Below are 56,432 nucleotides of genomic sequence, written 5' to 3'. Positions count from 1 at the left end.
GCCGAGGGTAAACAGCGGGCGGCGGAAGGGTCGCAGTGCCTCGATCAATTCGTCCCAGTCGCCCACTTCGCGCCAGTCATCGCCATGTTGCGGCTGCCAGGCCGGACGGCGCAGCGCCCAGCAGGGTATGCCGGCCTGTCCCGCAGCGATGGCCGCGTTCTGGCTGATTTGTGCGGCGTAAGGGTGAGTGGCATCCAGCAGCAGGTCGACGCCTTCGTCGCGGATAAACTGTGCCAAACCCTCAGCGCCGCCATAACCGCCGACGCGAACCTGGCACGTCAGATCGGTTGGTACTCGACCGACGCCGGCGAGGCTGTAAATGTGCTGAGGCCCCAGCGTACGGGCAATGGCCAAGGCTTCGGTGACCCCGCCGAGCAGTAAAATGCGTTTCACTGAAAACACGCCGCGTGGCCAACGATTCCGCCCTGGCGGTCAATGGCAAACACTTCCACCTGAACCTGCGCCGGCACCACGCTGCGCGCAAAGGCCAATGCATGAGCACACACCGCATCACCCAGGGCAATGCCTGCCGCACTGGCCATCGCCAAGGCCTGCTGACTGGTATTGGCTTCGCGAATCGCCTGCTGCAAAGCGTCGTCGGCGCCAATGGCCGCCGCCCATTCGGCCAGCTGCGCCAAGTCGATGCTCGAATGCCGACTGTGCAAGTCCATGTGCCCGGCCGCCAGTTTGCTGATCTTGCCGAAACCGCCACACAGGCTGAGTTTATCCACAGGCACTTTGCGCAGATGTTTGAGCACCGCGCCGACAAAATCGCCCATTTCGATCAGAGCGATTTCCGGCAAGTCATAGACCCGGCGCATGGTGTCTTCGCTGGCATTGCCGGTGCATGCGGCGATGTGCAAATAGCCGTTGGTCTTTGCCACGTCGATGCCTTGGTGAATCGAGGCGATATAAGCGGCGCAGGAAAATGGCCGGACGATACCGCTGGTGCCCAGAATCGACAGACCGCCGAGAATGCCCAGGCGCGGGTTCATGGTTTTCAGGGCCAGCGCTGCGCCGTCTTCGACGTTCACCGTGACCTCGAAACCGCCGTCGTAATCGCGCTCGGCGGCCAGCAGGTTCAGGTGATCAGTGATCATCTTGCGCGGCACCGGGTTGATCGCCGGTTCGCCGACGTCCAGCACCAGCCCGGGGCGGGTGACGGTGCCGACGCCCAGGCCGGCAATGAAGCGCACGCCTGGCTCGCGGCGCAGACGCACATGGCAATAAAGCAGTGCACCGTGGGTCACGTCAGGATCGTCGCCAGCATCCTTGATCGTACCGGCCTCGGCGCCATCGTCGGCCAGCCGACAAAACTCCAGACGCATCTGTACCCGCTTGCCTTTGGGCAGAACGATCTCCAATGCGTCGCAGACCGGGCCGCCCAACAACAACCGGGCAGCCGCAAGACTGGTGGCTGTGGCGCAACTGCCGGTGGTCAAACCGCTGCGCAGCGGTGCAGGTTGCTCGGCGGTTTCGTCACGCATCGGCTGGTTTAACCGCGTCCAGCAAAGTGATCGGCAGCGCCTGGCGCCAGGTATCGAAGTCGCCCAGCGGTTGTGCCTGAGCGACATGGATACGCGTGAGTTCGCCGCCGTATTGTTCGCGCCAGGCCATCAAGGTCATTTCGCTTTGCAGCGTGACGGCGTTGGCAACCAGTCGACCTCCGGGTTTCAGTGCGGCCCAGCACGCATCGAGTACGCCTTCGCGCGTCACGCCACCGCCAATGAAAATCGCATCAGGGCGCTCAAGTCCGTTCAGCGCTTGCGGCGCGCTGCCACGAATCAGCTGCAAACCGGGAACACCGAGGGCGTCGCGATTGTGCTCGATCAACGCCTGCCGGCCATCATCCGCCTCGATGGCGAGCGCGCGGCAAGCCGGGTGAGCGCGCATCCACTCGATGCCGATCGAGCCACTGCCGGCGCCGACGTCCCACAGCAGCTCGCCGGGGATCGGCGCAAGGCGGGCAAGGGTGATGGCGCGCACGTCTCGCTTGGTCAGTTGACCGTCGTGTTTGAAAGCAGAGTCCGGCAGTCCGGCGAGTCGCGACAGGCGTGGTGCATACGGTTCGGCGATGCATTCGATGGCGAGCAGGTTGAGGTCGGCAACGGCCGGGAACTGCCAGTCATTCGCGGTCCCATCGATGCGTCGTTCCGCCGGGCCGCCGAGGTGTTCCAGCACGCTGAGCCGACTCGGTCCAAACCCGCGCTCGCGCAGTAACGCCGCAATGGCGCCCGGGCTTTGTCCGTCGTTGCTTAACACCAGCAAACGCACGCCGCTGAACAGTTGCGCATTGATTGCCGCAATGGGGCGGGCGACAACCGAGAGCGTGACAACGTCTTGCAACGGCCAACCCATGCGCGCAGCGGCGAGGGAGCAGGAGGAGGGCGCTGGCAGAATCAACATTTCATCGGCAGGTAATTGCCGGGCGAGACTGGCGCCTACGCCGAAGAACATCGGATCGCCGCTGGCCAGAACGCAAACCGGCTGACCCCGCACGGCGAGTACCGGATCAAGACTGAACGGTGACGTCCACAACCGACGCTCGCCCCTGATGCAGGCCGGCAACAAGTCGAGTTGGCGCTGGCTGCCGAAGATCTGCGGCGTGCCCAGCAAGGCACGCCGAGCGCACTTGCCCAGGCCTGGGAAACCTTCTTCACCGATGCCTATCACCGTCAGCCAGGGGGTCATGTCATTCCTCAATCACGCGATCATCTTTCAGGGCGGCATGATAGCGCGGCTTCCAGGCAGTGACTTCATCCTCATCGCTGCCGGGCGAGCATGTACATGAAATGTTGATGATTAGTAGTTGTTCGCCAGGTGCCAGTTGCTAATGTGATTTTTCATTAAAGCCAAGAAGGCAGGGAGTAAGTAATGGAATTACATGTTGATAACGACGCTGTACAAAGGGAGGTGCTGTCAGTCGCACCCAGTGCTTCATTACTCGATAACAGGATGTTGGCGTTCTTTGCGGGTTTATCCATCGAAGACAGGCAGTACATAAAGAACAGTCTGCGCTGGGCGGAATACCAGGCCAACCTGCGCTTTGACCGAAAGCTTGAACCTGCCGATTGGTTTGAACACGTTTCGGGCAGGCTCTGGTCCGTCGGCTGGAGTCTGGAGCACGCGCCGGTGGAGGTCATCGACCATCGCTACAAAGGCAGCCTTCTGGACAGTTGGTCCAAAGCCCTGTCCACGCAAGTCAGCAGAGCCAGGTTGAAGTTGATCAAGGATTCGTTTGGATTTCTCGAACATGATCGTTCAGCGCTCGCTTTTTTTACCGAGCGCGCCCAGCAGTCCGGGGATTTTCGGTTTATGCCCGCTGAGTACAATCGAGCCGGGGAACTTGAAATCGTGCTGACCAACGTTCGATTGCTCAGCACTAACTGGAGCTCGACCGTGTTGTTCTGGGACGTAGAACATCCACAATCCCAACTTGATATTCGGGCCAGACGATTCTCCGCCAGGCCGCGCGAGATGGATAAGTACCGGGTCATGCTGGCCGATGCAGTGCGGGACATGCGTTTCTCGGAGATTACATTGACGCTGACGCATTAACGAACGCCACAGCAGCGTCCGCGTAGAGGGCAGGAGAATGCTGCCGGCAGGCCGCATTCCGACCGGCAGTTTTTCATGGTTCGAGGCAAAGCAGGCATAATACCGCGCGCCAGCCTCAACACCTGAACCGGTCACCTCCTTGAACCCACGTCCGATGTCCTCCGCCTTACGCCCCTCGGCCTGCCCGGGGTTGCTGCGTATTGTCCCGGCGCTGGATGGTGGCATCTGTCGAATCAAGCTGAACGGTGGGTCCATCAGCAGCGTTCAGGCGGCGGTTGTGGCTGACGCAGCCGAGCGCTTTGCCAGCGGAACGATCGAAGCGACCAACCGAGGCAACCTGCAAATACGTGGCATTGGCAACGAACAGGCGGCGCTGATCGACAGCTTGCTCGGTGCCGGTCTGGGGCCGCAAACCCCGGCAGGCGACGACGTTCGTAACCTGATGCTCAGCGCCTCTGCCGGGATTGATCGCCATCTGCTGGTGGACACCCGGCCGCTGGCGAACCAGATTCTCGGCACGGTGCAGAATCACGAGCGGTACCACGCACTCAGCGCCAAGTTTGCCGTGCAACTGGATGGCGGCGAGGCGCTGGCCATGCTCGAACATCCCCACGACCTCTGGCTGAGTGCCGTTGACCAAGGCGGCGCTTGCTGGTGGGCCTTCGGATTGGCCGGTTGCCCGACAGACGCCCCGGCCGGTGCGGTGCGACTGGAAGACGGGCACGCGCTGGTCGTGGCCGTGCTTGACGTGTTCCTCGAACGGGCACGTCCCGATCAAACGCGCATGCGTCATCTCCTGGCTGAGCTGCCGATCGTCAATGTGTTGGCTCGACTGGCCGAAAAGGTGGCGTTGATGCCGCCACCCGGTTGCCGACGCAGCGCCAATCCCGACACTCTGCACATCGGCGTGCATGCCCAGGCCGATACCCGTCAGGTGTATATCGGTGCTGTGCCGCCGCTCGGGCGTCTGACGTCCACGATGTTGCGAGGCGTTGCACAATTGGCGGAGGAGTTTGGCGATGCGAGTCTGCGGTTCACCCCCTGGCAAAGTCTGCTGATCCCCAATGTCCTGCGCGAGCACGCTGGCCAGATCACGCGGCGATTGACGCAGTTGGGCTTGTTCTGCGATCTGGACCCCTTGGCCCGCTTGATTGCCTGCACCGGTTCTGCCGGATGCAGCAAGGCGTTGGCCGACACCAAAGGCGACGCCCTGCAATTGTCCGGGCTGCTTCGGCGCCATGGCCATGTGCTGAACGTTCACCTGTCAGGGTGCTCGCGTTCGTGCGCCGCGGCGCACATCGCCCCGATCACGATGCTGGCGGTCGGTCGCGATCACTACGACCTTTATTTTCGCGAAGCGGGGCTGCCGGGTTTCGGCGTCCTGCACGCACGCAATCTTACTATTGAAGCGGCCGCAGCCTTGCTCGACGCCCGCTCACGGAGCCTTTTTGATGCTTGATTACATCCGCGACGGTCAGGAGATCTATCGCAACTCCTTCGCGATCATTCGCTCCGAGGCGAACCTTGCGCGCATCCCGGCCGACCTGGAAAAACTGGCCGTGCGGGTGATTCACGCCTGCGGCATGGTTGATGCGATCGATGGCCTGCAGTTCTCTGAAGGCGCCGGCAAGGCCGGGCGCGATGCACTGGCCGCTGGCGCACCGATCCTGTGTGATGCGCGGATGGTCTCGGAAGGCGTGACGCGCACGCGTTTGCCGGCGAACAATCAGGTGATCTGTACTTTGCGCGATGAAGGCGTGCCCGAGCTCGCCCGTGAGTTGGGCAATACCCGTTCCGCTGCTGCACTGGAACTCTGGCGCCCGCACCTCGAAGGCAGCGTTGTGGTGATCGGCAATGCCCCGACCGCGCTGTTTTACCTGCTGGAAATGCTCGACGCCGGCGCGCCGAAACCGGCGCTGATCCTCGGCTTTCCGGTGGGATTTGTGGGCGCGGCGGAGTCCAAGGCAGCGCTGGCGGCGGACAGTCGTGGCGTGCCGTTTGTCATCATGCAAGGTCGGCTGGGTGGCAGCGCCATGGCCGCTGCCGCCGTCAACGCGCTCGCCACGGAGATCGAATAATGCAGCGACCTGGACGTCTGATCGGCCTCGGCGTCGGCCCCGGTGATCCGGAGCTGATCACCGTCAAGGCGCTGCGCCTGCTGCGCGAATCGCCGGTGATCGCCTATTTTGTCGCCAAAGGGAAAAAGGGCAACGCCTTTGGCATTATCGAAGCGCATCTGCAGCAAGCGCAGACACTGTTGCCGCTGGTGTATCCGGTGACGACCGAGGCATTGCCCGCGCCACTTTCGTATGAACAGGTCATCAGTGATTTCTACGATGCGGCTGGCGAGCAGCTCGCTGCGCATCTCGATGCCGGTCGCGACGTGGCGGTGATCTGCGAGGGTGATCCGTTTTTCTACGGCTCCTACATGTATCTGCATGATCGCCTGGCCGAGCGCTATCAAGCTGAAGTGGTGCCGGGCGTGTGCTCGATGCTGGGCGGCGCTTCGGTATTGGGCGCTCCGCTGGTGTATCGCAATCAAAGCTTGTCGGTGCTGTCCGGTGTGTTGCCCCCTGACGATCTCAAGCGCCGATTGGCCGACGCCGATGCGGCGGTGATCATGAAGCTGGGACGCAACTTTCCCAAGGTCCGCCAGGTGCTGGAAGAGCTCGGCCTGGCGGAGCGCGCCTTGTACGTCGAGCGCGCGACCATGGCCAATCAGAAAATCGTGCCGCTGGATCAGGTCGAGCCAATGTCCTCACCGTACTTCTCGTTGATCATTGTTCCCGGCGAAAGGTGGCAAGGCTGATGACTCGAGCAGCTCCGGCGATTGTCATTCTGGGCAAAGGCAGCCTCGCGACCGCGCGCAAGATTCAGCAGATTTACCCCGGTGCCTTGATCCACGGTCTGTCGGGACGGGTCGAGGAGGTGGATCGCGTCTACCAGGAGTTCGGCGCTACCCTGCGCGAGTTCTACCAGCAGGACACGCCGATCATTGCCCTGTGCGCCGCAGGCATCGTGATTCGCACGCTTGCGCCCGTGCTGCTGGAAAAAGGCGCGGAGCCGCCCGTGCTTGCGGTCGCTGAAGACGGCAGCGCGGTGGTGCCGCTGCTCGGCGGCCTCGGCGGAGTGAATGTCATGGCGCGAGAAATCGCTGCCGGGCTGCACGTCGCCGCGGCGATCACCACCAGCGGCGAGCTGCGCTTTGGCACCTGCCTGCTCAACCCACCGAGTGGCTACGCTCTGGCGGATCTGGAACAGGGCAAACGCTTTGTCTCCGATCTGCTGGCCGGGCACAGCGTTCGTATCGTAGGTGCGGCGCCGTGGCTGGATCAGGCGCAATTGCGGGACGATCCGCAGGCGCAGCGCTCGATTCATGTCGGCAGCGCTGAACGTGAAGCGAGTGCCGATGAACTGCTGATCTATCCGCGCAGTGTTGCGGTGGCGGTCAGCGCTGACGTGGTGGGCTTGCCGACGGCCATTCGCGTGGCGTTGCAGCAGGCAAAAATTGCCCGGCAATCACTGGCTTGTCTTGTCGCGGCGGACAACGAAATGGCCGCAGAGAGTTTGCGTGAGGCAGCGCTTGATCTGGGCGTGCCGTTGCGCTTTGTTGCAGCGCAAAACGACAGCGAGGCACTGGCGCTTGCGGCTGTGCCAGAGGCGAAAGTCGTGAGCGCCAACAACCTGGCCATCGCCATCGCCGATCAGCCGTTGAACATCGCTCACGTCGGTCGTGCGCGTGGTCGTCTTGCAGTGATCGGCCTCGGCCCTGGCGCGGCCGAACTGATGGTTCCTGCGGTAAAAGCCGAACTGGCGCGCGCCACCGATGTGCTCGGTTACGAAACTTACGTGCGCATGGCCGGCCCGTTCCGTGACGATCAAGTGCAGCATTGCACCGATAACCGTGAAGAGATGCAGCGCGCCCGTCATGCGTTCGAGCTGGCGGCGCAAGGGCGCTCGGTGGTGGTGGTGTCTTCCGGTGATCCGGGTGTGTTCGCCATGGCAGCAGCGGTGCTCGAAGCGCTGCACGAGTCCAGCGACACGGCGTGGCACGACGTCGATCTGGAGATTTTGCCGGGCGTGTCGGCGTCATTGGCCACGGCCGCTCAGGCGGGTGCGCCACTGGGGCATGATTTCTGTGTGTTGTCGCTGTCGGATAACCTCAAACCGTGGGCGATTATCGAGAAGCGCCTCGACCTCGCCGCTCAAGCCGATCTGGCGCTGGCTTTCTACAATCCCATTTCGCGGTCGCGACCGTGGCAACTGGGCCGCGCGCTGGAGATCGTCGCGCAGCACCGCACCCCGCAAACTCCTGTTGTGTTGGGGCGCGATGTCGGGCGACCGGGGCAAACGCTGCGGGTGACTACGTTGGGTCAATTGACACCTGATCAGGTTGATATGCGCACCATGGTGCTGATCGGCTCATCCACTACCTGCGTGTTCCCTCGTGAAGGCGGTGGTCAGTGGGTTTACACCCCACGCTGGTACGGCTCCAAGCCCGTTGCGTAAGGGGGGCGGTCCGTGGGCCGCCATCCATACATTTGTTCTTCTCCTGAATATTCAAATATTCCTGCAAGCTGGTATTGCCTGGTTCTAATCAGGAGTGCTCACGAATCTCTGAAATTAGTTGAATTGGTTCGCGGTTGTATAACTTTCTTATGGAAGTTAAGTTCGATCTCGCGCCAAAGAAGCGTTAACTAATTTGAAAGGAATCAACTAATGATCGAATTTAATCCTGAAAAAATCTCTGGCAGTGAACGCGTTGCACTGATCGAGGAATCGAACAAACTGCTGTCGCTGCAGCCGACGCCCCGCGCCTTTACAGGCTTCTCCGCTCATCAACTTCCGATCGACAAAGATGAGCTGAATGCCGCCATTATGGGCACAGGTATTGCGGGTTTTGATGCAAGTATGTCCAAACGCAGCAAGCGAATTGTTAAAAACACTTATATGTATGCTGATCTTGTCTCTTTGCTCAAATACCCGGGTGCCAGTCAGAAGGAACAACGGTTCAATGAGTTTTTAAGGCTCATGAAACTGAGTGGCTGGTTTGTTTTTAGTGCGCCTTACAACAAGTATCAATCCACCGCTCAAAAACTCACCATGGACAACGTTGCGCTGAGCATCCTGCACACGGCAGTAGGCGCTGCCGTCAATCAGGGCGCCGCGGCGCTGAAGGTTTTGTCTTCGGTAGCTGATGCAACCATGGAGGCACTGAAGAACGAACCCCAAGCGTTGCAGCTGTTCGAAAAAAATTCGAAGAAAGCTGAGGGTGGAGACTTCTGCATGTCGGCCTCGCTGGAAAGTGCAGACGGCGACATCACCATGGCGATTGCAGCGGTGCAGTATTTCGCCAACGCGCAGCCGACCAAGGTGCTGTTCGTGGAATGGAGCAGCGCCAACGTCTCTATTTATAACTCCGCGGCACGTATGCACATGGACGAAGAGGATTACTCGATGGTTGAGCCCTTGATCGTGAAAGCGCTGTCGGAACAGCGAACAAAAGCGCTGACCTATGAGTTTCGAGCTGCACGTGCATGAGTAGAGCCTGAGGCGAAAGCCTCAGGTTTTAACGTTAAACTGCAAAGGAGTGCGTCTTGAATTACGTAAATTATATTTGCGCGGGTGCTGTTGTTCTCGTATCGGACGAATTGTCCGTTGGTGAAGTACAGGACGGTCTGGATGCTTTGCTTTATTGCCAGGCTGTGGCGAGCGGGAAGGTTCCTGCGTTTGCGAACTTTGAACGTTGGATGAACGCCAACACAGGGGCAGTCCGGACGCTGGGTGGTTTGGTATGGAGTGAACCTTGCATCGACGTACCGCCTCCTCGTTCAGGCCGCTTCAGCCTGTGTGAAATGATTGCGCCGCTACTCGGCCAACTGGCACTTACCTCGCCAGAAGCCCTACAAGCCAGCCTGGAAGCGTTGTCTTTGGACGCATCAGCGTTACTGCAAAGTGAGTTGCTTGACACTCCCAATGGTCAGACTCAACAAACGGTACGCTTGAAATGTGCAGTGATCACGCCAGGCGTTTCGATTGCCGCTGTCGTGATCTGCTTCAAATTCGATGAGAAGTTCAGCGGCCCTGTCTTGAGCCATCGCTTCGCTGCCGAAAATGTCATTGGCAATGTATCGATCAGAGGTTACAGGGCGCTGATGGAGACCGAGGATTATGACCTGTCGCGTGAAACCGTCGTTTCGTTATTAGGTTGCCAGCGACAAGAACGCATCATCAGGTTGACCTGACGTGCAATTCACAATGGATCAAGAGATCAGATATCCCTTTATCCCGGTGAAGATAATCTGCGCAGCCAGGGCGCACACAAACAAACCCATCAAACGGCTGACAATTTGCAGGCCCTGATCGCCGAGAATCCGTTCGATGCGGTTCGACAGGTAGAGCACCACGCCCACCGTGAAACTGGCCAGGGCAATACCAAGAATGGCCGTGAGTTTGTCGTCCCAGTGCGGCTGGCTCACGCCCATCACCAGCAAGGCGCCGATGGTGCCGGGGCCGACGGTCAGGGGAATGGTCAGCGGAACGATGGTCACGTCCTGTTGCACGTTGTCAGTCTGTACCGCTGACTTGCCTTGAGCCATGCCCAGCGCCGAGATGAACAGCACGCTGCCGGCACCGATGCGGAACGCATCCACGGTGATGCCGAAGACGCTGAAAATCACTCGCCCGAACAAATACAGCAAGACGCTGGAAACCAATGTGGCGATCGCCACCTTCCAGGCCAGTCGACGTTGTTCCTTGCGCGAATAACCGCGAGTCAGACTGATGAAGCAGGAGAGGACGAAGAACGGGCTGTAGAGCACCAGCATCTTCAGGTAAACGCTGAACAACACGTGCAGCATGGGGCAGGCTCACTGGGAGGAAGTCGAAGGGGAGTCTATCAGGCGCCGCCAGGTCTGTCGGTCAGGACGTCTGCACCGTTGTGCGGTTCTGCTGATCGCGTTGTGCAACCCAGTGTTCAATCAATTCGCGCAGCTGCGACAGTTCGACCGGTTTCGCCATATGGCCGTCCATTCCAGCCTGACGCGCGCGTTCCTTGTGTTCGGTAAGAATGTGCGCGGTCAACGCCACCACCGGGGTGCGAATCCGCTGGTTGCCGACCTCCCAGGCACGCAATTGCTGGGTAGCCGAGAAGCCATCCAGAATCGGCATTTCACAATCCATCAACACCAGGTCGTAACGTTGGGCTTTCATCGCCTTTAGAGCTTCTTCGCCGTTACTCGCGGTATCGGGTTGCAGATTGAGCTTGCCGAGCATGCCGCGAATCACCTTCGTCGAAATGCTGTTGTCTTCGGCCACCAGAATGCGGAAATCGCTGGGGACCTTGACCGGCAACGGCATGCCGCCCGCCGGCTGGGGCGCAACCGCGAGGCCTTTGTTGCGCTGCGTAAGTTCGTCCGCCAGCGTCGTTTTGAGGGTATAGCCAGCCACCGGTTTGGCGAGGATGCGCTTGATCCCGGAATTGCGCGCGATGATCTTGCTGGGGGCGTTACTGATGCCGGTCAGCATGATCAGCAGAATGTCGTGATTGAGGCTCGGGTCTTCCTTGATCTTGGCCGCCAGTTGCATACCGGTCATGCCGGGCATGTTCTGGTCCAGCAGCACGATGTCGAAGTAATCGCGCAGGTGGGCCTTGGTACGCAGCAGTGCCAGCGCTTCCTTGCCAGAGGCTACGGCACTGACATTCAGGCCCCAGGCGGTGCATTGCTGCACCAGGACTTTGCGGCAGGTGTCGTTGTCATCCACGACCAGCACTCGAGCACCTTGCAACGGGCCGTCGAGATCGGACGTCGGGTGTTCAAGACGATCCGGGTCCAGAGGGAGCGTCAGCCACAAGGTACTGCCCTGACCGGCACCACTCTTGATGCCAAATTCCCCGTGCATCAGACGAATCAGTTGCCGGGCGATCACCAGTCCCAGGTTGCCCCCCAGGCGATTGGCCGAGAGAAAGTTCTTGCTGTGAAGTTCGGCGTGCATCAACGCGTCGCGCTCTTCGGCTTCCATTGTTTCACCGCTGTCCTGTACGGCAATGCGCAGGCGCGGTTTCGCGCTGCGGTCGTCCAGCGCTACAACGATCAGGATTTCGCCTTCATCGGTTTTCTTCAGGGCATTTTCCAGCAGACTCAGCAGGGTCTGACGCAAGCGGGTCGGATCGCCACTGATGACCCGTGGGACTTGCGGCTGGATAAAACTGATCAGCTCGACGTTTTGCTGCTCGGCTTTGGCGCGAAAAATACTCAGGCAGTCTTCGATCAGGGCATTGAGATCGAACTGCACATCGTCCAGCTCGATCTGCCCGGATTCCAGTTTGGAGATGTCGAGGATCTCGTTGATCAAAGTCAGCAGTTCATTGCCGGCACTGTGGATGGTCTGTACGTAGTCACGTTGCTTGACCGAGAGCGGCGTTCCCAGCAGCAATTCGGTCATGCCCAGTACGCCATTCATGGGCGTGCGGATTTCGTGACTGATTTTCGCCAGGAATTCGGCTTTAGCATTGATCTCGGCATTGCTGGCCGCCAGGTCGCGACTGACGCTGAACAGGTCTTCAGTGATGCTGCGCTGGCGTTCGCTGAGCGCGACGCTCATCAACAGGCCGCTGACGCAGATGAACACCAGCAGGGCGGCGATCAAGCCCTGCGGCTCGACCAGTGTCAGCCCGAGCAGGGCCGGAAGGATGATCAACGTGCCGAGGTTGAACACCACCATGGCCGCGACGAAGAACCGCGCCGGACGATAGCCTTTTTGCCAGTGCCAGGCGCTGACGAACAACATCGTCAGGCCTGCCAGCGCGACCAGTGCGTAGGTGATGATGTTCAGCGGTAGCGTGTTGACGAACAACAGCAACAGGCCGCAGGCAACAATAAAGAGGATATCGCCCATCAGCAGTCGGTTCAGCGGGTGTGGCCCGAGCGGGGCGAAGAAGCGGTAAGCGAACATCAGTCCGCACGGAGCGGTCATGAGCAGGGCAATGTAGGCGCCCGGTGTTTGCTGGGTGTGCCAGTCGGGTAGCCATGGCCCGAGAATGTTCAGCAGCAGCACCATGCTGATCATCAGCAGTGTCTCGCAACCTGACAGCCAGAGGCTGCTGCGCGAGCGTGTGTAGGCATACCGGATGAGGTTGTGCAGGATCAGCATGCCGAGACAACCGAACAACAGACCGAAGATCAGCGTCTGGGTCTGATTGGCGGCTGTGGTGATGGCTGACTGCAATGTGATGTAAGGCCGCATCTGATGCTGGGACACCAGGCGCAGATAGATCTCCAGAGGTTTGTCAGCCTGCGGCAGCGGTAGCAGGTAATCGCTGCTGGGCAGTGGTCGTTCGGCCTGAGGCTGATCGGCACCGGAATTGATTTGTTGGATTAGCCTGTCGCCGTCCAGGACAAACAGGTTGAGGTGCGCCAGATCGGGCGCGAAGATCTTCAACACTTGCTCGTGCTTGCCGGGGGCGAGCCGGAACCGAAGCCACAATGCCCCGTCGGGCTCGGCGGCGGTGAGGCGTTCGAGTTCAATGGGGCTGAATTGATTGATGAAGCGAGCGGAACGGATATCGCTGAGTTGCAGGTCGCCCTGCTCGTCGAGCAAAACCGCCCAGCCACTGCCCTGCTCGGCCTGTGCCGATAGCGTGCAGAGCATTGTCAGCAGCGTGACAGTGAAACCTATGGCAATCCTGAGCCAGCGCACGGCGAAATCCCTTCGTAGGTTGATGCCAGAATATAACTATGCGCGGCGCCGGAATAGTCCGGCAAGGGCTGAACGCCCTTGCCCGACCGAATGGGTCGATTATTCCAGATTTTCGCCACGCTCGCGGGCAATGGCGCGGTAGCCAATGTCCTTGCGATAGAAACAGCCTTGCCAGTCAATTTGTGCTGCCAGCCGGTACGCTTGCTGTTGGGCGGCAACAACGCTCGCACCCATGGCTGTAGCGCACAAAACCCGACCGCCGGCCGTCACCACTTCGCCATCCTTGAGTGCCGTGCCGGCGTGGAAGACTTTACCTTCCAGCGCGGCGGCCGCATTCAGGCCGCTGATCGCGGTGCCCTTGGCGTAATCGCCAGGATAACCGCCAGCAGCCAGCACGATGCCGACGCTAGGACGCGGATCCCATTGTGCTTCGATCTTGTCCAAAGCCTGAGCCAGCGCAGCCTCGACCAACAGCACAAGGCTCGACTGCAGGCGCAGCATAACCGGTTGTGTCTCGGGGTCGCCGAAACGGCAGTTGAATTCGATGACTTTTGGGTTACCAGCTTTGTCGATCATCAAGCCGGCGTAGAGGAAACCGGTGTAGACATTGCCTTCCTCGGCCATTCCGCGCACGGTTGGCCAGATGACGAGGTCCATGACACGCTGGTGTACTTCGTTGGTCACCACTGGCGCTGGAGAGTAAGCGCCCATGCCGCCGGTGTTCGGGCCGGTGTCGCCGTCGCCGACGCGTTTGTGATCCTGGCTGGTGGCCATCGGCAGTACGTTTTTGCCGTCGACCATGACGATGAAGCTGGCTTCTTCGCCGTCCAGGAATTCTTCGATGACAACGCGCGAACCGGCATCGCCAAACGCGTTACCCGCGAGCATGTCGCGCACCGCGTCTTCGGCTTCGGCCAGGGTCATGGCTACGATCACGCCTTTGCCGGCGGCCAGGCCATCAGCCTTGATCACGATCGGCGCGCCTTTTTCACGCAGATAAGCCAGGGCTGGCTCGATCTCGGTGAAGTTCTGGTAATCGGCGGTCGGGATCTTGTGGCGCGCGAGGAAGTCCTTGGTGAACGCTTTCGAGCCTTCCAGCTGAGCGGCACCGGCGGTCGGACCGAAGCAGTCGAGACCGCGGGCGCGGAACAGATCGACAACGCCAGCCACCAGAGGCACTTCCGGACCGACGATGGTCAGGGAGACATTCTTTTCGGCGAAGTCAGCCAGCTGCTCGAGTGCCAGCACGTCAATGTCGACGTTTTCGCATTTGGCTTCGATGGCGGTGCCGGCGTTGCCCGGCGCGACAAATACTTTTTGCACGCGCGGATCCTGAGCCACTTTCCAGGCCAGGGCGTGTTCACGGCCACCGCTGCCAATGATCAAAACATTCATTTAAAAAACCTCGGATGACGCTAATTCTGTGTAGGGCTGGCACCCGCGAACGGAGCAACCCCTGTAGCAGCTGCCGAAGGCTGCGTTAAGGTCGGAACGACCTTCCGGCGAGAAAACGATTACGACCGCTTCGCGGCCGGACGCAGCTTGACGGCAGCTGCTACACCGACCGCGTTTCTGTTAGTGACGGAAGTGGCGCATGCCGGTGAAGACCATGGCGATGCCAGCCTCGTCAGCCGCGGCAATCACTTCGTTATCACGCATCGAGCCGCCTGGCTGGATCACCGCAGTGATGCCAACCTTGGCCGCATTGTCCAGGCCATCCCGGAACGGGAAGAACGCATCGGAAGCCATCACCGAACCGGCGACCTGCAAGCCGGCGTGTTCAGCCTTGATCGCAGCAATGCGCGCCGAGTTCACGCGGCTCATCTGGCCCGCGCCGACACCGATGGTCTGGCGGTTTTTGGCGTAAACAATCGCGTTGGATTTGACGTACTTGGCGACTTTCCAGGCGAAGATCAGGTCGTGGATTTCCTGTTCGGTCGGGGCGCGCTTGGTCACCACTTTCAGGTCATCAGCGCTGATCATGCCGATGTCGCGGCTCTGCACCAGCAGGCCCCCGTTGACGCGTTTGTAGTCCCAGGCGGCGGCACGGTCAGCCGACCATTCGCCGCACGCCAGCAGGCGCACGTTGGCCTTGGCCGCGACAATCGCGCGGGCTTCGGCGCTGACGCTTGGGGCGATGATCACTTCGACGAACTGACGCTCGACGATGGCTTTGGCCGTCTCGGCATCCAGTTCGCGGTTGAAAGCGATAATGCCGCCGAACGCCGATTCGGTGTCGGTTGCGTAAGCCAGTTCGTAAGCCTGACGAATGCCGCCTTCGGCGTCCGGGCTCACGGCCACGCCGCACGGGTTGGCGTGCTTGACGATCACGCAGGCGGGTTTGACGAAGCTTTTCACGCATTCCAGCGCGGCGTCGGTGTCGGCCACGTTGTTGTACGACAGCTCTTTGCCTTGCAGCTGGGTCGCGGTGGCGATGCCGACTTCGGCAGGTTTGGCTTCAACGTAGAACGCCGCGCTCTGGTGCGGGTTCTCGCCGTAGCGCATTTCCTGAGCCTTGACGAACTGGCTGTTGAAGGTGCGCGGGAATTCGCTGCGACCTTCGGTGCTGAGTGTGTCAGCCGCCTGGTTCACGGTGCCCATGTAATTGGCGATCATGCCGTCGTAGGCGGCGGTGTGCTCGAACGCCTTGAGCATCAGGTCAAAGCGCTGAGCGTAAGTCAGGCCACCGGCCTTTAGGCCTTCGAGGACGCTGGCGTAGTCGCTGGCGTTGACCACGATGGCCACGTCTTTATGGTTCTTGGCGGCTGAACGAACCATGGTCGGGCCGCCGATATCGATGTTCTCGATCGCAGTCGGCAGGTCGCAACCTGGTTTGGAGATCGTTGCTTCAAACGGGTACAGGTTGACCGCGACCAGATCGATCGGCTTGATGCCGTGCTCGTTCATGATGGCGTCGTCGACACCGCGACGACCGAGGATCCCACCGTGAATTTTCGGGTGCAGGGTTTTCACCCGACCGTCCATCATTTCCGCGAAACCGGTGTAATCGGCGACTTCCACTGCGGCAACACCGTTGTCGCGCAGCAGCTTGAACGTTCCGCCGGTGGAGAGGATCTCGACGCCCAGCGCTTCAAGCGCCTGGGCAAACTCGAGGATCCCGGTCTTGTCGGAAACGCTGATCAAGGCGCGGCGGATCGGCAGGCGGGTAGTCTGGTCGGTCATTTCAATTTCCATCAAAAAGCAAAGGAGTCAGCAAAAAAGGCGACCGGTTTTACGCGGGCGCCTTTCTGGTTTGATTGAATGCTTACAGCAAATCGTACTGCTTGAGTTTCTTGCGCAGCGTGCCCCGGTTGAGTCCGAGCAGCTCGCTGGCCTTGGTCTGGTTGCCCTTGACGTAGTTCATCACGCACTCGAGCAACGGAGCCTCGACTTCGGAGAGCACCAGGTTATACACATCCGTGACGGCAGCGCCCTCAAGGTGGGCGAAATAATTGTGCAGCGCCTTCTCGACACTCCCGCGAAGGGTCTGACCTTCTTCGCTCGGCGTATTGAGGTGCTGTTTCAAATTCACGTTGTCGCTCACGGGTGCTGTTCCACTCACTAAAGTCTCGGTCATCATCGTCATGCGGCCACCCCTTCTCCGTCCCCTGCCAGGCTCTTGTAACGTTCGGCGAAGAAGCCCTGAACGTTGGCGCATTGTGCTTCCGTATCTTCCAAACGATTGAATTGGGCGCGAAACTCCCTGGCGCCCGGCAAGGTTGCGAGATACCAGCCCACATGCTTGCGAGCGATACGGACACCCATCACATCGCCATAGAAAGCGTGCAGTGCGGCCAGATGCTCTAGCAGAATGCGTTCCACCTCGATCAGTTCCAGCGCCGGAAGTTTTTCTCCGGTGCCCAGGAAATGCTCGATCTCACGAAAAATCCACGGCCGCCCCTGGGCAGCCCGGCCTATCAACAGCCCGTCGGCACCGGTCGCATCGAGCACGTACCGGGCTTTCTCGGGCGAATCGATATCGCCATTGGCGAACACCGGCATCGACACTGCCTGCTTGATCGCGGCGATGGTGTCGTACTCGGCTTCACCTGTGTACAGGTCGGCGCGGGTGCGGCCATGAACCGCCAACGCCGCGATCCCGGCTTGCTCGGCGATCTTCGCCACCGTCAGACCGTTCCTGTTGTCCCGGTCCCAGCCGGTGCGAATCTTCAAAGTGACCGGCACATCGACCGCCGCCACCACGGCCTGCAGGATCTCGGTGACCAGTGCTTCGTCTTTCAACAGTGCGGAACCGGCAGCCTTGTTGCAGACCTTCTTCGCCGGACAGCCCATGTTGATATCAATAATCTGCGCGCCCAGCTCGACGTTGGCCCGTGCCGCGTCCGCCAGCATCTGCGCATCGCCACCGGCGATCTGTACCGAGCGTGGCTCGGGATCACCTTCGTGGATCATGCGCATCCGCGACTTGCGGGTATTCCACAGACTCATGTCGCTGGTGACCATTTCCGAAACCACCAGCCCTGCGCCCAGTCGCTTGCAAAGCTGACGAAAGGGTTGGTCGGTGACGCCCGCCATAGGGGCGAGGATCAAGCCGTTGTGTAATGTGTATGGACCGATGCGTACCGCCGACATAGGACTTCCCTGTTGTGGGGCCGGATCATTAGAGTTCGAAAAAGGGTGGGCATGATACCCGCTCTCGATGACTGGATAAAGGCTGAATTGAACAAAATCTGAACAGTTATTTTGTTATCGCCAGCGGTTTGGTACGAGCGGTCGCAGTCAGAAATATGCCGCCAAAGCCGTAACGCTGGAGGGCCTCACTCGGGCGAATGAAAGCTCAGGCTGTAGTTCACCGCTTTGGCACCTGGATCGAGAATGTCCAGCGCGATGTGGATGGGCGTTTGCGGCGGCATTTCCGCCATCCCTTCGAGGTCGCCGCCAAGGTACTCGCCTGGCTTGAAGCGACGGCTGGCGATCAGATGACCATTGAGGTCGGCGAAGCGCAGCTCCAGCAGCGGGAACGGCTGGGAAAAGGGTGCGCGGTTGTAGATGATCGCGTCCACCACCAGCGCGCCATTGAACTCGGGATGGCTGCGCACCACCAGATTGCTGCTTTTGACTTTGGCGATGTCGACCTTGGACGGCACGGTGCAGTCAATCAGCGGACACACTTGCTGAAACCACGGACGGTACTGGTCCTGGCGAGCCATTTCGTCAAAGTGATAGGCAATGTACTGGCCGACGAGTGCGCCTGCACCCACAAGGGTCAGCAGCAACCAGAACACCCGGCGGCCCCAGGGCGAGCGGCGCTTTTGCCAGTCCAGTTGCAGCGGGTCGTCGGTCAGGTCTTGCAAGGCCTCGACTCGCTCGGTCGATTCGCTGCGTTCATGGCGCTTGCGCAGGGGCGCGATTGAAGGCAAGTCGTCGTCGAAATCGTCGCTGGCGGCAGACGCCGACAAGCGTTCGTGATGCAGCCGGGCATCAAGCGGATCGTTCAGGCGCAGCTGCGGCGGCTGAGGCTCGTCATCCAGTTCGACCGGTACAAGCGACAACGATGGCTCGGTGCGCGCAAGAATGCCGGTCTCGATCAGCGGTGGCGCAGATTCACTGACGTCGGCTGCCCCGGTTCGATCGACGGCCGACTCGCTGAACAGGCTGTCGGACCATGGCTCATCTTCATGCTCGGTGTTATCCCGGCGCGCACTCAAGCTGTCTTCGCGCTGGCGGACGAATTCGGCAGTCGGCTGGGTTTCCCGCTGTTCAAGTCGCGCGAGCTCTTCGTCCAGATCCAGCGTGTCCAGATCAAGCTCGGTCGCCGACCATTGTTTCTGGCTGATGGCGCGAGGCTCCGCAGTTTCGACGACAGTCGGAGCAACCGGCGCGTCCACATCTTTGCCGGCCTGCTCGAGCAATTGCTTGGCGGCATTGAATACCTGCAGGCACGAGCCGCAACGAACCACTCCGCGGGCCACGCTCAGTTGAGCATGGTTGACGCGGAAGCTGGTTTGGCAATGCGGGCACTGAGTGACGAAGCTGTCGGTCATGCGGCGATCCGGTGTGTGCAGAGGCTCATTCTAGCGCCGACGCCCGGTAATGCGCACCCAGCCATCGCGATTGGCAATCGGGTCCAGATCAAAGTCCTGCGCATAAGCGGCGGCCACTTCGTCGCCCTGTTCGGCAAGAATGCCCGAGAGCGCCAGACGGCCGCCGGGCTTGACCAGGCTGGACAGTTGCGGCGCCAGCGACACCAGCGGGCCGGCGAGGATGTTGGCCACCAGCACGTCGGCCTGAACCTGCGGCAGATCCTCTGGCAAATACAACGGGAACAACACCTCGGCGATGTTGTTGCGCCCTGCGTTATCGCGCGACGCTTCCAGCGCCTGCACGTCGATGTCGGTCCCGACAGCTTCTTTGGCGCCCAGCAACAGAGCGGCAATCGCCAAAATTCCCGAGCCACAACCGAAGTCCAGCACGTTGCAGTCCTTGAGGTCCTGACCGTCGAGCCATTCCAGGCACAGCGCAGTGGTCGGGTGCGTGCCGGTGCCAAACGCGAGGCCCGGATCGAGCAGCAGATTCACAGCGTCCGGTTCCGGCGCCGCGTGCCAGCTCGGCACGATCCACAGGCGCTGACCAAAACGCATCGGCTGGAAACCGTCCATCCAGCTGCGTTCCCAATCCTGGTCTTCGATGATCTCGCTGTGGTTTTCTGGCAACGGACTGCCGGTCAGCAACTCCAGATGGGCCAGCACGCTGGTGGCTTCGGTGCCACCTTCGAACAGCGCCAGCAAGTGGGTGTGCGACCACAGCGGGGTGGTGTTGAGTTCCGGTTCGAAGATCGGCTGATCTTCAGCATCCATGAAGGTCACCGACACCGCGCCCACTTCAAGGAAAGCGTCTTCGTAGGTTTCGGCTTGTTCTGGGCTGATGGCGAGACGGACTTGCAGCCAAGGCATGGCGGGCACCTTTGAAAAATATTGATTGCAGCCTGGCGGGCCGCGATAAGCGCGCAAGTTTACGCGAGCGCGCGGCAGAAGACGACAGGGTAGACGGGGTCCGGAAGTGAACAAATAACCTGTGGCCAGGGGGCTTGATCCCGTTCGGCTGCGCAGCAGTCGCACAACCATCCAATCTCATTGAATCAGACAAACCGGATCGACTGTTTTGGGACTGCTGCGCCGTCCAACGGGGGCAAGCCCCCTCGCCACAGAGTTTTATGAATATCTGAGAAGTGCAGAAACAACAAAGCCGCCCGAAGGCGGCTTTATTGATCAGGCTAAAAGCTTAGTGCTTGTCGCCCGCCAGCTTGTGTTCCAGGTAGTGGATGTTGATACCACCTTTGCAGAAGCCTTCATCGCGGACCAGGTCGCGGTGCAGCGGGATGTTGGTCTTGATCCCGTCGACAACGATTTCGTCCAGCGCATTGCGCATGCGCGCCAACGCTTCGTCACGGGTTGCGCCGTAGGTGATCAGCTTGCCGATCAACGAATCGTAGTTAGGCGGAACCGCATAGCCACTGTACAGGTGCGAATCGACGCGAACGCCGTTGCCGCCTGGAGCGTGGAAATGCTTGACCGTGCCCGGGCTCGGCATGAAGGTTTTCGGGTCTTCGGCGTTGATTCGGCATTCCAGCGAGTGACCGCGAATAACCACGTCCTCCTGGGTGTACGACAGTTTGTTGCCAGCGGCGATGCTGAGCATCTCCTTGACGATGTCGATACCGGTGACCATTTCCGAAACCGGGTGCTCAACCTGAACGCGGGTGTTCATTTCGATGAAATAGAACGCGCCGTTCTCGTACAGGAACTCGAAAGTGCCCGCGCCACGGTAGTTGATGTCGATGCACGCCTTGACGCAGCGTGCGAGGACTTCCTGACGAGCCTTTTCGTCGATGCCCGGTGCCGGCGCTTCTTCAAGAACCTTCTGGTGACGACGCTGCAGCGAGCAGTCACGGTCGCCGAGGTGAATCGCCTGGCCTTGGCCATCGGAAAGTACCTGGACTTCCACGTGACGTGGGTTGGTCAGGAATTTTTCCAGATAGACCATCGGGTTGCCGAACGCCGCGCCAGCTTCAGTGCGGGTCAGCTTCGCGAAGGAGATCAGGTCTTCTTCTTTATGCACAACGCGCATGCCGCGACCACCGCCGCCGCCAGCGGCCTTGATGATCACCGGGTAACCGACTTCGCGACCGATGCGCAGAGCGGTTTCTTCGTCTTCCGGCAGCGGGCCGTCGGAGCCCGGAACGGTTGGCACACCGGCAGCAATCATGGCGTGTTTGGCCGAGACCTTATCGCCCATCAGGCGAATGGTTTCGGCTTTCGGACCGATGAAGGCAAAGCCGGAGTTCTCGACCTGTTCAGCGAAATCAGCGTTTTCCGCGAGGAAACCGTAGCCTGGGTGAATGGCGGTAGCGCCGGTCACTTCAGCCGCGGCGATGATTGCTGGAATGTGCAGGTAGGAGTGGGTGGCCGAGGCCGGACCGATGCAGACGGATTCGTCTGCCAGGCCCAGGTGCATCAGCTCTTTGTCAGCCTTGGAGTAAACGGCGACGGTCTTGATGCCCATCTCTTTGCAGGCACGCAGAATCCGCAGTGCGATCTCACCGCGGTTGGCGATCAGAACTTTTTCCAACTTCGCAGTCATCAAAGTTTCTCCGCGGTTCAAACGATGGTGAACAGCGGTTGGTCGTACTCAACCGGCTGGCCGTCTTCGACGAGGATGGATTCGATCACACCGCTGGTTTCAGCTTCGATGTGGTTCATCATCTTCATCGCTTCAACGATGCACAGGGTGTCGCCTTTCTTCACGGTCTGGCCGACTTCAACGAAGGAAGGCGAGCTTGGCGAAGATTTGCGATAGAAGGTGCCGACCATCGGCGAACGGGCAACGGTGCCGTTCAGAACCGGGGCGGACGGAGCAGCCGGTGCAGCGGCGGCAACCGGAGCGGCAGCAACAGGCGCTGGAGCCGGAGCGTGCATCGGAGCGGGTGCGTAGTACTGCTGAGCAGGGGTCTTGCTGTGACGACTGATACGTACGGACTCTTCGCCTTCCTTGATCTCGAGCTCGTCGATGCCGGACTCTTCCAGCAATTCGATCAGTTTCTTAACTTTACGGATATCCATGAATCATCAACTCCCAAGGGTCGGTCAGGGGCGTTCAACGCTTGTTGTTCAAGCGGTTGCCTGTCTTTCAAGCTGCTCTAGTGCGGCCTCCAGGGCCAGTCGATAACCGCTGGCGCCAAGGCCGCAGATCACTCCCACCGCTACGTCGGAGAAGTAAGAGTGATGGCGGAAAGGTTCGCGTTTGTGCACGTTTGACAAATGCACTTCGATGAATGGGATGCTCACCGCCAGCAGCGCGTCACGTAATGCAACGCTTGTGTGCGTAAAAGCCGCCGGGTTAATCAGAATGAAGTCCACACCTTCGCTGCGTGCAGCATGGATGCGGTCGATCAATTCGTACTCGGCATTGCTTTGCAGGTGCAGCAAATGGTGGCCGGCGTCACGTGCACGGCGTTCCAGGTCCTGGTTGATCTGCGCCAGTGTGGTGGCGCCGTAGGTCCCCGGCTCGCGGGTACCAAGCAAGTTCAGGTTGGGTCCGTGCAGAACCAGTAGCGTTGCCATCTGCTGTTCCTTGTTATCTATGTGCATTTGTCAGAACCCGGCGACTATGCCGCAAAGCCTTTGTGACTGTCCAGTTCTATGCAATAGCCAGCACGATGGCCGATGATTGCGCGAAATTTGTGACCGCCTTGCTAATTCCGGTCATTCACCTTGGCGACGCGTTCGGCGAAGTCCGCGGCATTGATCTCGCCGATCACCCGCACATCGACCCGCTCTGCGCCATCCTTGCCGAAGAACATTAGCGCGGGAGGGCCGAACAGCTTGTAACGGTCGAGCAGGCCGCGTTGTTCAGCGTTACTGGCGGTCATATCGAAACGAATCAGTCGATAGCCTTTGAGACGTTCGACGACGTTGGCGTCAGTGAGCACTTGTTTTTCGATCACTTTGCAACTGATGCACCAGTCGGCGTACCAGTCGAGCAGCAGCGGGGTCGCGGAGTTTTTCGCCCCGGCGAGCACTTGATCCAGCTCGGCCGGGGTGGTGATGGTCTGCCAGGCATCGGCATTTTGTGCAGGTTCGGTCCTCGCAATCGTGCGCGGCTGACCAATCGGACTGAACGGGTCGGTCTGGCCACTGAACGCGCCGTACCAGCATGCCAACGCGTAAAACAGCAGAAACATCCCCAGCAATTGGCCGAGACGTTTGCGCGGTGGTTTGTAAACGAACTCCAGCGCGCCCAGGAATAAACCGACGCCAGCGGCCAGCAAGCCGATCAGCAGCAAGGTGATCTGCCCGGGCACGACGCGGCTGAGCAAGCCGATTGCCAGGCCCAGCAGCAATACGCCGATCGCGTTTTTTACATACACCAGCCACGGTCCGCTTTTGGGTAACCATGCCGCGCCACCGGTGGCTATCAACAACAACGGGGCGCCCATGCCGAGACCGAGCATGAACAATTTGAGCCCGCCACCCACGGCGTCGCCGCTGGCGCTGATGTACAGCAGCGCGCCGGCCAGCGGAGCGGACACGCAAGGTGAAACCAGCAGGCTCGACACCACGCCGAGCACCGCCGCGCCCCACAACGAGCCGCCTTCGGTGCGGCCGGCGATTCGGTCCAGCCGGCTGCTGATCGCCTGCGGCAGCTTGAGTTCGAAGACGCCAAACATCGCCAAGGCGAACACCGCAAAAAACAGTGCGAACGGCACCAGCACCCAGACCGATTGCAGGCGCGCCTGCAGATTCAGCTGCGCGCCGAACATGCCCATCAACGCGCCGAGCAGGGCGAAGCAGGCGGCCATTGGCAGAACGTAGGCGAGCGAGAGATTGAAGCCCCGCCAACCACCGACCTGGCCGCGCAACACCACGCCGGAGAGGATCGGCAGCATCGGCAGCACGCAGGGCGTGAACGTCAGTCCGAGGCCGGCAAGAAAGAACAGCGCCAATTCCTTCCAGCTCCAGGCGGCGGACGTGCTGCCGCCATCGATGCTCAGGCGTTGGGTTTCTGGCGGATAGCACAGGCCTTTGTCGGCGCAGCCTTGATAGCCCACCACGAGGGTGAAGGCGCGTGGATCGCTGCGCGGCAGTTCGACTGCCAGAATCCCGTGGTAAACCTCGACATCGCCGAAGTACTCGTCGTGCTTCTGTTCACCCTTGGGCAGTTGCGCCGGGCCGAGTGTGACGTCCGCCGGGTCGCTGCGAAACTGCAGGCGGTGTCGGTAGAGGTAGTAACCCTCGGCGGCGACGAAACGCAGCTTGATCGATTGCGGCGTGGCTTCGACCAGGCTCAGTTGAAAGGCTTCGCGCACCGGCAGGAAGTCGGCGCTGTTGTTGATCGAACCCAGCGTGGCGCTGGGCCGGCTATCCAGCAAACCGGCGGCGCTGACCGGCAGGGCGAGCACGAGCAACAACAGACAGAGCAAACGGCGCATGACAATCTCGCGTATCGAAAGTGAGGGCATGATAGCTGAGAGTGCATCACGACGCCGACCCGTGCAGGAGCTGCCGAAGACTGCGATCTTTTGATCTTGATCTTTGGCGATGTCTCATGAGTTGCCGTCAGAAGTACAATCAAAAGATCGCAGCCTTCGGCAGCTCCTACAGGGGGGGCAGGTTGTTTCTATCAGACGCGGAAAGCCTGGACTGCCGTGTGCAGTCTCCCGCCCAACACCAGCAAGTGCTCACCCTGCTCACGCCCTTCGCCAATGCGCAGCAGGTTATCGCCGCCCAACTGGTGAATTCGCTCACTGTGATCGCGGATTTCGCTGACCGCGCCGCTCTGCTGGGCGGTGACATCGGCGATGCGCACCGCAGTGTCGGCAATGGTCTGGATCGCGCCGACGATTTTATCCAGCGCGCCGTCAGCGGCCTGAGCCTGACTGGCTGTCGCTTCAGCGTGTTCGACCTGCGCGCGCATGCCTTCCACCGACTGCCGCGCCGCAGACTGCAGGCCGGCAATCAGGTTCTGAATTTCTGCCGTGGCGCCCGCTGTGCGTTGCGCCAGCGAGCGCACTTCTTCAGCCACCACGGCAAAGCCTCGGCCCATTTCGCCGGCGCGGGCTGCTTCAATGGCAGCGTTCAAGGCCAGCAGGTTGGTCTGATCGGCAATCGAGCGGATCACCGTCAACACACCGCCGATCGTGGCCGACTCTTCGGCCAGGTGTTCAATCATCTTCGCGTTGCCTTGCACTTCACCCACCAGCGCGTGCAGCCCGGTCAGGCTCAAGCCGATGACTTTCTGGCCGTGCTCGACCGCCATCCCGGCATTGCGACTGGCATCCGCAGCCTGACTGGCGTCGCCGGCCACTTGCTGAATGGTGGCCTCCAGCTCGCTGAGAGAATCGCGGATCAGCGCCGTATCACCGGCCTGGTGTTCGGCGCCGCTGTGCAAATCACTGCTCAGGTCGGCCAGGGTTCGACTGCTACCGGCGACCTGCTCCGCATTCAAGCGAATGGTCCCGACCAGATCCACCAGGTAGGCGCGCAAGCGGTTGAGCGACGCTTGAATGTCGTGCAGTTCGCGGTTGGTTTTGCCCAGTTCAATGTCCTGGCTGAAATCGCCCTCGGCCCAAGTTGACAATGCCGGTGCGAGGTTGGTGAGTGTACGTGCCAGACGCCGCTGCAAGGTGTCGATGAGCAGCGCGATCAGCAGGATCAACCCAATCATCACGCCTTGCATCAGCCGCACTTCACTCTGAATCTCCCCGTGCTGGGCACGAACGACAGGTTCGAGACCGGCAATCGCCTGTTGCACTGCGGTGATCTTCAGGTGTGTCGCCGCGCTGAGGTCGGCGCGTTTCTGGATCTGTTCGCGGGTGCGCGCCAGTTCGGCGGGGTAGCGTGTCAGCAGACTGGTGAGTTCACGTTTGAGTGCGACACCAGCATCTTCGGCGGCGGCTTTTTCGGTGGTTTCCAAGCCCATCATTGCAGCGAAATCGTCGGTGTTCGATTCAGCGCTGCTGGTTACACCGAGCAATGGCAAGGCGTCGATGAGTTCGGCCTGGGTGCGGATGTTGCTGACTTCGCGCTCGACATCGGCGGCCAGTTCACTGCGGCCGCTGCTGACCAGTTTGTCTCGCGCCAGCGACAGTTTGCCCAGGTGCTGCGAAGCGTTGAGCAAAGGCGTCAGCCAGCCAGGGTTGCCGCTGGCGTATTGGCTGAGTTGATCGAGGCTGGCGCCAAGCTCGCGTTCGGCCTGCAACAGCAGTGCCTGCGGATCGCCGGCCAGCTTGCCGGCGGCGAGCAAGTCGGTTTTGCTGAATTCGTCGAGGTCCGAGAGGCTCGGGCGCAAGGTGTCGGCCAAGGCTGGCGGCAACTCGGCCAATTCCTTTTGCAAGGCGTCGATGGCCTGACTGGCGCTGCTTAACCGCAAGGCGTCGCCGCTGGCGAGGTAGTCGCCAATGCTGCGCGCCACTTCATTTTGAAATTGCTGGGACAACCCCAGGTATCGCTCCATCAACAGATAGGGGCGTTCCAGGGCTTTTTGCGACCACCAGAGCGTAGCGCCGAGCGCTATGCAAACGGCGACTAAAAGGAGGGTGTTGAAATTGGTCAGCAGCTTCAGGCGCATTGCGGGACTACCAACGGCAGAATGGTAAGCGCCTGAAGTTATTGCGTTTCTATTACAGCGTTATGACCGAACGGGTCGATTCCGATGAAAAGGTGGCACTTTGCTTTGATGCCTGCGCGGCGTGGATGCGGTTACGCCCGGCATGCTTGGCGCGGTACAGAGCTTCGTCAGCCAGACTGGCCATCATCAGGCCGTCGGAGGCGTCATTCAGCTCGACGACGCCGGCGCTGAAAGTGCACCAGAGATCCTGCGGCTGGGCCGGGTAATGAATTTCGGCGAAGCGCTGACGGATCTCGTCCAGAACGTTATAGGCCGCTTCGATATCGGTGTCGGGCATGACGATGGCAAACTCTTCGCCACCGTAACGGCCAATGTAGTCGGTCTTGCGCAAACGCTGTTTGAGGAACAGCGCCAGGCTTTTGATCACGCGATCGCCCATGGGGTGGCCGTGGCTGTCGTTGACCCGTTTGAAGTGGTCGATATCGAGCATCGCAAAACTCAGCGGCTTGCCTTCGCGGCGCGAGCGGAAGCTGCAGTCTTCGAGCAGTTGCAGGATGTGTGTGTGGTTGTACAAACCGGTCAGGCTGTCGCGGACCATTCGCGCTTTCAGGTTGCGCGCCCGCGCCGCACGGTTGCGCACCGTGGTGATCAAGTGGCGGGGCTTGATCGGTTTGGTCAGGAAGTCGTCGCCGCCTTCGCTCATGGCATCGAGCTGCTTGTCCAGATCGTCTTCGGCCGACAGATAAATGATTGGCACGCTGACATAACGATCGTTGTGCCGGATCACCTTGGCGAGCTCAGTGCCGGTGCACGCAGGCATGTACATGTCGAGAATGATCAGGTCGGGCTGGAAATCAGCGAGTTCGGCCATCGCCTGGATCGGCTCGATCAACGTCCGCGTGACAATTCCGGCGCTGTTGAGCAGGCGCTCGGTGTGCAAGGCTTGCGCGCGCGAGTCGTCGATGATCAGCACTTTATAAGGTTCGTACTGGGCGACGCAGGTGAGTACTTCGATCTTTTCCAGCAGGCTAGACGCTTCGAGGGTGCCGGTGAGGAATTCCTGACCGCCGGCGCGCACGGCGGCGAGGCGGGTAGGGGTGTCAGTTTCCAGCAGGCTGAAAAACAGCAGGGGCAAAGGTTCGTCCAGTCCGACTTGGGCTTCGGCGGCGAGTTGCAGGCCGACGCCGGTGCCGCAGAAGTCAACGTCCATGACAATTGCCGCAGGCAGTCGCTCGACCATCGATGAGCGGAACGTCGACACGCTGTCGATTGACTGCGCGCTGAGGCCGAAGAATTCGAGTTGCTTGGCCAGGCGTTCGGCCCGTTCGTGATCTTGCAATACTACGTAGACCGGCTTGCGCAGTGGCGGCAGGAACGTTTGCTCCAGCTGATCGCCGTGCCGCAGGCCGGTGCGCGACAGGCGCTGCATCAGGCGATTGAGCTCAGTGATCAGCGCGCTGTTCAGGCGCCCCCGATTGGCGTCGATCGCTTCCAGCGACTGGCCGATGAGCCGCGCCAGCTGGCTGTGTTCCGGCTGCTCGAAGCGCTCGGCGAAACGCAGCAAGCGCAGGTTGGCTTCGCTCAGTTCGGAAGAATCGGTGCTGGACCATTCGCTGCGCTGCAGGCGCTGCCATATCTCAAGAATCTGACGAGCCTGATGAATTACCCGCTGGGCAAAGTGGTGCTTGAGGCGCTCACGGCTGGGGTCTTCTGGCTCGGTCATATCCTGACTACTGGGTAGGGTGCATGCTGAGATTGACTGGTGGCTCTATGCTAGCATCTCTTTCGATTAGCATCAGTGTCGTCCGTCAATTAAGTGCGAGGCGACGTCATTCAGTTTATGACCGGTTGGTCGGATCTGCCGCGCTGCTAGAAGCGACACCTGTAGCAGCTGGCGGAGCCTGCGTTCGGCTGCGAAGCAGTCGTAAAATCAGCGAATGCGTTGTATTAGGCAAAGCTCATTGTGGAGTTGACGACTGCTGCGTAGTCGGACGTCCGAATCTGCCCAAGTCCTTCGCCAGGCGCTACAAAGGGCTTCCCTTCCTCTATAGTTGCGTTCGCGGCCTGCAGTCGTGCGGCGCGTTGCGCACATTTAATGCGCGTTTAACGAGGCACGATGGCGTAGGGTTGTGGTCGAACCGATGAACTCAAGTGATTGAAAGGATACCGCCATGCTGGACTGGAAGAACCGCGCGGGCAGCGCGCCTGAACGTGCCGCCGAACCAAAGTCGGCCACCCGCAGTTACGTCGGCGGCCTGTTGTTCAGCCGGGCGCTGGCCACGCTGATCGGCCTTTTTCTGCTGGTGAGCATCGCGCTCGGCTGGTACTGGAGTCAGGAGCCGGCGCTGTTCCCGGTTCAACAAAACGCCCAGGTTGCGGCCGAACGTGAAGGCAAGCAGATGGTCATCGGCTACACCACGGTCGAAACGCTGAAGACCGTCGCCGATACCTTGCTGACCAAGCCGGGCGGTTACATTTCCAACGACCGTTTCCCGCCGGGCCTGTGGATGGACAATACGCCGAGCTGGGAATATGGCGTGCTGGTCCAGGTGCGTGATTTGACGCGCGCCTTGCGTAAAGACTTCGCCCGCTCGCAATCACAGTCGGCAGAAGATGGTGATCTGGCCAAGGCCGAGCCGCGTTTCAACTTCGATAACAAGAGCTGGGTGCTGCCATCCAGTGAGTCCGAATACCAGGAAGGCATCAAGTCCCTGAGTCGCTATCAGGCGCGTCTGTCCGATCCGTCGCAGAAAAACGCGCTGTTTTACGCGCGCGCCGACAACCTCAACAACTGGCTCGGCGACGTTGGCACTCGTTTGGGTTCGCTGTCGCAACGGCTGTCCGCCAGCGTTGGCCGGGTCAAGCTGAACACTTCGCTGAAAACCGAAGTGGTTGCGCCGGGCCAGGTGCCGCAGGTTGACGAGGAAATCGTCGAAACCCCGTGGATGCAGATCGACAACGTGTTCTACGAAGCGCGCGGTCAAGCTTGGGCGTTGTCGCATTTGCTGCGCGCCATCGAAGTCGACTTCGCCGATGTGCTGGCGAAGAAGAACGCCACGGTCAGCGTGCGTCAGATCATTCGTGAGCTGGAAGCGTCGCAAGAACCGGTCTGGAGCCCTATGATTCTCAACGGCAGCGGCTTTGGCGTGCTGGCTAACCACTCGCTGGTCATGGCCAATTACATTTCCCGGGCCAATGCTGCAGTGATCGATTTGCGTCAGTTGCTTAATCAAGGCTAAGTCATGGCGGATCACACAAGCGAAGCCGCCCATCGTGCGGCTTCGGACGCTGAGCAGATCGCCTGGGTCGATGAGCAGGACAACCTGCTCGGTGCCCTGGTCCGCTCCGATTTGCGCGAGCGTGGGCTGATCGGGCGCGGCACGTACATCATGTTGTTCAATTCGGCCGGAGAGCTCTGTGTTCATCGCCGAACCTTGAGCAAGGCGATTTACCCCGGTTACTGGGATGTGGCGGCGGGTGGCATGGTTCTGGCCACCGAGAGCTACGCCGAATCGGCTGCCCGGGAGCTGGAAGAAGAGTTGGGAGTGAGCGGGGTAGAACTGACCGCGCACGATCATTTCTTTTTCGAAGACACCGGCAATCGACTCTGGTGTTCAGCGTTTTCGGCGGTGTGGGATGGCCCCTTGATCCTGCAGCCGGAGGAGGTGCTGGAAGCGCGCTTCATTCCAATCGATCAGGTCATGCTCGACATCCAGCAAAATCCTTATTGCCCGGACTCTCTGGCAGCGTTGAAGCGCTATCTGCGCGCCTCTGGGATTGACGTCGCAAAACAGCCATGAATTGGCGCCGATTGGCTCTTAGCAATCGGCGTTTTTGCCGTTACACTGCGCGACCTTTTCAAGCTGAACCGGATTGCTTTTTTGTAGGAGCGAGCTTGCTCGCGAAGAACGCGAGGGCGACGTGCATATCCTGAATGCTCGCGTCATCGTTGACGACCATCGCGAGCAGGCTCGCTCCTACAGGGTTGTTTCGGTTCAGTAGCGCTGCCCCTGCCTGAGTGGGGCTTCGCGGTCGATGGCCCAGGTGGCCGCGACCAGTCTTTGTCCTCCCGAGAGGATTGCCGGTGGCCAAAAAAGCCGCATCCTTCGCCGCCCTTGGTGGCCTGGTATTTTCCACCGACGCAGGTCGTCATTGCCCCGATTGCAGCAAACCGGTGGACGCCTGCATCTGCAAACAAACCCTGATCCCGTCCGGTGACGGCATTGCTCGCGTGCGCCGCGAAAGCAAGGGCCGGGGCGGCAAGACGGTGACTACCATCACCGGCGTGCCGTTGGCTGAAGACGCGCTCAAGGAACTGGCCACCACGTTGAAGAAACGTTGCGGTACCGGTGGCGCGTTGAAAGACGGCATCATCGAAATCCAGGGCGATCATGTCGAGCTGTTGTTAGGCGAGTTGATCAAACTCGGTTTCAAGGCCAAGAAGTCCGGCGGCTAGCCGTCTCTGTGAAAACCACCCTCGGCTCGACCCGGTCCTTGCAGCAGGCCAGGTGCCGCCTACATGGTTTTCACAGAGCCTGTTCTGACCGGTTTCTAAACTCACTGCGGTCAGCGAGGTCTACCCCCTCGTTGACGAACCGTCATTTACACTCTTTAGACTGCGCCAGCCTGAACCCAGGTGACGCTCTATGACTTTTTTATAGGGGACTTCAATGTCCGTACGACGCACACGCAAAGACGATGGCAGCCAATGGACAGTTGCGGACAGCCGCAGTGTTTACGGGATCCGCCATTGGGGGGCCGGGTATTTCGCGATCAATGACGCCGGTCGCGTCGAAGTTCGTCCGAACGGTCCGGCCAGCTCGCCGATCGACCTGTTCGAGCAAGTCGACCAGTTGCGCAAGAGCGGCTTGTCCTTGCCGTTGCTCGTACGTTTCCCGGATATCCTGCAAGACCGCGTGCGTCAGCTGACCGGTGCCTTCGATTCCAACATCGAGCGCCTGGAATACCAGAGCAAGTACACCGCGCTGTACCCGATCAAAGTGAACCAGCAGGAAGCGGTGATCGAAAACATCATTGCGACCCAAAACGTTTCCATCGGTCTGGAAGCCGGCTCCAAACCCGAGCTGCTCGCCGTGCTGGCGCTGGCGCCTAAGGGCGGCACCATCGTCTGCAACGGTTACAAGGACCGTGAGTTCATCCGTCTCGCACTGATGGGCCAGAAACTCGGCCACAACGTGTTCATCGTGATCGAGAAAGAATCCGAAGTTGAGCTGGTGATCGAAGAAGCCGCCTCGCTTAAGGTCAAACCACAGGTCGGCCTGCGTGTGCGCCTGTCGTCCCTGGCCTCGAGCAAGTGGGCAGACACCGGCGGCGAAAAATCCAAGTTTGGCCTGTCGGCGGCGCAATTGCTGTCGGTGGTCGAGCGTTTCCGCGCGGCGGGTCTCGACCAGGGCATCCGCCTGCTGCACTTCCACATGGGTTCGCAGATCGCCAATCTGGCGGACTACCAGCACGGTTTCAAGGAAGCGATTCGTTACTACGGCGAACTGCGTAACCTTGGCCTGCCGGTCGATCACATCGACGTCGGCGGCGGTCTTGGTGTCGACTACGACGGTACCCACTCGCGCAACGCCAGCTCGATCAACTATGACATGGACGATTACGCCGGTGTCGTGGTTGGCATGCTCAAGGAATTCTGCGATGCGCAGAGCCTGCCGCATCCGAACATTTTCTCTGAAAGCGGTCGCTCGCTGACCGCGCACCACGCCATGCTGGTGGTGCAGGTGACCGACGTCGAGAAACACAACGACGAAGTGCCACAGATCGAAAACAAGGAAGCGCTGCCGGAAACCGTGCAGTGGCTGGTTGACCTGCTCGGCCCGACCGACATCGAGATGGTCACCGAAACCTACTGGCGCGCCACGCACTACATGAGTGACGTTGCCACCCAGTACGCCGACGGCAAGCTGACCCTGGCTGAGAAAGCCCTGGCCGAGCAATGCTATTTCGCCGTGTGCCGCCGTCTGCACAACTCGTTGAAGGCGCGTCAGCGTTCACACCGTCAGGTGCTCGACGAACTCAACGACAAACTGGCTGACAAGTACATCTGCAACTTCTCGGTATTCCAGAGCCTGCCGGACACCTGGGCGATCGGCCAGGTGCTGCCGATCCTGCCGCTGCACCGTCTCGATGAAGAGCCGTTGCGTCGCGCAGTGCTGCAGGACCTGACCTGCGACTCCGACGGCAAGATCAAGCAATACGTCGATGAGCAGAGCATCGAGACCAGCCTGCCAGTGCACAGCCTGAACGAGGGCGAGGACTATCTGTTAGGCATCTTCCTGGTCGGCGCCTATCAGGAAATTCTCGGCGACATGCACAACCTGTTCGGTGACACCGATTCGGTGAACATCTACCAGAATGCCGATGGCAGTGTGTACCACGCGGGTATCGAAACCCACGACACCATCGAAGACATGCTGCGTTATGTGCACTTGTCGCCGGAAGAATTGATGACTCACTATCGCGACAAGTGCGCCAGTGCACGCATCACGGCGGCCGAACGTACGCAATTCCTCGACGCGTTGCGCCTGGGCCTGACTCGTTCGTCTTACCTGTCTTCTTGAGGTAAGTCTCCGTTTGCACCGGGTTGTCTGAAAATGTACCGCGCCCTGCGGGTTTTTCAGATGAACCGGTGGGACGGTTCTGTATTTGTCGAAGAAACCTACCCCTCTCCTGGCTATAAAAGTCATATGGTCTGCATTTATCGTAGGCCGTTTCCTAAGTTGTACTTCGGCCCTCTACTCGGCCATGGCTCTCGGCGAAAATCCCCGACCGCCCCTCCTGTAGAGAATCGCCGATGTTCGATCCAGTCCACGAACCTTCATTTCGTCTGGATGTAGCCGGTCTGCTCGACCCGTTCGAAGTCCTGGCCTTTACCGGTAGAGAAGCGATCAACGAGCCTTTTGTGTTCGACGTGGATCTGCTGATCGATGACCCGACTCTCGACCTTGCCAGCTTGCTGTACCGTCCTGCGGTTCTGCACATCGCAGCTCAGCAGAGCTTGTTCCACGGACAATTGCATGAGCTCGTTCAGCGTGACCATGGCCAGAGCAGCCGGTTGTGTCGGGTGCAGCTTCGTCCGAGGCTGGCGTGCCTGTCCCAACGTTTCAGCCAGCGAATCTTCAGCGCCCGTTCGGTGCCCCAGATTCTTGACCAGGTGCTCAAGGAGCACGGCATCATCGGCCAGCATCGGCGCTTCGAGCTGAGCGGTGATTATCCGCCGCGAGACTTCTGCACGCAGTATCAGGAATCGGATCTGCAGTTTCTCCAGCGTTTATGCGCTCAGGAACGTGTCCATTATCACTTCGAACACAGTGCTCGCGGGCATTGCGTAGTTTTCGGTGACGGCAACGGGCATTTTCCCTTGGGCAACGCGGTCAGGTTCGACGCTGAACGCGAGCAGCCGGCGATTCGACAATTCAGGCTGCAGGTGAGCGAGCCGTACAGGAGAAGCGTCGAGGGACAAGCCGATGTGGCGACGCTGCGCAGTGGTCAGCTGATGCCGTTGTCCGGTCATCCGGTCGCCGATTGGAATCATTCGTGGATGCTGACCCATGTCGAGCATCTTGGCAGTCAGGATCCGGTGAAGCCCTACGTTAACCAGTTTCGCGCCATTCCCCGGGACGCGACATTCGTGGCGGCACAACACTTTGTGAAACCTCGCATGCACAGCCTGCAACGCGCCTGGGTGGTCGACGTCGATGAGCCCCGCCCCGATCCCTCGTTACCGGTCGCGGTGCAATTTGACTGGCTGTACCAGGGCGAAGGCGCGACACCGAGCCATTGTTGGTTGCCGGTCTCAGCAGAGCTGGACGGTCAGGCCGTTGCGCTATTGAGTGAGGGCACCGAGGTGGTGGTGAGCTTTATCGAAGGTGATCCGGATCAACCGTTCATTAGCGGATTTCTGCACACGCTGCCGACGGTTGAACATGACGCTGCGCCGGTGGCGCCCGCAGATCCGTCACCTGCCGAGGGTGTGCTGCAATTGTTGCGAACGGGTGAGCCCTTGTTGCTGTTATGCCTGATGCCCGGGGGTGGCAGTTTCAATCATTGTCAGGAGAGCCTGTGTGCCTGTCGGGCGGCGACGCGATTCGGCTCGAGCGGTGCGGCATGATCGGCGCGCCTGCGCAATGGCTATTGCTGGATGTTCCGGGTGCGCCTCACACCAGTGCGGTGTTGCAAAAGAAACTCGCACGGGCGCGCAGCTTCAAGTTGTTCGAGGGCACTGAGCTGCATGCGCTGCGCAATGAAGGGCCTGTGCTGGTAGATCTACGCAGTTGCCCGGCACTGGCCGAGTCATGTGTCAGCCAGGCGCAGGTGTGGCGCGGTTTGCTGATGGTCAGCGATGTATCGGCTGGGCAACTGATCGAACATCTGCAACGCATGCTGACGGTCACAGTCGGCCTGCATCATCGAGCCTTGTTGAGTTACTACAATCCGAACACGGCCAGTTACTTTTTCGATGACTGCGATGCCATGGAGCTGAGTCGCTGGTTGGGGCCGATCAAGCAGTTGCAGTGGTTTGGCGGGACGTGGGCCGACCGTGCGATCGGCAGTGAAGGTTGGCAGCAGTTGATCAATCCTGGCCTGATGGTCGAGCCATTGGTGGTCGAGGCCGACTTGAGCCAGCGACAGCGGGAGAAACTGCAGACCTGCCTGCTGGAACACCACGCCTGGCTTTGGTCGCAGTCGACTGAGGTCGATTACAACAGCCTATGGCACCATCTCCAGGAAGGGCTGGCGCTGGGGTTCAGCGAGCGGCCGTCGCTGGATGGCTGGTTATGGCTGCGCCTGCAATTCCCGCATGGTTCCCTGCGCCAGCCGCTGACCGGTGGCACGCAGCAAGAGCGTCTCAATAACCTGCGCATTCGCTGGCACAACGACCAGAGTCAGTGAATGCGCCCGGCAAACCAGCCATCGTTGTTGCGCAACAGCCAGGCGATTGCGCCAAGGGTCAGGCTGCGCAGCAACATGAACAGCAGGAAGGTCAGCCACAGGCCGTGATTACCCAGACCTTGCAGCGCCCAGGCAAACGGCAACAGGAGAATCATCGTCAGCAGCATGCCGTTACGCATTTCCCGGGCGCGGGTGGCGCCGATGAACAGTCCGTCCAGCAGATAACTCCAAACGGCGATCAGCGGCAGGGCGGCGAGGTAGCGCAGGTAGACGAATGCCGTATCGCGCACGCTCTGGATGTCGGTCTGCATCTCGATGAACAGGTGTCCGGCAAACACAAATAGCACCGCGAAGCCCAGGCTCGCCAGCAGTGACCAGCCACAGGCAACCACCAGCGAGCGCCTCAGGGCATCGCGGTCGCGAGCGCCAATGGCGTGGCCGCATAAGGCTTCCACGGCGTGGGCCAGGCCGTCGAGCGCGTGCGCGGTCAGCAGCAAGCCATTGAGCAGCAGAGCATTCGCGGCGACGGTGGCATCACCCAACCGCGCGCCTTGCACCGTGATCATGAAAAACACCGATTGCAGCAGCAGACTGCGGATGAAGATGTCGCGGTTGACCGCCAGCAGCGGACGCCAGCTCTGCCACAGCGCCAGTGCGGCCCAGGCGATGTGGCCCGGGTAGGCGCGCAAGGCTTTGCGGGTCATCAGCAGGCCAACGAGTGCGCCAGTCCATTCGGCAATTACCGAAGCGCGGGCCGACCCGACCACCCCCCAGTCCAGCCCGAGCACGAACCACAAATTAAGCGCGATATTGACCAGATTGGTACTCAGCAGAATCGCCAGCGGCGCCCGCGCGTTCTGTGTGCCGAGGAACCAGCCGACCAGGGCGTAACTGGCCAGTGCCGCCGGCAGGCCGAACAAGCGCGTGTGGAAAAACTCGCGCGTCAGCTGATCCAGTTCTGCCGAGGGTTGCATGAAGTGCAACGCGACGCCACTTAGCGGAATTCCCAACGCGCCCAGGGCAATCGCCAGGCCCATCGCCAGCAACAAGCCTTGCAAGAGAATCTGCCGCAAAGCTGCACCGTCGCCACGCCCGGCAGCCTGAGCGGCAAACCCGGTTGAGCCCATACGCAGAAAACCCATCGCCCAGGCGAGAAAGGTGTACAGGCTGGCACCCACCGCGACAGCGCCCAGTTGGTGGGCGTGGGGCAAGTGGCCGATGACGGTACTGTCGACCAGCGCCACCAGCGGTACGGAAATGTTCGAGAGGATCATGGGGGCCGCCAGCGCCCAGACGCGACAATGAGTCGGGCGGTCGCGCCAGTCGGCAATCAGGTTGGACATGCAGGCTCCTTGAGGAGCGCGCATTGTAACGATTTCAGTGTGGCAGCGAGTCTGCTCGCTACCGAGGGGGTGATGATTTTAGTGGATTATCCAGCTCAGCAACCACAGCCCCAGCAGCAACCAGATGATCCCCATGATGATCGACGCACTCATGAACGCGCGAATCGCCGACCACAACAGTATCAGCCCGACAATCAACGCCAGAATGCTGATGATCGAGGTGTCCATGCCCAGCGTACGGGACAGTCCCTCGACAAAGTTGCTGCCGGCGTTGCTCAACAGGTTGAACAGGCCGCTGAGGCCATCGACGATGAAACGGATGACCGAACCGAGTGCCTGGCCGAGCCATTCGAAGAAGCTTTCTACCTGCATGTGAACATCCTTGGTGACTGTGGTGGCGTGGTTGCCGAATTTGAATCTTGGGCTATCGATCAGGGCGCCGAGTTCCCTGCTGCCGCAATCGCCTCAGTATGACTCAGGAAAGCTGCAGCCGCTGAACGCTGGCGCCGTCCGCGCTACACAGACCTTGCCATGATTGAGGATCCCCCCGAAGCTATACGCCTTCAGGAGAGCCCGATGAACCTAGTTGAACTGACCGAACGCTTGCACGCCATCCGCGATCGCAATAACTGGCGACAATTTCACAGCCCGAAAAACCTGGCGATGGCCGCGAGCGTGGAAATGTCCGAGCTGGTGGAAATCTTCCAGTGGCTCAGTGAAGACCAGTCCCGCCAGTTGCCGGCCGACAAACTTGCCCACGCCGGACAGGAAGTCGGCGACATCGTGCTCTATCTTTTGCTGTTGTGCAGCGAGCTCGGTTTGGACATGAACGAAGTGGTGCGCAGCAAACTCGCCGACAGTGAACGGAGATTCAGCTGATGAGCGACCGTCATTTCGATCAACTGGCGACCCGCTTCGCAGAGAAAATCTACGGCGGCGCGAAAGGAGCAATCCGCCTCGCCGTGCTCCAGGCCGATCTGGCCGAAGTCCTGCCCGAGCGGCCACTGCGCGTGCTCGACATCGGTGCCGGCCTGGGCCACATGTCGCTGTGGCTGGCCGAGCGCGGGCATGAAGTGACGCTGGCCGAGCCTGCCGAGCCGATGCTCGAAGGCGCCCGGCAGCGGTTCGCCGATGCCGGGCAAACCGCGACATTCATTCAGGCGCCCTGGCAGGATCTGCTCGGGCAGCTCAACGAGCCCTATGATCTGGTGCTCTGTCACGCGGTACTCGAATGGCTCGCCGAACCCCACGCGATCCTGCCAGTGCTGCATCAACTGACCAAACCCGAAGGCTGGTTGTCGCTGGCGTTTTACAACCGCGATGCGCTGATCTACCGCAACCTGCTCAAGGGGCACTTTCGCAAAATGCGCAAGAACGACATGGCCGGCGAGAAACAGAGCCTGACCCCGCAACAGCCACTTGATCCGCGAGAGCTTGCGGCGCAACTTGAAGGCCTGTGGCGGGTCGAAACCCAGAGCGGGGTTCGCGTTTTTCACGACTACATGCCGGTGGAATTCCAGGCCCGCGCGTCACTGGTGGATCTGCTCGAAATGGAGCTCGCCCACCGTCGCCACCCAGGCTTCGCCGGGCTTGGGCGTTACCTGCACTGGATCTGTCGGCCGATCTGATCGGAGCGCGAAATGAAAAATCGTTCAGGGTTACTGCTGATCTGTCTGGGTCTGGCTGCCTGCCAGGGCAGCAACCCTTACGTAGCGAGTTCCAGACCTCTGCCGCCGGCCCCACCGCAAGCGGCAAGCACCTTCGACCGCAGCGCCTACCCGGCACCGCCGCGAGACTACGGCCGTTACCGCAGCTGGTCGTGGCTCAACGGGCGCCTGCCACCGGGCACGGCCTGGGCTGACTCGGCGCAGGTCGCCGAAGCCGTGAGCAGCGCGCTCGATCAGCGTGGCCTGCGCCCGCTGCATGACAATCGTGCTGCCGACCTGTTTGTCAGCGCCGACCTTCGGCTGGAAACCCGCATGCGCCAGGTTCGCGACGACTACGGTTACGGTGGCGGTTATGGCGGTTATGGCGGTTATGGCGGCTACAATCGTTATGGCAGCGGTTACGGCATGTACAACACGGTGCCGATCGTGCGCACTTACCAGGAACAGGTTGTGGTGGTGCGCGTGGACTTGTTCGATGCTCAGAGCGGCCAGCCCGTCTGGAGTTCGAGTGCCGAAACCAGCCAACGCGGTGCACAGGGCGCGCAAACCGATGCCATTCGCGAAGCGGTGGAAAAGGCCATGTCGGCCTATCCGCCGAGCTAGCCGGAATTGCCTGGTGTACCGCAGATTCATGTCTTCACTCGGAGAATCACCATGTTCCGTCGTATCGCACTACTGGTTGTCGCCGCACTGCTCAGCGCCTGTGCCTCCAACCAGGTCAACAATGACTTTGATGCCAGCCGAGACTTTGCCGCGTATCGCAGCTGGAGCTGGATGGAGCCGGCTCTGCAATATCGGCCCGATGACCCACGAATCAAGAGTGACCTGACCGAGCAACGCATTCGCCAGTCGGTGTCCGATCAGCTCGATCAACGCGGCCTGCGCCCGGCACCCGGGGGCAGCAAGGGTGATCTCAGCGTGCAGACCTACCTGATCGTCGAGCAGCGCCAGCAACAAGTGACGACCCACTACGGCGGCGGGGGCGGGTGGGGCAGTCCGTGGAATGGTTACTGGGGCGGGCCGATGTACAACGAAACCCGCAACGTCAGTTACAAGGTCGCGATCATTCAGATCGATCTGCTGGACAGCAAGGACGGCAAACTGGTGTGGCGTGGCAGCGATGAACAACTGGTCAGCGGTTCGCCGAATCCGACTGATCGTGCCAACGCTATCCGCGAGACGGTTGGCAGGATACTCGCCAATTATCCGCCTCGCTGAAAGGCACCTTTGCGCGCGATTGCCCTGCTATGGCGAGCTCAGGAAATCGGCCGCCAGTGCCCGACCATGTGTTGCAGCTCCCCGACACCCATCAATTGGAAATCGCCGCTGGAGCCTGCCGCGCTGGCCAGTAACGTCACCTCGCTGGGCAGGCGTACCGGTTTGTGAAACTGCACCGCAATCTCGACGTTGGCTGTTGGCAGATGTTGATCCAGCGCTGCCAGCGTGCGCGCCTTGTTCCACAGGCCATGGGCGATCGCCGTCGGGAAGCCAAACAGCTTGGCGCTCGCGGCACTCAAATGAATCGGATTGTAATCGCCCGACACTTTCGCGTATTGCCGACCGATGTCGGCCGGGGCCTTCCAGCGGCTGACTTCGGTGAGCGACAAGCTTGCTGCCAGGACTTCTTCGACGGGGTCACCGTCGAGTTTGACGCCACGACAGAGCATCTGGCTTTCAGCCTCCCAGAGCGTCCCCAATTGATCTTCCAGGGTCGTCAGCAGATCAAATGTCGCACCTTTGGCGTGCGGTTGCAGATTGACCACCTGCACACTGACTCGCGCGCGATGCACGCCGCCCATCGGCCGAATAAGGCGAATGCGGTTGCTCAAGTGAATCAACCCCAACAGGGGAAACGGAAAGTCTTTGGCTGTCAGCAAGTGCATCTGCAAAGCGAACGCTAGGATGTGCGGGTAGGTCGGTGGCAGCAAGCCGCTGTCGGCAAACCCGCAAACCTTGCGATAGTCCGCGAGGCGTTTTGGATCGACATCGACCCAGCATCGCAGCCCAGTCTCGGGCAGCGTGGTGCCAGTGATCTTGCGCCGCACCGCCGCTTGCGCGTACGAGGCAGGCAGGCCGGGCTCGCGTTCAAGTGTGTGCCAGTCATTGTTCATGGTTACGCCCCCAGCACACTTTGCCCGCAGACACGCAGCGCTTGTCCGGTGTAGCCGCCCGTGCCCGGTTGTGCCAGCCAGGCCACGGCTTCAGCAACGTCTTGTGGCACGCCGCCCTGGCCCAGCGAGCTCATGCGCCGTCCGCCTTCGCGCACAGCAAATGGCAGGTGCGCCGTCATCTGGGTTTCGATGAACCCCGGTGCGACTGCGTTGATGCTGATGCCGCGCTCATTGAGCAGCGGTGCCCAGGCCTGTGCCAGACCGATCAACCCCGCCTTGCTGGCGGCGTAATTGGTTTGCCCGCGATTGCCGGCAATACCGCTGATCGACGCCAGCAGAATGACCCGGCCGTTGTCGCGCAACGTGCCGCTGTCGAGTAGCGCCTTGGTCAGCACCTGTGGCGCGTTGAGGTTGACCGCGAGCACCGCGTCCCAAAATTCCGGGGTCATGTTGGCAAGGGTTTTGTCGCGGGTGATGCCGGCGTTGTGCACCACGATATCAACGCCATCGGGCAGGTCTTCGATCAACTGCGCTGCCGCGTCTTCGGCGCAAATGTCCAGGATGATGCTGCGCGCGCCGAGGCGTGCGGCGAGGCCTTCCAGATCGTTTTTGGCCTGCGGGACGTCCAGCAGAATAACGTCGGCGCCATCGCGGGCCAGCGTTTCGGCGATGGAGGCGCCAATCCCGCGTGCGGCGCCCGTGACCAGAGCCTTACGCCCGGACAACGGGCGGGTCCAGTCGGTAACCGGAGTGTCACAGGCATTCACCCGGACCACTTGCCCGGAGACGAAGGCGCTCTTGGGCGAAAGAAAAAATCGCAGCGGGCCTTCCAGTTGATCTTCGGCACCTTCACCCACCTGGATCAGTTGCAGAGTCCCGCCGCCGCGTAATTCCTTGGCCAGCGAGCGGCTGAAGCCCTCCAGCGCGCGTTGGGCGCTGGCGGCGAACGGGTCGCTGATTGTTTGCGGGTCGCGTCCGAGAATCACCAGGTGTGCGTTGTGATCAAGGTTTTTCATCAACGGTTGAAAAAACTCGCGCAGCTGTTTCAGCGCGTCGGTCTGCTTCAATTCGCTGGCATCGAATACCACGGCCTTGAGCTTGGGGCCATGGCCGGGAATCCATGCCGCGGCTTTTTCAGGTGCAGGTTCGGTGTCGTAGCTGAAAATCGCGTCAGTCAGGCGATTGGCGAAAACGCTGACTTTTTCCGCCAGCGCACCGCCGCCAATCAGTAGCGCGCCTTCGACAGGGCGCAGCCGGCCTGCTTGCCAGCGCTCCAGTCGGACGGGCGTCGGCAGACCAAGGGCACCGACCAGACGATGGCCGAGGGACGAGTTGGCGAAGTCGATATAACGGTCAGACATGGAACGCGCTCCAGCAGCTGGGGTTCAAAGTGTGGACCACGAATGGCAATCAGTCGTTCGATCCACGAATAAAGCCTACGCTTGGGCATTGCAGTCGCGGATTGTGGGAGCAAAGCTTGCTCGCGAAAACGGTGCGTCATTTACAACGATGGTGATTGACCCACCGTATTCGCGAGCAAGCTTTGCTCCCACGGTACTGCACTCAATTTAAGGTTTTGATCAGGAGCTTTTATGACTCAGCTGCGTCGCGTCGCAATCATCGGTGGCAACCGGATTCCCTTCGCCCGCTCCAACGGGCCATACGCTACCGCGAGCAACCAGGCGATGCTCACGGCCGCGCTCGAAGGCCTGATCGAGCGGTTCAACCTGCACGGTGAGCGCATGGGCGAAGTCGCGGCGGGTGCCGTGCTCAAACATTCCCATGATTTCAACCTGACCCGCGAATGCGTGCTTGGCTCGCGGCTCTCGCCAACCACACCGGCCTACGACATTCAGCAGGCATGTGGCACCGGTCTTGAAGCCGCGTTGTTGGTGGCGAACAAAATTGCCCTCGGCCAGATCGACTGCGGCATCGCTGGCGGCGTCGACACCACATCCGACGCGCCGATCGGGATCAACGAAGGCCTGCGCAAAATTCTTTTGCAGGCCAATCGAGGCAAAACCACCGCCGACAAACTGAAAACGTTCCTGCAGTTGCGTCCTGGCCATCTCATCCCGCAATTCCCGCGCAACGGCGAGCCGCGCACGGAGCTGTCCATGGGCGAACATTGCGAATTGATGGCGCAGACCTGGAACATCCCGCGTGAGGAGCAGGATCAACTCGCCCTCGAAAGCCACCAGAAAATGGCTGCGTCCTACACCGAGGGTTGGCATAACGAGCTGATGACGCCGTTCCTCGGCCTGACCCGCGACAACAATCTGCGCCCTGACCTGACGCTGGAGAAACTCGCTTCACTGAAACCGGCATTCGAAAAAAGCGCCAAGGGCACGTTGACCGCCGGCAATTCAACGCCGCTCACTGATGGCGCCTCACTGGTGCTGCTCGGCAGCGAGGAATGGGCGAAGGCGCGCGGCTTGCCGATCCTCGCTTACTTGCGCGACGGCGAGGCGGCAGCGGTGGATTTCGTCAACGGCGCGGAAGGTCTGTTGATGGCACCGGTGTATGCGGTGCGGCGTTTGCTGGAGCGCAATGGATTGACGTTGCAGGACTTCGATTATTACGAGATTCACGAGGCATTCGCCGCGCAGGTGCTGTGTACGCTCAAGGCCTGGGAGGATCCCGAATACTGCAAAATCCGACTGGGGCTCGACGCGCCGCTGGGTTCCATCGATCGCACGCGTTTGAACGTCAAAGGCAGTTCACTGGCGGCCGGGCATCCATTTGCCGCCACGGGCGGGCGCATTGTCGCCAGCCTGGCCAAACTGCTGGACGCTGCAGGCAAGGGCCGTGGCCTGATTTCGATTTGTGCGGCGGGCGGGCAAGGCGTCACCGCGATCATCGAACGCTGATCCCATTAGTCGAACCGGAAACCTGTGGGAGCGAGCCTGCTCGCGATAGCGGGGTCTCAGTCATCGAAGATATTGACTGGAACGCCGCCATCGCGAGCAGGCTCGCTCCCACATGGGATTCGTGGTGTTGAATTGATCAACCATTTGCCCTAACGTCCGCTGCAAGCCCTTACCCGATATCACCCCCACAAATGGCGACCAACGGACAACTCTCACTCGAACGAACAATCCCCGACCTGACCGCTCTGCCGCGCCCGCTGTTCGCCCGTGCCGAAAGCCTGAACGCCGGCTCCTGGACGCCGCCGCATCGGCATGACTGGGTGCAATTTTCCTATGCCATCAGCGGCGTTCTTGGCGTGCATACCGCTGAGGGCAGTTTTTTTGCGCCGCCGCAGTGGGGCATCTGGATCCCCGCCGACCTTGAGCATCAGGTCGTCACGTCGATGCGCGCCGAGATGCGCAGCCTTTACGTGCGTCGCGAAGATTGCCAATGGGCCGATGGGCGATGCCGAGTGCTGGAGGTGACGCCGCTGGCGCGGGAATTGATCAAGAGTTTTTGCCTGCTGCCGGTGGAATATTCCCAAGGCGACAGTGCAGAAGCGCGTCTGGTCAGTGTTTTGCTGGATCAATTGGCGAATCTGCCGGAAGTCGGTTTCTCGCTACCGTTGCCGCGCCATCAGCGCTTGCTTGAACTGTGTAACGAGCTGATCGAAAACCCTGAGCTGCACGTGACGCTACAGGACTGGGCAGGCCGCCTGGGCACTTCGGATAAAACCCTGATGCGCCTGTTCCAGCGCGAGACCGGGTTGAGTTTTCGCGGTTGGCGCCAGCGGATGCGCTTGCTGTCGTCGTTGAATGTGCTGGAGAGTGGCGAGAGTGTGACCAACGCGGCGCTGGCTTGCGGGTACGACTCGACGTCGGCGTTCATTGCGGCGTTCAGAGGGTTGTTCGGGTTTACGCCGGGGGAATTGTTTCGGCAGTGAAGATGCTTTCGCGCGGGCTTGGATTTCGCTCGATGTTCAGAGGTGTTCGCGATTTACTGTAGGAGCTGGCTTGCCAGCGATGGCTATGTCTTGGGCGACGTTTGTTGTGAAGGTGTACATATCCATTTCTGCGGCTGAGGCTGATATTGGTTTCGCTCTTACAGCGAGTCACTTGGAAAAGCCTACGCGGCCCGGCACCAAGTAACCAAGTGCTCTTGCCCCTGACGTCCGGTGGCTCGCTAGTGCTCGCCATGCCTTCGCTCCGGTCCTGCTCCGTGGGCCCGCCGCGATCGGCCATCCTTGGCCGTGCGCGGCTAACCCGGCATCCATGCCGGGTTGCCCACTGCGCAGAACCACCGCTCAGCCTCCCGACGGTGCGCTAACCGCCACAGCCGCCGAGGCGGCCTGGTAGCCGACCTGGCTGGTTTGTTCGACTGCATTTCAAATCGAGAAACCTGCTCCGCAGGCGATCCGACGATTGGCCGCGAAGCGGGCACCAAGATTCTCCATCAGGTCCTAAACCGCCGAACCAACCCATCCAGCTCATTCGACAACCCGGCCAGACTCTGCGAATCCAGCCGCGCCGAATCCGCCAGTTCCGCCACCAGCTGCGCATCGCCGTGGATCTGGCTGATGTGCCGATTGATGTCTTCAGCCACCTGATGCTGTTGTTCCGCTGCCGTCGCAATCTGTGTATTCATGTCGCGGATCACGTCCACCGACTCACGAATCTGCCCGAAACTGCTTCGCGCCTCACCGATGCGCGTCACCGATTGTTGCGACACTTCCAGGCTCGCGCGCATCTGATGAGTCACCTGGCTGGTACGTTTGGCCAGAGTGCCCAGCAACCCGTCGATCTCCGCCGTGGAATCGGCCGTGCGTTTGGCCAGCGCCCGCACTTCATCGGCCACCACCGCAAAACCCCGACCTTGCTCACCAGCCCGGGCAGCTTCGATGGCAGCGTTCAGCGCCAGCAAGTTGGTCTGTTCGGCAATCGAGCGAATGGTCCCCAGAATCGACTGGATGTCATTGCTGTCGCGTTCCAGCTGTTGCATCGACTGCGCCGACTGCTCGATCTCCTGACTCAAGCGATCGACACTGCTCACAGCCGCATCGATCTGTTGCTGACCTTCACGCGCCTGACGCTGGCCACTGTCGGCCGACTCTGCCGCCTGGCTGCACGAGCGCGCGACTTCGTTGGCGGTGGCGACCATTTCGTGGAACGCCGTGGACACCATGTCCACCGCTTCGCGCTGACGACCGGCCGCTTCGGCCATGTCGCTCGACACCTGCGTCGAGCTTTTCGAAGTGGCGAGGATTTTCGTCGCGGCGCCACCGATGCTTTGAATCAGGTTACGAATCGCCGCCAGGAACTGGTTGAACCAGCTGGCCAGTTGCGCGGTTTCATCGCTGCCACGCACCTGCAGGTTTTTGGTCAAATCCCCTTCACCCTGAGCGATGCCTTCCAGCCCACTGGCGACGCTGCGGATTGGCCGCACGATGACGCTGGCGAAGCTGGCGCCGACCACGGCGAAAATCACCGCGAGCACAGCTGCAATAATTGCGATCAGCCACGTCAGCTGTGTGGCCGAGCTCATCACATCGTCTTGTTTGATCAGGCCGACAAACGTCCAGCCAAGTTGCTCCGACGGCCACACGTTGGCCATGTAGCGCTCGCCATTCAGCTCGACTTCCACCAGCCCTTTGCCGGCCTTGCCCAATTGTGCGTAACCCTCGCCGAGGCTGCTCAACGGTTTGAAGTTGTGTTCCGGTTGTTTCGGATCGACCAGCACGGTGCCGGTGTTTTCCATCAACATCAGGTAGCCGCTTTCACCCAGCTTGATCTGTTTGACGATTTCGGTGAGCTGCTTGAGCGTCACGTCGATGCTGACCACGCCGCCGTTGGTCCCCAGTTTGTTGTCGATGGTGCGCACGGTGCTGACGTAGGTTGCATCGTCCTCGGCCCAGTAATACGCCTCGGTGCGAAACGGCTTGCCCGGTTTGGCCTGCGCCGCTTTGTACCAGGGACGCTGGCGTGGGTCGTAGTTGTTCAGCTTCGCGTCGTCCGGCCAGGACACGTAACCGCCGGCCGCCGTGCCGAGGATCGCGTAGGCGTAGGAAGGGTGGCTGTTGCCGAGGTTTTGCAGCAGGGCGAAGACCTTTTTGTCGGCCTCGCCTTGGGGAATACTTTCCGCATTGGCGCTCATGTAAGTCTTGAGGCTGTCATCGGATTCTTTGATCAGCGGCTGAGACGCCAGGTAATCGACGTTCTGGCTGATGCCGTCGAAAAATATTTGCATGGCATTGCTGACCTGACGAATTTCGCGACCACTGCTGTCGACGAAATTGTCCTTGGCGTCACTGCGCAAGTTCAGCACAACGAGGGTGGCGACCAGCACCACGGGCAAGCAGGCGATGATTGCAAACGCCCAGGTCAGCTTCTGTTTGATGTTCATCCGCGCTCCAGATTTTCTTGTAGGCCCACGCAGTGCAGTTGACTCGCGGATTTATTGGCAGCAATAAACGTGATGGTTGAACCCGGCTCCCTGGGTGCGGCCTCGTTTTTATCGGAACGATCGTCGGACAAATTCCCTCGTCACTGAAGACTTCGGCTGTTGTCAGAGGAAATTGAGGGCAGAAGGGATAAATCCTACGAAGGGTATGCCTGCGTTTGTCGGGTTCTGTCGCAAATCCCCTGCATTGGGTCACCAACAATTCCCATCAGCTCAGCTATGATCCCCATCGGTCGAATGGCATCGGCGGGGTGCATCGATAAATACGGCACATTGTGTGCTTACTGTTCCCCACGGAACGTTCATAGGTCGGCACCCCCTCCCCCGATTGAGCAGATTGCCGTATAACGAATGACTTTCGCGTGTTTGGTAATAAAGGACCCACAATAAAAGCTGATGAAGACTCCAAAACGCATTGAACCCCTGATCGAGGACGGTCTGGTCGACGAGGTGCTGCGCCCACTCATGAGTGGTAAAGAAGCAGCTGTTTATGTGGTGCGCTGCGGCAACGAGTTACGTTGCGCGAAGGTTTACAAGGAGGCGAATAAACGCAGTTTCCGCCAGGCGGCCGAATATCAGGAAGGCCGCAAGGTGCGCAACAGCCGGCAGGCTCGGGCGATGGCCAAGGGCTCGAAGTTCGGCAAGAAAGAAACCGAAGATGCCTGGCAGAATGCTGAAGTGGCGGCGTTGTTTCGCCTCGCCGGTGCCGGTGTCCGGGTACCCAAGCCGTACGACTTCCTCGAAGGCGTGCTGCTGATGGAACTGGTTGCCGACGAATACGGCGATGCGGCGCCGCGTCTGAATGACGTGGTGCTGGAGCCGGATCAGGCGCGCGAGTATCACGCGTTCCTGATTTCGCAGATCGTGCTGATGTTGTGTACCGGACTGGTGCACGGTGACTTGTCCGAGTTCAACGTACTGCTGACGCCGACAGGTCCGGTCATCATCGACCTGCCGCAAGCGGTTGACGCGGCGGGCAACAACCATGCTTTCAGCATGCTTGAGCGGGATGTGGGCAACATGGCGTCGTACTTCGGCCGGTTCGCGCCGGAGCTGAAGCAGACCCGTTACGCCAAAGAAATGTGGGCCTTGTACGAGGCCGGCACCTTACACCCGGCGAGCATTTTGACCGGTGAGTTCGATGAGCCGGAAGAGCTGGCCGATGTCGGCGGCATCATGCGCGAAATCGAGGCGGCCCGCCTGGATGAAGAACGCAAGCAAGCGGTACGCGCGGCGGACGATGCGCCACCGGGCAAAACCGAAGAACCGCCTCCACCGTGGATGCAGTGATCGGTTGAACAAAACCCGGCCTCGGCCGGGTTTTTTGTGGGCGACGGTTTGGGGTAGACAGTACTGGCGCCTTCGCGAGCAAGCCCGCTCCCACAGGGTTTTGTGTCAGGCCTGAAGCCTTTATGCACGCTGCACCTTGTGGGAGCGGGCTTGCCCGCGAAGGCGTCGGTAGATTCGACATCTGTGCCAACGGCACGACCTACTAGGCGCAGCACCCCGATTCGAGACTTTTCAGAATCGGACAGTCCGGGCGGTGATCGCCCTGGCAGTGATCCACCAGATCCTGCAGCGTGTCGCGCAGTTGCCCCATCTCGAGAATTTTGCGATTCAGCTCGTCAATGTGCTGGCGAGCAAGCGCTTTGACATCCGCGCTCGCCCGTTGCCGATCCTGCCAAAGGGTCAGCAACTTGCCGACTTCCTCCAGTGAAAAGCCCAGGTCCCGCGACCGCTTGATGAAGGCCAGCGTGTGTAAATCATCCTCGCCATAAACCCGATAACCGCTGTCCGTGCGATGAGCTGCCTTGAGCAGACCGATCGACTCGTAATAACGAATCATCTTCGCGCTGAGTCCGCTTACCCGAGCCGCTTGGCCAATGTTCATCGGTCATCCTCCAGGTCCTTGGGTTTCCAGGTTTTCAACAGTAACGCATTGCTGACCACGCTGACGCTCGACAACGCCATCGCCGCGCCGGCCAGTACCGGATTGAGGAAGCCGAAAACCGCCAGCGGAATACCGATCAGGTTGTAGACAAATGCCCAGAACAGATTCTGACGAATTTTCGCGTAGGTCTTGCGGCTGATTTCCAGCGCGGCCGGCACCAGTCGAGGATCGCCGCGCATCAGGGTGATCCCGGCGGCGTGCATCGCGACATCGGTGCCGCCGCCCATGGCAATGCCGATGTCCGCAGCCGCCAGGGCCGGTGCGTCGTTGATGCCATCGCCGACCATTGCGACCACACCGGTTTTCTTCAGCGTCGCGACCGTCGCGGCTTTGTCGGCCGGCAGCACTTCAGCGTAGACATCCTCGATGCCCAGCGCTTCGGCGACCACGCGGGCGCTGCCGCGATTGTCACCCGTCAGCAGATGACTGCTGATGTGGCGCTCGCGCAGTTGCTGCACCGCTTGCAGCGCGCCGGGTTTCAACGTGTCACCGAACGCGAACAACCCGAGCACTGCGGGGGTGGGGCTTTGTTCGATCAGCCAAGACAACGTGCGGCCTTCGGCTTCCCATGCGGCGGCAGATTCGGCCAGCTCACCCGCTGGCAAAGCGCTTTCGTCCAGCAGGCGACGATTGCCCAGCGCCAGACGTCGGCCATCAAGGCTGCCGGCGATGCCGCGCCCCGTCAGCGACTGACTGTCGCGGATATCGGCAACGGTTAGACCGCGTTCGGCGCAAGCGTCCAGTACGGCTTTGGCCAGAGGGTGTTCACTGCCGCGTTGCAGCGCCCCGGCCATTTGCAACAAGGCGTTTTCGTCACCTGCGATTGCGCTCAAATGCGCGATGCGCGGCGTGCCCGAGGTCAGCGTGCCGGTTTTATCAAACACCACCGCGCTGACTTCATGGGCGCGTTCGAGCGCTTCGGCGTCCTTGATCAAAATGCCATAGCGCGCGGCGACGCCGGTGCCGGCCATGATTGCAGTCGGAGTGGCGAGACCAAGAGCGCACGGACAGGCTATGACCAAAACCGCGACAGCGTTGATCAGCGCTGTCTCGACGGGCGCTCCGTAGAGCCACCAACCGATCAGCGTCGCCAACGCGATTAGCAGAACGGTTGGCACAAACACCTGGCTGACTTTATCCACCAGTTTCTGGATCGGTGCCTTCGCCGCTTGCGCGTCTTCGACCAGACGGATAATCCGCGCCAGCACGGTTTCTGCGCCCAAGGCTTGCGTGCGCACCAGCAGCCGGCCCTCACCGTTGATTGCGCCCCCGGTGACTTTATCCCCAGGCTGCTTCGGCACCGGCAGGCTTTCGCCACTGATCAGCGCTTCATCGGCATGGCTCTGACCCTCGATCACCTCACCGTCCACCGGAAAACGTTCGCCAGGTTTGACCATGACCAGATCGTTGAGGCGCAAAGCGTTGATCGCGACGTCCTGTTCGCGGCCATCGATCACTTGAATCGCGCGCTCCGGACGCAGCGCTTCGAGGGCGCGGATGGCGCCGGCGGTCTGCCGTTTGGCGCGGCTTTCCAGGTATTTGCCCAGCAGCACCAGCGCAATCACTACGGCGGACGCTTCGAAATACAAATGCGGCATGCGCCCGGCGGCGGTCGCCCATTCGTACAGACTCAAGCCATAACCAGCGCTCGTGCCCAAGGCCACCAGCAGATCCATATTGCCGGCCCCGGCGCGCACGGCTTTCCACGCTGCCACGTAAAAACGCGCACCGAAGATGAATTGCACCGGCGTCGCCAATGCAAACTGCGCCCATGCGGGCAGCATCCAGTGCACACCGAACGGTTGCAGCAACATCGGCAGTACCAGCGGCAGGGCAAGGGCAATCGCCATGACCAGCGCCAGGCGCTCACGGTGCAGACGTTGCTGCTGATGATCGGTTTGCGGGTGTTCGACTTCCCAGACGCTGGCGCTGTAGCCCGCTTTGGTGACAGCGGCGATCAGGGTCTGCGGATCGATTTGCCCGAGCAGTTCGAGGTGAGCACGTTCGTTGGCCAGATTGACGCTGACACTTTTCACCCCGGATACCTTGGCCAGCGCACGTTCGACCCGACCGACGCAGGAGGCGCAGGTCATGCCTTCGATGCTTAATTCGAGACTCTGCCGGGGCACGCTGTAACCGGCCTGTTCCACGGCATCCATCAATGCTGGCAGGCTGTCGCCGGGCGCCTGGACGCGGGCCTGTTCGGTGGCCAGGTTGACGCTGACCGCACTGGCGCCGACCACTTTACTCAGGGCGCGCTCGACGCGCCCGGCGCAACTGGCGCAGGTCATGCCGGCAATCGGCAGATTGAACGTGGTGTATTCAGACATCGGTCGCGCTCCCTGTAGTAGATGGCTACAGGATCAACCTTGCCACGCTGGCAAGGTCAAGCGCAAAAAATCAATCCGCGTTAGAGCCCCTGTGGGGTAAGCCTGCTCGCGATGAAATCAGCGCGGTCATTGAGCTACACCGCGTTATCGACGATCGCGAGCCAGCTTGCTCCAAGTGACTGAATATCAGTATTCGAGCGCAGCAGGCTTCAGATACATGCCTTCCTGCGTCATCGCGATCCGGAACTTCAATACATCCCCGGCCTTGAGAGTGATGTTCTGCGAACCTGGGGCGAGCATGCCGGGATTGCAACCCGGTGCCTGGCCCGGCAGCAGCTTGAGGCGCAGCGAGACATTCCCCGGCGGCAGGTTGAACGAGGTGCTCTGTTCCTGGAACAGCCGCGCCGACAACTGGTCCTGGATGTACACGCCAATCTCGCAATTGGTCGAGACTTCCAGGCGCTCGCGGGAAATGATCAGCACGCCGTAATCCACCGGGGCAGCGTTGACGTAGGGCGTAGCGGCGAAGAGGCTGAGCAAGCCAAACAGGCTGAAAGCTGACCAGCGCATGGCTGAATCTCCTGAATCAAGTCATTGATGCATGCAGCTTGGCCGAGCGCGGCGCCGATTGCCAGCCCGGCCGTTCACGGCAGAACTTGACCTTGCCATGGTGGCAAGCTCGACACTGCACGCAACCTATCAAAGGAGTCATCCCATGCAGGTATTCAACGTTCAAGGTATGTCGTGCGGGCATTGCGTAAAAGCCATCACCCAGGCGCTGCAGGCTAAGGATCCAGCGGCCAGTGTGCGGATCGATCTGGCGGCAAAAGAAGTCGGCGTCGAGAGTGCGCTGACGGTCGACCAGGTGATTGCTGTCATTACTGACGAAGGCTACGAAGCGAAAGTTGTCTGAGCCCAGACATCAATCCTGTGGAGCATTTCATCAAACGGGATTTAATAGTTAGCGACCTATCGGATGTTCAAGGCGTTCCCGCGCAGCTAGACTAGGTGGCTGCCGACTTGTCCCACTGGATGCCCGATGAACTTCCGTACCATCTTGATACTTGGCGCCCTGAGCGCATTTGGGCCGCTGGCGATAGATTTCTATCTGCCGGCGTTCCCGACCATGGCGCTGGCATTCGGCACCGACGAAGCACACGTCCAGCTCACGCTGGCGGCGTATTTTCTTGGTTTGTCGATTGGTCAATTGCTGTACGGACCTGTGGCGGATCGCTTCGGACGACGGATTCCGTTGCTGGCCGGCGTCGGTCTCTTCACTGCTGCGTCCTTGGCGTGCGCTTATGCGCCCAACCTCGAATGGCTGATCGCTGCGCGTTTCATTCAGGCGTTAGGCGGTTGTGCGGGGATGGTGATTTCGCGGGCGATTGTCAGCGACAAATGTGATGCAGTGGGCTCGGCCAAAGTCTTTTCGCAATTGATGCTGGTGATGGGCCTGGCGCCGATTCTCGCGCCAATGCTGGGCGGGTTGCTGGTCAACACGACGGGTTGGCAGTCGATCTTCCTCGCGCTGACGGGTTTCAGTGCACTGGCGGCGCTGGCCGTGGCGCTTGGATTGCCGGAGAGCATGCCTGCCGATGCGCCACGTCAGCCATTGTCAGGTGCGCTGCGTCAATACGGCCGGTTGTTGTCAGACCCGATCTTCCTCGGCCACGCGCTGACCGGCGGCATCGCCATCGCCGGGATGTTCGCCTACATCACCGGTTCGCCCTTCGTGTTCATCAAACTCTACGGCGTGCCGGCTGAACATTTCGGTTGGCTGTTCGGCACCAATGCGGCGGGGTTCATTCTGGTGGCGCAGATCAATGCGCGGATGCTCGCAAAGCGTGGTCCGGCCTTCTTGCTGGTGCGCGCGGTGTGGGTTTACCTGGTGGCTGCGCTGGCTTTACTTGTGGTCAGTTCGCTGCACACCGAACAATTGTGGCCGCTGCTGGTGCCGTTGTTTATCTGCATGGCCAGCCTGGGCTGCATTCTGCCGAACGCCTCGGCCTGTGCAATGAACGGGCAGGGTACTCGTGCGGGTAGCGCCTCGGCGCTGCTCGGTTGTCTGCAATTCAGTGTCGCTGCGGGCGCTGCCTGGCTGGTGGGTTTTTTATACGATGGCACGGCCGTGCCGATGGCCATGGTCATCAGCCTGTGTGCAATTCTGGTGGTGAGCGCGGCGATGCTCACCCGGCGTTTGCAAAATGCCCGGGCGCTGGTTCAAGCCCAGGTTTGAGGAAGAACCTCAGCCAGCGGCGCGCTGCTGGTCGGGGAACTGATGAGGGGCGTGCAGGCGCGCTTCAAGGGTGCGGGTGAAAGCGCGAGCTTCGGCTTCGCTGCGGAATGTCACGCTGTGCTGGCCCAGACGGACCTGCCACTGGGATTTTGCCAATTCTTTTATCAGGATCTTCATTGCCGACCTCCTTTGCGTAAAAGATTGCCTTGCAGAGATTTCGATTGTAGACCCGAATATTGATGCAGTTGTGACGGAGGTCAACCTTCGGACTGACGGCAAAAGATCGCAGGCTTCGCCGGCTCGTACGGGTTTCAATTGTGGGAAAAATCCGTAGGAGCTGGCGAAGCCTGCGATCTTTTGATCTTCAGAAACCCTCGAGCACAATCTTGCCCTTCGACTTGCCGCTTTCCAGCAGTTGATGCGCGCGGCGCAGGTTGGCCGCGTTGATCGCCCCGAAATGCTCACCGACCGTCGTCTTCAATGTGCCCTCATCGATTAGCTGCGCCACGCGATTGAGCAGGTTGTGTTGTTCGATCATGTCCGGCGTTTCAAACAGCGAGCGGGTGTACATGAACTCCCAATGCAGCGACAGGCTCTTGCGCTTGAGCTTGGTCACGTCCAGTGACTTGGGATCGTCGATCAGCGCCAGTTTGCCTTGTGGTGCCAACGCTTCCACCAATTGATCAAGGTGATGCCCGGTCTCGGTCAGGCTGGCAACGTGCGTCACCTGCTCGACGCCGGCGCGTTTGAGCTCCTCGCTCAGCGGCTGGCTGTGATCGATGATCAGGTCGGCGCCCAGGTCGCGCACCCAGCTCTGGGTTTGCGGACGCGAGGCGGTGCCGATCACTTTCAGCCCGGTCAACTGATGCGCCAGCTGAGTCAGGATCGAGCCGACGCCGCCGGCAGCACCCACGATCAGCAGACTCTGCCCTTCATCGGTTTTACCCTCGCGGACCTGCAGACGTTCGAACAGCAGTTCCCACGCGGTGATCGCGGTCAGCGGCAGGGCGGCGGCCTCGGCGAAACCGAGGGTCTTCGGCATGTGGCCGACGATTCGTTCATCGACCACGTGCAGCTCGCTGTTGCCGCCGGCGCGGGCGATGGACCCGGCGTAGAACACCTTGTCCCCAGCCTTGAACAAGGTCACTTCACTGCCGACTTCCTTGACCACACCGGCAACGTCCCAGCCCAGCACCTTCGCAGCGCCGTCTTCGGGCTGGACGTTCTGCCGAACCTTGGTATCCACCGGGTTAACCGAGATGGCTCTGACTTCCACCAGCAGGTCGCGCGGTCCGGCAACCGGCAACGGCAGCTCGATATCCTGCAGGGACTTTTCGTCGCTGATGGGCAGCGAGGTGTAATAGGCAATGGCTTTCATGAAGGATTCCTGGACTGTAATAGAAGAGGGGGTCAGACCACCGAGCGCAGGCGCTTGAGCTCGAAGTGTTCCAGAAAGGCGTCGGCCTTGGCGCGGAAGTTCTGGATGTGCGCACTGGCGTCGTGAGCTTGCAGAGCCTCGTCGCTGCTCCATTGTTCGATCATGTAAAAAGCCAGCGGATTCGACAGGTCCTGATGCAGATCGTATTGACCGCAACCGGCCTCGGCGCGGGTAGGTTCAACCAAAGCGCGCAGGTGCTGTTCAAGGGCTTCTTGCTGACCCGGTTTGGCAATCAGGGTGGCGATGGCAGTAAAGGCTTGGGACATGGTCGGCTCCGGCAGTGAAGGTGATTCAGGATGGAGGATGATTAGCTATTTCGCTGCAAGATAAAACCCGCTAAAAGAGCAGTCTCTTTCAATATTTTTTTGATAATCAGGGGCTCAATCATGCTGCGTTTCGATGACCTGCAGCTATTTGTTCGCGCGGCGGATCTCGGCAGCCTGTCGGCAGCGGCGCGGGTCATGGATATGTCCGCTGCTGTAGCCAGCGCGGCGTTGAAGCGCATCGAACTGCAACTCGGCGCACGCTTGCTCGCCCGTTCGACACGCAGTCTGCGTCTGACTGCTGAAGGCGAAGGTTTTCTCGAATATGCCCGGGCCGCCCTGAGCAATCTTGAAGAAGGCCGTCGTTTGTTGAAAAGTGGCCAGGATCAGGTCAGCGGCATATTGCAGCTGTCCGCACCCTCGGATTTCGGCCGTAACGTGCTGCTGCCCTGGCTGGACGAATTCCAGCGCGAGCACCCGAAACTGACGGTGCGCCTGTTGCTTGGCGACCGCATTGCCGACCTCTTTCGCCAACCCGTGGACATTGCCCTGCGCTACGGCGAGCCAGAGGACTCAAGCCTGGTAGCGTTGCCGATCGCCCCGCAGAATCGCCGGGTTTTGTGTGCGGCACCCGGTTACCTGGCCCAGCACGGTGAGCCGCGGCAACTGGAGCAGCTGGCTCAGCACAATTGCCTGCTGTTCATGCTGGGCAGCCGGGTTCACGATCACTGGAGTTTTCACGATGGCAAGCGCGAGGTCGGTCTGACCGTCAGTGGAGATCGTTTCAGTGACGATGCCGATGTCGTGCGTTTATGGGCGCTCGCGGGCGCGGGCATCGCCTACAAATCCTGGCTGGATGTTGCGGCTGACGTGCTGGCCGGTCGTTTGAAAGTATTGCTGCCGGAACTGCTCTGCGAGCGTGCTCCGCTGAATCTGTTGTGCGCACATCGCGCACAGTTGAGTAAGC

General features: G+C 60.4%; 51 protein-coding genes and 1 pseudogene (2 of these 52 running past the window's edge). 23 read left to right on the top strand and 29 right to left on the bottom strand.

The genetic code is table 11. The features are described 5' to 3' along the window. The 3 genes in view from ACYZTS_RS04555 to cbiE are tightly spaced (each overlapping or abutting the next) and all read right to left on the bottom strand, a layout consistent with a single transcriptional unit that may run on beyond the window. Positions 1 to 393: the 5' portion of a cobalt-precorrin-6A reductase gene (locus tag ACYZTS_RS04555; RefSeq protein WP_461994344.1), read on the bottom strand. 324 nt of this gene lie to the left of the window's left edge; the window shows 393 of its 717 coding nt (coding positions 1-393); it begins with the start codon at positions 391 to 393; its stop codon lies beyond the left edge, outside the window. Continuing rightward, positions 390 to 1,487, bottom strand: a complete 1,098-nt coding sequence (locus ACYZTS_RS04550; RefSeq protein ID WP_461994342.1) for a cobalt-precorrin-5B (C(1))-methyltransferase — start codon at positions 1,485 to 1,487, stop codon at positions 390 to 392. The genes ACYZTS_RS04555 and ACYZTS_RS04550 overlap by 4 nt, the downstream gene beginning before the upstream one ends. Next, positions 1,480 to 2,691, bottom strand: a complete 1,212-nt coding sequence (gene cbiE, locus ACYZTS_RS04545; protein ID WP_461994340.1) for a precorrin-6y C5,15-methyltransferase (decarboxylating) subunit CbiE — start codon at positions 2,689 to 2,691, stop codon at positions 1,480 to 1,482. The genes ACYZTS_RS04550 and cbiE overlap by 8 nt, the downstream gene beginning before the upstream one ends. Before the next feature lie 183 nt (positions 2,692 to 2,874). Between cbiE and ACYZTS_RS04540 the strand changes: the two genes are divergently transcribed. The 7 genes from ACYZTS_RS04540 (at position 2,875) to ACYZTS_RS04510 (ending at position 9,803) form a co-directional block, all read left to right on the top strand. Then, positions 2,875 to 3,558, top strand: a complete 684-nt coding sequence (locus ACYZTS_RS04540) for a hypothetical protein (RefSeq protein ID WP_461994338.1) — start codon at positions 2,875 to 2,877, stop codon at positions 3,556 to 3,558. 154 nt (positions 3,559 to 3,712) lie between these two features. Then, positions 3,713 to 5,017, top strand: coding sequence for a precorrin-3B synthase (gene cobG, locus ACYZTS_RS04535; RefSeq protein ID WP_461994336.1), 1,305 nt, complete (start codon positions 3,713 to 3,715; stop codon positions 5,015 to 5,017). After that, a complete protein-coding gene (locus tag ACYZTS_RS04530) occupies positions 5,010 to 5,636 on the top strand; it encodes a precorrin-8X methylmutase (protein ID WP_028620198.1) in 627 nt (208 codons plus the stop codon). Before cobG ends, ACYZTS_RS04530 begins: the two co-directional genes overlap by 8 nt. Further along, positions 5,636 to 6,367, top strand: a complete 732-nt coding sequence (locus ACYZTS_RS04525) for a precorrin-2 C(20)-methyltransferase (RefSeq protein WP_461994333.1) — start codon at positions 5,636 to 5,638, stop codon at positions 6,365 to 6,367. Before ACYZTS_RS04530 ends, ACYZTS_RS04525 begins: the two co-directional genes overlap by 1 nt. Next, positions 6,367 to 8,067 (top strand): precorrin-3B C(17)-methyltransferase, encoded by a 1,701-nt coding sequence (gene cobJ / locus ACYZTS_RS04520; RefSeq protein WP_461994331.1) that lies wholly within the window; start codon positions 6,367 to 6,369, stop codon positions 8,065 to 8,067. The genes ACYZTS_RS04525 and cobJ overlap by 1 nt, the downstream gene beginning before the upstream one ends. Positions 8,068 to 8,277: 210 nt before the next feature. Further along, positions 8,278 to 9,099 carry a hypothetical protein gene (locus ACYZTS_RS04515; RefSeq protein ID WP_461994329.1) on the top strand — a complete coding sequence of 274 codons (822 nt, stop codon included), beginning with the start codon at positions 8,278 to 8,280 and terminating at the stop codon, positions 9,097 to 9,099. Positions 9,100 to 9,155: 56 nt separating this feature from the next. Further along, complete coding sequence (locus ACYZTS_RS04510; protein ID WP_028620195.1) at positions 9,156 to 9,803, top strand: hypothetical protein; 648 nt, start codon at positions 9,156 to 9,158, stop codon at positions 9,801 to 9,803. Between the two features lie 18 nt (positions 9,804 to 9,821). Here the strand turns inward: ACYZTS_RS04510 and ACYZTS_RS04505 are convergent, their stop codons facing one another. From ACYZTS_RS04505 to ACYZTS_RS04440, 14 genes are all read right to left on the bottom strand, one after another. Continuing rightward, positions 9,822 to 10,418, bottom strand: a complete 597-nt coding sequence (locus ACYZTS_RS04505) for a MarC family protein (RefSeq protein WP_028620194.1) — start codon at positions 10,416 to 10,418, stop codon at positions 9,822 to 9,824. A 61-nt stretch (positions 10,419 to 10,479) separates the two neighbouring features. Beyond that, entirely contained in the window at positions 10,480 to 13,257 is a 2,778-nt protein-coding gene (locus ACYZTS_RS04500; protein WP_461994326.1) for a hybrid sensor histidine kinase/response regulator, read from the bottom strand. Between the two features lie 99 nt (positions 13,258 to 13,356). Further along, a complete protein-coding gene (gene purD / locus ACYZTS_RS04495; protein WP_461994324.1) occupies positions 13,357 to 14,652 on the bottom strand; it encodes a phosphoribosylamine--glycine ligase in 1,296 nt (431 codons plus the stop codon). Between the two features lie 180 nt (positions 14,653 to 14,832). Further along, entirely contained in the window at positions 14,833 to 16,440 is a 1,608-nt protein-coding gene (gene purH, locus ACYZTS_RS04490; protein WP_461994322.1) for a bifunctional phosphoribosylaminoimidazolecarboxamide formyltransferase/IMP cyclohydrolase, read from the bottom strand. Positions 16,441 to 16,522: 82 nt separating this feature from the next. Further along, complete coding sequence (gene fis, locus ACYZTS_RS04485; protein ID WP_007945216.1) at positions 16,523 to 16,843, bottom strand: DNA-binding transcriptional regulator Fis; 321 nt, start codon at positions 16,841 to 16,843, stop codon at positions 16,523 to 16,525. Continuing rightward, positions 16,840 to 17,850, bottom strand: a complete 1,011-nt coding sequence (gene dusB, locus ACYZTS_RS04480) for a tRNA dihydrouridine synthase DusB (RefSeq protein WP_461994320.1) — start codon at positions 17,848 to 17,850, stop codon at positions 16,840 to 16,842. The genes fis and dusB overlap by 4 nt, the downstream gene beginning before the upstream one ends. A 185-nt stretch (positions 17,851 to 18,035) precedes the next feature. Beyond that, entirely contained in the window at positions 18,036 to 19,262 is a 1,227-nt protein-coding gene (locus ACYZTS_RS04475; RefSeq protein ID WP_461994318.1) for a DUF3426 domain-containing protein, read from the bottom strand. 30 nt (positions 19,263 to 19,292) lie between these two features. Continuing rightward, positions 19,293 to 20,171 carry a 50S ribosomal protein L11 methyltransferase gene (prmA, locus tag ACYZTS_RS04470; protein ID WP_461994316.1) on the bottom strand — a complete coding sequence of 293 codons (879 nt, stop codon included), beginning with the start codon at positions 20,169 to 20,171 and terminating at the stop codon, positions 19,293 to 19,295. A 328-nt stretch (positions 20,172 to 20,499) separates the two neighbouring features. Further along, complete coding sequence (accC, locus tag ACYZTS_RS04465; protein ID WP_461994315.1) at positions 20,500 to 21,858, bottom strand: acetyl-CoA carboxylase biotin carboxylase subunit; 1,359 nt, start codon at positions 21,856 to 21,858, stop codon at positions 20,500 to 20,502. Between the two features lie 17 nt (positions 21,859 to 21,875). Further along, on the bottom strand, positions 21,876 to 22,337 hold the full coding sequence (gene accB, locus ACYZTS_RS04460; RefSeq protein WP_028620186.1) for an acetyl-CoA carboxylase biotin carboxyl carrier protein: 462 nt from the start codon (positions 22,335 to 22,337) through the stop codon (positions 21,876 to 21,878). A gap of 48 nt (positions 22,338 to 22,385) precedes the next feature. Continuing rightward, on the bottom strand, positions 22,386 to 22,838 hold the full coding sequence (aroQ, locus tag ACYZTS_RS04455; RefSeq protein ID WP_028620185.1) for a type II 3-dehydroquinate dehydratase: 453 nt from the start codon (positions 22,836 to 22,838) through the stop codon (positions 22,386 to 22,388). Positions 22,839 to 22,969: 131 nt separating this feature from the next. Next, entirely contained in the window at positions 22,970 to 24,706 is a 1,737-nt protein-coding gene (locus tag ACYZTS_RS04450) for a protein-disulfide reductase DsbD (RefSeq protein ID WP_461994312.1), read from the bottom strand. Between the two features lie 191 nt (positions 24,707 to 24,897). Next, complete coding sequence (locus ACYZTS_RS04445; RefSeq protein WP_442961275.1) at positions 24,898 to 25,533, bottom strand: methyl-accepting chemotaxis protein; 636 nt, start codon at positions 25,531 to 25,533, stop codon at positions 24,898 to 24,900. Between the two features lie 1,363 nt (positions 25,534 to 26,896). Next, a complete protein-coding gene (locus ACYZTS_RS04440) occupies positions 26,897 to 28,567 on the bottom strand; it encodes a diguanylate cyclase (RefSeq protein ID WP_461994310.1) in 1,671 nt (556 codons plus the stop codon). A 448-nt stretch (positions 28,568 to 29,015) separates the two neighbouring features. Here ACYZTS_RS04440 and ACYZTS_RS04435 point away from each other — a divergent pair, with 448 nt between their 5' ends. The 6 genes from ACYZTS_RS04435 to ACYZTS_RS04410 all read left to right on the top strand — a co-directional run bounded on the left by ACYZTS_RS04435 (position 29,016) and on the right by ACYZTS_RS04410 (position 35,760). Then, the gene (locus ACYZTS_RS04435; protein ID WP_028620181.1) at positions 29,016 to 30,083 is read left to right on the top strand and encodes a DUF2333 family protein; all 1,068 of its coding nucleotides are present in this window, start codon (positions 29,016 to 29,018) and stop codon (positions 30,081 to 30,083) included. A gap of 3 nt (positions 30,084 to 30,086) precedes the next feature. Continuing rightward, on the top strand, positions 30,087 to 30,644 hold the full coding sequence (locus tag ACYZTS_RS04430; protein WP_461994307.1) for an NUDIX hydrolase: 558 nt from the start codon (positions 30,087 to 30,089) through the stop codon (positions 30,642 to 30,644). A gap of 284 nt (positions 30,645 to 30,928) precedes the next feature. Continuing rightward, positions 30,929 to 31,300 carry a translation initiation factor Sui1 gene (locus tag ACYZTS_RS04425; protein ID WP_028620179.1) on the top strand — a complete coding sequence of 124 codons (372 nt, stop codon included), beginning with the start codon at positions 30,929 to 30,931 and terminating at the stop codon, positions 31,298 to 31,300. Between the two features lie 214 nt (positions 31,301 to 31,514). Then, positions 31,515 to 33,428: an arginine decarboxylase gene (gene speA, locus ACYZTS_RS04420; RefSeq protein WP_461994305.1), complete on the top strand. Its 1,914-nt coding sequence runs from the start codon at positions 31,515 to 31,517 to the stop codon at positions 33,426 to 33,428. A gap of 233 nt (positions 33,429 to 33,661) precedes the next feature. After that, positions 33,662 to 34,978 carry a type VI secretion system Vgr family protein gene (locus ACYZTS_RS04415; protein WP_461994303.1) on the top strand — a complete coding sequence of 439 codons (1,317 nt, stop codon included), beginning with the start codon at positions 33,662 to 33,664 and terminating at the stop codon, positions 34,976 to 34,978. Next, positions 34,975 to 35,760, top strand: a complete 786-nt coding sequence (locus ACYZTS_RS04410) for a DUF4123 domain-containing protein (protein WP_461994302.1) — start codon at positions 34,975 to 34,977, stop codon at positions 35,758 to 35,760. The genes ACYZTS_RS04415 and ACYZTS_RS04410 overlap by 4 nt, the downstream gene beginning before the upstream one ends. Here the strand turns inward: ACYZTS_RS04410 and ACYZTS_RS04405 are convergent. Next, positions 35,754 to 37,103 (bottom strand): MATE family efflux transporter, encoded by a 1,350-nt coding sequence (locus tag ACYZTS_RS04405; RefSeq protein ID WP_461994300.1) that lies wholly within the window; start codon positions 37,101 to 37,103, stop codon positions 35,754 to 35,756. The genes ACYZTS_RS04410 and ACYZTS_RS04405 overlap by 7 nt on opposite strands. A 78-nt stretch (positions 37,104 to 37,181) precedes the next feature. Continuing rightward, positions 37,182 to 37,475 (bottom strand): hypothetical protein, encoded by a 294-nt coding sequence (locus ACYZTS_RS04400; RefSeq protein ID WP_028620174.1) that lies wholly within the window; start codon positions 37,473 to 37,475, stop codon positions 37,182 to 37,184. A gap of 204 nt (positions 37,476 to 37,679) precedes the next feature. Here ACYZTS_RS04400 and ACYZTS_RS04395 point away from each other — a divergent pair, with 204 nt between their 5' ends. The 4 genes from ACYZTS_RS04395 to ACYZTS_RS04380 are packed head-to-tail and all read left to right on the top strand — an operon-like array spanning position 37,680 to position 39,988. Then, positions 37,680 to 37,982 (top strand): MazG-like family protein, encoded by a 303-nt coding sequence (locus tag ACYZTS_RS04395; RefSeq protein WP_028620173.1) that lies wholly within the window; start codon positions 37,680 to 37,682, stop codon positions 37,980 to 37,982. After that, positions 37,982 to 38,731: a methyltransferase gene (locus tag ACYZTS_RS04390; RefSeq protein WP_028620172.1), complete on the top strand. Its 750-nt coding sequence runs from the start codon at positions 37,982 to 37,984 to the stop codon at positions 38,729 to 38,731. Before ACYZTS_RS04395 ends, ACYZTS_RS04390 begins: the two co-directional genes overlap by 1 nt. Before the next feature lie 12 nt (positions 38,732 to 38,743). Then, positions 38,744 to 39,373 carry a DUF4136 domain-containing protein gene (locus tag ACYZTS_RS04385; RefSeq protein WP_461994297.1) on the top strand — a complete coding sequence of 210 codons (630 nt, stop codon included), beginning with the start codon at positions 38,744 to 38,746 and terminating at the stop codon, positions 39,371 to 39,373. Between the two features lie 51 nt (positions 39,374 to 39,424). Next, on the top strand, positions 39,425 to 39,988 hold the full coding sequence (locus tag ACYZTS_RS04380) for a DUF4136 domain-containing protein (protein WP_461994295.1): 564 nt from the start codon (positions 39,425 to 39,427) through the stop codon (positions 39,986 to 39,988). 38 nt (positions 39,989 to 40,026) lie between these two features. On the opposite strand, the gene ACYZTS_RS04375 is transcribed toward ACYZTS_RS04380, so the two are convergent. Both ACYZTS_RS04375 and ACYZTS_RS04370 read right to left on the bottom strand, forming a co-directional pair. Then, complete coding sequence (locus ACYZTS_RS04375; RefSeq protein ID WP_028620169.1) at positions 40,027 to 40,881, bottom strand: MaoC family dehydratase; 855 nt, start codon at positions 40,879 to 40,881, stop codon at positions 40,027 to 40,029. A gap of 2 nt (positions 40,882 to 40,883) precedes the next feature. Further along, positions 40,884 to 42,242, bottom strand: a complete 1,359-nt coding sequence (locus ACYZTS_RS04370) for a 3-oxoacyl-ACP reductase (protein ID WP_461994293.1) — start codon at positions 42,240 to 42,242, stop codon at positions 40,884 to 40,886. A gap of 231 nt (positions 42,243 to 42,473) precedes the next feature. On the opposite strand from ACYZTS_RS04370, the gene ACYZTS_RS04365 reads away from it, so the two are divergent. Next, positions 42,474 to 43,751 (top strand): acetyl-CoA C-acetyltransferase, encoded by a 1,278-nt coding sequence (locus tag ACYZTS_RS04365; protein ID WP_461994291.1) that lies wholly within the window; start codon positions 42,474 to 42,476, stop codon positions 43,749 to 43,751. Positions 43,752 to 43,942: 191 nt separating this feature from the next. After that, positions 43,943 to 44,734 (top strand): AraC family transcriptional regulator, encoded by a 792-nt coding sequence (locus tag ACYZTS_RS04360; RefSeq protein ID WP_461994289.1) that lies wholly within the window; start codon positions 43,943 to 43,945, stop codon positions 44,732 to 44,734. A gap of 509 nt (positions 44,735 to 45,243) precedes the next feature. On the opposite strand, the gene ACYZTS_RS04355 is transcribed toward ACYZTS_RS04360, so the two are convergent. Beyond that, positions 45,244 to 45,972 carry a methyl-accepting chemotaxis protein gene (locus ACYZTS_RS04355; protein WP_412072147.1) on the bottom strand — a complete coding sequence of 243 codons (729 nt, stop codon included), beginning with the start codon at positions 45,970 to 45,972 and terminating at the stop codon, positions 45,244 to 45,246. Positions 45,973 to 46,101: 129 nt separating this feature from the next. Continuing rightward, positions 46,102 to 47,190: pseudogene (locus ACYZTS_RS04350) on the bottom strand (cache domain-containing protein); the annotation flags it as partial. Positions 47,191 to 47,643: 453 nt separating this feature from the next. Here ACYZTS_RS04350 and ACYZTS_RS04345 point away from each other — a divergent pair. Then, positions 47,644 to 48,537: a PA4780 family RIO1-like protein kinase gene (locus ACYZTS_RS04345; protein WP_028620164.1), complete on the top strand. Its 894-nt coding sequence runs from the start codon at positions 47,644 to 47,646 to the stop codon at positions 48,535 to 48,537. A gap of 202 nt (positions 48,538 to 48,739) precedes the next feature. On the opposite strand, the gene cueR is transcribed toward ACYZTS_RS04345, so the two are convergent. The 3 genes from cueR to ACYZTS_RS04330 form a co-directional block, all read right to left on the bottom strand. Then, positions 48,740 to 49,138 carry a Cu(I)-responsive transcriptional regulator gene (gene cueR / locus ACYZTS_RS04340; protein ID WP_028620163.1) on the bottom strand — a complete coding sequence of 133 codons (399 nt, stop codon included), beginning with the start codon at positions 49,136 to 49,138 and terminating at the stop codon, positions 48,740 to 48,742. Beyond that, positions 49,135 to 51,528, bottom strand: coding sequence for a heavy metal translocating P-type ATPase (locus ACYZTS_RS04335; protein WP_461994286.1), 2,394 nt, complete (start codon positions 51,526 to 51,528; stop codon positions 49,135 to 49,137). The genes cueR and ACYZTS_RS04335 overlap by 4 nt, the downstream gene beginning before the upstream one ends. 186 nt (positions 51,529 to 51,714) lie before the next feature. Next, positions 51,715 to 52,098, bottom strand: coding sequence for a hypothetical protein (locus tag ACYZTS_RS04330; RefSeq protein WP_461994284.1), 384 nt, complete (start codon positions 52,096 to 52,098; stop codon positions 51,715 to 51,717). A 145-nt stretch (positions 52,099 to 52,243) separates the two neighbouring features. On the opposite strand from ACYZTS_RS04330, the gene ACYZTS_RS04325 reads away from it, so the two are divergent. Together ACYZTS_RS04325 and ACYZTS_RS04320 are read left to right on the top strand one after the other, a co-directional pair. Further along, entirely contained in the window at positions 52,244 to 52,441 is a 198-nt protein-coding gene (locus ACYZTS_RS04325; RefSeq protein WP_461994282.1) for a heavy-metal-associated domain-containing protein, read from the top strand. Positions 52,442 to 52,567: 126 nt separating this feature from the next. Beyond that, positions 52,568 to 53,764, top strand: a complete 1,197-nt coding sequence (locus tag ACYZTS_RS04320; protein WP_461994280.1) for a multidrug effflux MFS transporter — start codon at positions 52,568 to 52,570, stop codon at positions 53,762 to 53,764. 9 nt (positions 53,765 to 53,773) lie between these two features. On the opposite strand, the gene ACYZTS_RS04315 is transcribed toward ACYZTS_RS04320, so the two are convergent. From ACYZTS_RS04315 to ACYZTS_RS04305, 3 genes are all read right to left on the bottom strand, one after another. Continuing rightward, positions 53,774 to 53,941, bottom strand: coding sequence for a hypothetical protein (locus ACYZTS_RS04315; protein WP_461994279.1), 168 nt, complete (start codon positions 53,939 to 53,941; stop codon positions 53,774 to 53,776). 187 nt (positions 53,942 to 54,128) lie between these two features. Further along, positions 54,129 to 55,142: a zinc-binding alcohol dehydrogenase family protein gene (locus ACYZTS_RS04310; protein WP_461994277.1), complete on the bottom strand. Its 1,014-nt coding sequence runs from the start codon at positions 55,140 to 55,142 to the stop codon at positions 54,129 to 54,131. Between the two features lie 32 nt (positions 55,143 to 55,174). Further along, positions 55,175 to 55,468 carry a putative quinol monooxygenase gene (locus tag ACYZTS_RS04305; RefSeq protein WP_461994275.1) on the bottom strand — a complete coding sequence of 98 codons (294 nt, stop codon included), beginning with the start codon at positions 55,466 to 55,468 and terminating at the stop codon, positions 55,175 to 55,177. Between the two features lie 120 nt (positions 55,469 to 55,588). Between ACYZTS_RS04305 and ACYZTS_RS04300 the strand changes: the two genes are divergently transcribed. Next, a protein-coding gene (locus ACYZTS_RS04300; protein ID WP_461994273.1) for a LysR family transcriptional regulator crosses the window boundary here: on the top strand, positions 55,589 to 56,432 show its 5' portion. It continues 86 nt past the right edge of the window; 844 of the gene's 930 nt are visible here — the first part of the coding sequence; the start codon lies at positions 55,589 to 55,591; the stop codon falls past the right edge of the window.

The sequence above is a fragment of the Pseudomonas sp. TMB3-21 genome, from assembly GCF_054898145.1.
The sequence above is the reverse complement of the archived record's forward strand: the minus strand, read 5'-3'. Positions and strand labels throughout refer to the sequence as shown.

Coding starts and splice junctions, on each gene's coding strand:
- ACYZTS_RS04320 (WP_461994280.1), top strand. CDS start 52,568: ATGAACTTCCGTACCATCTTGATACTTGGCGCCCTGAGCGCATTTGGG.
- ACYZTS_RS04435 (WP_028620181.1), top strand. CDS start 29,016: ATGCTGGACTGGAAGAACCGCGCGGGCAGCGCGCCTGAACGTGCCGCC.
- aroQ (WP_028620185.1), bottom strand. CDS start 22,838: ATGGCAACGCTACTGGTTCTGCACGGACCCAACCTGAACTTGCTTGGT.
- ACYZTS_RS04305 (WP_461994275.1), bottom strand. CDS start 55,468: ATGTCCCAAGCCTTTACTGCCATCGCCACCCTGATTGCCAAACCGGGT.
- ACYZTS_RS04390 (WP_028620172.1), top strand. CDS start 37,982: ATGAGCGACCGTCATTTCGATCAACTGGCGACCCGCTTCGCAGAGAAA.
- ACYZTS_RS04410 (WP_461994302.1), top strand. CDS start 34,975: ATGATCGGCGCGCCTGCGCAATGGCTATTGCTGGATGTTCCGGGTGCG.
- accC (WP_461994315.1), bottom strand. CDS start 21,858: ATGACTGCGAAGTTGGAAAAAGTTCTGATCGCCAACCGCGGTGAGATC.
- ACYZTS_RS04515 (WP_461994329.1), top strand. CDS start 8,278: ATGATCGAATTTAATCCTGAAAAAATCTCTGGCAGTGAACGCGTTGCA.
- speA (WP_461994305.1), top strand. CDS start 31,515: ATGTCCGTACGACGCACACGCAAAGACGATGGCAGCCAATGGACAGTT.
- dusB (WP_461994320.1), bottom strand. CDS start 17,850: ATGTCGGCGGTACGCATCGGTCCATACACATTACACAACGGCTTGATC.
- ACYZTS_RS04430 (WP_461994307.1), top strand. CDS start 30,087: ATGGCGGATCACACAAGCGAAGCCGCCCATCGTGCGGCTTCGGACGCT.
- ACYZTS_RS04310 (WP_461994277.1), bottom strand. CDS start 55,142: ATGAAAGCCATTGCCTATTACACCTCGCTGCCCATCAGCGACGAAAAG.
- ACYZTS_RS04415 (WP_461994303.1), top strand. CDS start 33,662: ATGTTCGATCCAGTCCACGAACCTTCATTTCGTCTGGATGTAGCCGGT.
- ACYZTS_RS04360 (WP_461994289.1), top strand. CDS start 43,943: ATGGCGACCAACGGACAACTCTCACTCGAACGAACAATCCCCGACCTG.
- ACYZTS_RS04445 (WP_442961275.1), bottom strand. CDS start 25,533: ATGGCGGTCGAGCACGGCCAGAAAGTCATCGGCTTGAGCCTGACCGGG.
- ACYZTS_RS04450 (WP_461994312.1), bottom strand. CDS start 24,706: ATGCGCCGTTTGCTCTGTCTGTTGTTGCTCGTGCTCGCCCTGCCGGTC.
- ACYZTS_RS04550 (WP_461994342.1), bottom strand. CDS start 1,487: ATGCGTGACGAAACCGCCGAGCAACCTGCACCGCTGCGCAGCGGTTTG.
- ACYZTS_RS04395 (WP_028620173.1), top strand. CDS start 37,680: ATGAACCTAGTTGAACTGACCGAACGCTTGCACGCCATCCGCGATCGC.
- fis (WP_007945216.1), bottom strand. CDS start 16,843: ATGACGATGATGACCGAGACTTTAGTGAGTGGAACAGCACCCGTGAGC.
- cbiE (WP_461994340.1), bottom strand. CDS start 2,691: ATGACCCCCTGGCTGACGGTGATAGGCATCGGTGAAGAAGGTTTCCCA.
- ACYZTS_RS04365 (WP_461994291.1), top strand. CDS start 42,474: ATGACTCAGCTGCGTCGCGTCGCAATCATCGGTGGCAACCGGATTCCC.
- ACYZTS_RS04525 (WP_461994333.1), top strand. CDS start 5,636: ATGCAGCGACCTGGACGTCTGATCGGCCTCGGCGTCGGCCCCGGTGAT.
- purH (WP_461994322.1), bottom strand. CDS start 16,440: ATGACCGACCAGACTACCCGCCTGCCGATCCGCCGCGCCTTGATCAGC.
- ACYZTS_RS04505 (WP_028620194.1), bottom strand. CDS start 10,418: ATGCTGCACGTGTTGTTCAGCGTTTACCTGAAGATGCTGGTGCTCTAC.
- prmA (WP_461994316.1), bottom strand. CDS start 20,171: ATGCCTTGGCTGCAAGTCCGTCTCGCCATCAGCCCAGAACAAGCCGAA.
- ACYZTS_RS04315 (WP_461994279.1), bottom strand. CDS start 53,941: ATGAAGATCCTGATAAAAGAATTGGCAAAATCCCAGTGGCAGGTCCGT.
- ACYZTS_RS04540 (WP_461994338.1), top strand. CDS start 2,875: ATGGAATTACATGTTGATAACGACGCTGTACAAAGGGAGGTGCTGTCA.
- cobJ (WP_461994331.1), top strand. CDS start 6,367: ATGACTCGAGCAGCTCCGGCGATTGTCATTCTGGGCAAAGGCAGCCTC.
- ACYZTS_RS04325 (WP_461994282.1), top strand. CDS start 52,244: ATGCAGGTATTCAACGTTCAAGGTATGTCGTGCGGGCATTGCGTAAAA.
- ACYZTS_RS04345 (WP_028620164.1), top strand. CDS start 47,644: ATGAAGACTCCAAAACGCATTGAACCCCTGATCGAGGACGGTCTGGTC.
- ACYZTS_RS04475 (WP_461994318.1), bottom strand. CDS start 19,262: ATGACCGACAGCTTCGTCACTCAGTGCCCGCATTGCCAAACCAGCTTC.
- ACYZTS_RS04530 (WP_028620198.1), top strand. CDS start 5,010: ATGCTTGATTACATCCGCGACGGTCAGGAGATCTATCGCAACTCCTTC.
- ACYZTS_RS04400 (WP_028620174.1), bottom strand. CDS start 37,475: ATGCAGGTAGAAAGCTTCTTCGAATGGCTCGGCCAGGCACTCGGTTCG.
- ACYZTS_RS04405 (WP_461994300.1), bottom strand. CDS start 37,103: ATGTCCAACCTGATTGCCGACTGGCGCGACCGCCCGACTCATTGTCGC.
- cueR (WP_028620163.1), bottom strand. CDS start 49,138: ATGAACATTGGCCAAGCGGCTCGGGTAAGCGGACTCAGCGCGAAGATG.
- cobG (WP_461994336.1), top strand. CDS start 3,713: ATGTCCTCCGCCTTACGCCCCTCGGCCTGCCCGGGGTTGCTGCGTATT.
- ACYZTS_RS04385 (WP_461994297.1), top strand. CDS start 38,744: ATGAAAAATCGTTCAGGGTTACTGCTGATCTGTCTGGGTCTGGCTGCC.
- ACYZTS_RS04370 (WP_461994293.1), bottom strand. CDS start 42,242: ATGTCTGACCGTTATATCGACTTCGCCAACTCGTCCCTCGGCCATCGT.
- ACYZTS_RS04335 (WP_461994286.1), bottom strand. CDS start 51,528: ATGTCTGAATACACCACGTTCAATCTGCCGATTGCCGGCATGACCTGC.
- accB (WP_028620186.1), bottom strand. CDS start 22,337: ATGGATATCCGTAAAGTTAAGAAACTGATCGAATTGCTGGAAGAGTCC.
- ACYZTS_RS04375 (WP_028620169.1), bottom strand. CDS start 40,881: ATGAACAATGACTGGCACACACTTGAACGCGAGCCCGGCCTGCCTGCC.
- ACYZTS_RS04380 (WP_461994295.1), top strand. CDS start 39,425: ATGTTCCGTCGTATCGCACTACTGGTTGTCGCCGCACTGCTCAGCGCC.
- ACYZTS_RS04440 (WP_461994310.1), bottom strand. CDS start 28,567: ATGACCGAGCCAGAAGACCCCAGCCGTGAGCGCCTCAAGCACCACTTT.
- ACYZTS_RS04355 (WP_412072147.1), bottom strand. CDS start 45,972: ATGGTGTCCACGGCGTTCCACGAAATGGTCGCCACCGCCAACGAAGTC.
- purD (WP_461994324.1), bottom strand. CDS start 14,652: ATGAATGTTTTGATCATTGGCAGCGGTGGCCGTGAACACGCCCTGGCC.
- ACYZTS_RS04330 (WP_461994284.1), bottom strand. CDS start 52,098: ATGCGCTGGTCAGCTTTCAGCCTGTTTGGCTTGCTCAGCCTCTTCGCC.